This window comes from Burkholderia sp. AU38729, from assembly GCF_020419725.1.
Taxonomy (GTDB): domain Bacteria; phylum Pseudomonadota; class Gammaproteobacteria; order Burkholderiales; family Burkholderiaceae; genus Burkholderia.
The window spans coordinates 114184-169022 of sequence record NZ_JAIZQO010000012.1 but is presented as its reverse complement, the minus strand read 5'-3'; the positions used below and the strand labels follow the sequence as shown (position 1 = coordinate 169022).

59 protein-coding genes (1 of these 59 running past the window's edge) are annotated in these 54839 nt (G+C 65.9%); 34 read left to right on the top strand and 25 right to left on the bottom strand.

Translation table 11 applies throughout. The features are described from left to right. The 3 genes from LGM56_RS29365 to LGM56_RS29355 all read right to left on the bottom strand — a co-directional run. Positions 1-1236 carry the 5' portion of a pyridoxal phosphate-dependent decarboxylase family protein gene (locus tag LGM56_RS29365; RefSeq protein WP_226207496.1) on the bottom strand. 117 nt of this gene lie to the left of the window's left edge, so the window shows 1236 of its 1353 coding nt (coding positions 1-1236); it begins with the start codon at positions 1234-1236; the stop codon falls past the left edge of the window. A gap of 20 nt (positions 1237-1256) precedes the next feature. Next, positions 1257-1556 (bottom strand): ArsR/SmtB family transcription factor, encoded by a 300-nt coding sequence (locus LGM56_RS29360; protein WP_039369710.1) that lies wholly within the window; start codon positions 1554-1556, stop codon positions 1257-1259. 179 nt (positions 1557-1735) lie between these two features. Further along, positions 1736-2623 (bottom strand): LysR family transcriptional regulator, encoded by an 888-nt coding sequence (locus LGM56_RS29355; protein ID WP_226207495.1) that lies wholly within the window; start codon positions 2621-2623, stop codon positions 1736-1738. A gap of 129 nt (positions 2624-2752) precedes the next feature. On the opposite strand from LGM56_RS29355, the gene LGM56_RS29350 reads away from it, so the two are divergent. From LGM56_RS29350 to LGM56_RS29335, 4 genes are all read left to right on the top strand, one after another. Next, complete coding sequence (locus LGM56_RS29350) at positions 2753-3790, top strand: aldo/keto reductase (RefSeq protein WP_226207494.1); 1038 nt, start codon at positions 2753-2755, stop codon at positions 3788-3790. Positions 3791-3919: 129 nt separating this feature from the next. After that, positions 3920-4222 (top strand): ArsR/SmtB family transcription factor, encoded by a 303-nt coding sequence (locus tag LGM56_RS29345; protein WP_089428545.1) that lies wholly within the window; start codon positions 3920-3922, stop codon positions 4220-4222. A gap of 61 nt (positions 4223-4283) precedes the next feature. After that, a complete protein-coding gene (locus LGM56_RS29340) occupies positions 4284-5285 on the top strand; it encodes a zinc-dependent alcohol dehydrogenase family protein (protein WP_089497923.1) in 1002 nt (333 codons plus the stop codon). Positions 5286-5567: 282 nt separating this feature from the next. Further along, entirely contained in the window at positions 5568-6044 is a 477-nt protein-coding gene (locus LGM56_RS29335) for a GNAT family N-acetyltransferase (protein WP_089497924.1), read from the top strand. 158 nt (positions 6045-6202) lie between these two features. On the opposite strand, the gene LGM56_RS29330 is transcribed toward LGM56_RS29335, so the two are convergent. Next, positions 6203-6928: a class I SAM-dependent methyltransferase gene (locus LGM56_RS29330; protein ID WP_226207493.1), complete on the bottom strand. Its 726-nt coding sequence runs from the start codon at positions 6926-6928 to the stop codon at positions 6203-6205. A gap of 192 nt (positions 6929-7120) precedes the next feature. Here LGM56_RS29330 and LGM56_RS29325 point away from each other — a divergent pair, with 192 nt between their 5' ends. The 5 genes from LGM56_RS29325 to LGM56_RS29305 all read left to right on the top strand — a co-directional run bounded on the left by LGM56_RS29325 (position 7121) and on the right by LGM56_RS29305 (position 11973). Beyond that, the gene (locus LGM56_RS29325) at positions 7121-8128 is read left to right on the top strand and encodes a hypothetical protein (protein ID WP_226207492.1); all 1008 of its coding nucleotides are present in this window, start codon (positions 7121-7123) and stop codon (positions 8126-8128) included. Between the two features lie 222 nt (positions 8129-8350). Continuing rightward, positions 8351-8941, top strand: coding sequence for a DUF4410 domain-containing protein (locus LGM56_RS29320; protein ID WP_226207544.1), 591 nt, complete (start codon positions 8351-8353; stop codon positions 8939-8941). Positions 8942-9502: 561 nt separating this feature from the next. Continuing rightward, positions 9503-10312, top strand: coding sequence for a TlpA disulfide reductase family protein (locus tag LGM56_RS29315; protein WP_226207491.1), 810 nt, complete (start codon positions 9503-9505; stop codon positions 10310-10312). A 191-nt stretch (positions 10313-10503) separates the two neighbouring features. Further along, entirely contained in the window at positions 10504-11340 is an 837-nt protein-coding gene (locus LGM56_RS29310; RefSeq protein WP_226207490.1) for an ion transporter, read from the top strand. 150 nt (positions 11341-11490) lie between these two features. After that, positions 11491-11973 (top strand): GlcG/HbpS family heme-binding protein, encoded by a 483-nt coding sequence (locus tag LGM56_RS29305; RefSeq protein ID WP_413226809.1) that lies wholly within the window; start codon positions 11491-11493, stop codon positions 11971-11973. Positions 11974-12024: 51 nt separating this feature from the next. Here LGM56_RS29305 and LGM56_RS29300 read toward each other — a convergent pair whose 3' ends face one another. Together LGM56_RS29300 and LGM56_RS29295 are read right to left on the bottom strand one after the other, a co-directional pair. Beyond that, positions 12025-12228 carry a type II toxin-antitoxin system VapB family antitoxin gene (locus LGM56_RS29300; RefSeq protein WP_226207488.1) on the bottom strand — a complete coding sequence of 68 codons (204 nt, stop codon included), beginning with the start codon at positions 12226-12228 and terminating at the stop codon, positions 12025-12027. 10 nt (positions 12229-12238) lie between these two features. After that, positions 12239-12907, bottom strand: coding sequence for a MarC family protein (locus LGM56_RS29295; protein WP_226207487.1), 669 nt, complete (start codon positions 12905-12907; stop codon positions 12239-12241). Between the two features lie 170 nt (positions 12908-13077). On the opposite strand from LGM56_RS29295, the gene LGM56_RS29290 reads away from it, so the two are divergent. The 5 genes from LGM56_RS29290 to LGM56_RS29270 all read left to right on the top strand — a co-directional run bounded on the left by LGM56_RS29290 (position 13078) and on the right by LGM56_RS29270 (position 16790). Beyond that, complete coding sequence (locus LGM56_RS29290) at positions 13078-14337, top strand: ATP-binding protein (protein WP_226207486.1); 1260 nt, start codon at positions 13078-13080, stop codon at positions 14335-14337. Between the two features lie 284 nt (positions 14338-14621). After that, positions 14622-14957: a SymE family type I addiction module toxin gene (locus tag LGM56_RS29285; RefSeq protein ID WP_226207485.1), complete on the top strand. Its 336-nt coding sequence runs from the start codon at positions 14622-14624 to the stop codon at positions 14955-14957. Further along, positions 14954-15274, top strand: coding sequence for a helix-turn-helix domain-containing protein (locus tag LGM56_RS29280; protein WP_226207484.1), 321 nt, complete (start codon positions 14954-14956; stop codon positions 15272-15274). Before LGM56_RS29285 ends, LGM56_RS29280 begins: the two co-directional genes overlap by 4 nt. A 530-nt stretch (positions 15275-15804) precedes the next feature. Then, positions 15805-16311 (top strand): antitoxin Xre/MbcA/ParS toxin-binding domain-containing protein, encoded by a 507-nt coding sequence (locus LGM56_RS29275; protein ID WP_413226806.1) that lies wholly within the window; start codon positions 15805-15807, stop codon positions 16309-16311. Then, positions 16308-16790, top strand: coding sequence for an RES family NAD+ phosphorylase (locus LGM56_RS29270; RefSeq protein WP_226207483.1), 483 nt, complete (start codon positions 16308-16310; stop codon positions 16788-16790). Before LGM56_RS29275 ends, LGM56_RS29270 begins: the two co-directional genes overlap by 4 nt. 88 nt (positions 16791-16878) lie before the next feature. Here LGM56_RS29270 and LGM56_RS29265 read toward each other — a convergent pair whose 3' ends face one another. Then, positions 16879-17070: a hypothetical protein gene (locus LGM56_RS29265; RefSeq protein WP_226207482.1), complete on the bottom strand. Its 192-nt coding sequence runs from the start codon at positions 17068-17070 to the stop codon at positions 16879-16881. Positions 17071-17487: 417 nt separating this feature from the next. Here LGM56_RS29265 and LGM56_RS29260 point away from each other — a divergent pair, with 417 nt between their 5' ends. Then, positions 17488-19086, top strand: a complete 1599-nt coding sequence (locus LGM56_RS29260) for a hypothetical protein (RefSeq protein WP_226207481.1) — start codon at positions 17488-17490, stop codon at positions 19084-19086. 48 nt (positions 19087-19134) lie between these two features. Here the strand turns inward: LGM56_RS29260 and LGM56_RS29255 are convergent, their stop codons facing one another. Together LGM56_RS29255 and leuA are read right to left on the bottom strand one after the other, a co-directional pair. Then, positions 19135-19539: a hypothetical protein gene (locus tag LGM56_RS29255; protein ID WP_011356516.1), complete on the bottom strand. Its 405-nt coding sequence runs from the start codon at positions 19537-19539 to the stop codon at positions 19135-19137. A 381-nt stretch (positions 19540-19920) separates the two neighbouring features. Beyond that, positions 19921-21630, bottom strand: coding sequence for a 2-isopropylmalate synthase (leuA, locus tag LGM56_RS29250; RefSeq protein ID WP_226207542.1), 1710 nt, complete (start codon positions 21628-21630; stop codon positions 19921-19923). 953 nt (positions 21631-22583) lie between these two features. Between leuA and LGM56_RS29245 the strand changes: the two genes are divergently transcribed. The 4 genes from LGM56_RS29245 (at position 22584) to LGM56_RS29230 (ending at position 25890) form a co-directional block, all read left to right on the top strand. Continuing rightward, the gene (locus LGM56_RS29245; RefSeq protein WP_043178912.1) at positions 22584-22973 is read left to right on the top strand and encodes a fucose-binding lectin II; all 390 of its coding nucleotides are present in this window, start codon (positions 22584-22586) and stop codon (positions 22971-22973) included. Between the two features lie 134 nt (positions 22974-23107). Continuing rightward, positions 23108-23965, top strand: coding sequence for a fucose-binding lectin II (locus LGM56_RS29240; protein ID WP_226207480.1), 858 nt, complete (start codon positions 23108-23110; stop codon positions 23963-23965). 194 nt (positions 23966-24159) lie between these two features. Continuing rightward, the gene (locus LGM56_RS29235; RefSeq protein WP_226207479.1) at positions 24160-24900 is read left to right on the top strand and encodes a fucose-binding lectin II; all 741 of its coding nucleotides are present in this window, start codon (positions 24160-24162) and stop codon (positions 24898-24900) included. Between the two features lie 150 nt (positions 24901-25050). After that, positions 25051-25890, top strand: a complete 840-nt coding sequence (locus LGM56_RS29230; RefSeq protein WP_089497955.1) for an AraC family transcriptional regulator — start codon at positions 25051-25053, stop codon at positions 25888-25890. Positions 25891-25950: 60 nt separating this feature from the next. Here LGM56_RS29230 and LGM56_RS29225 read toward each other — a convergent pair whose 3' ends face one another. After that, positions 25951-27315, bottom strand: a complete 1365-nt coding sequence (locus LGM56_RS29225; RefSeq protein ID WP_226207478.1) for a M23 family metallopeptidase — start codon at positions 27313-27315, stop codon at positions 25951-25953. Positions 27316-27656: 341 nt separating this feature from the next. Between LGM56_RS29225 and LGM56_RS29220 the strand changes: the two genes are divergently transcribed. Next, on the top strand, positions 27657-28526 hold the full coding sequence (locus LGM56_RS29220; protein ID WP_089497957.1) for a mechanosensitive ion channel family protein: 870 nt from the start codon (positions 27657-27659) through the stop codon (positions 28524-28526). Between the two features lie 68 nt (positions 28527-28594). Here LGM56_RS29220 and LGM56_RS29215 read toward each other — a convergent pair whose 3' ends face one another. Both LGM56_RS29215 and LGM56_RS29210 read right to left on the bottom strand, forming a co-directional pair. Beyond that, entirely contained in the window at positions 28595-29728 is a 1134-nt protein-coding gene (locus LGM56_RS29215; RefSeq protein WP_089497958.1) for a branched-chain amino acid ABC transporter substrate-binding protein, read from the bottom strand. A gap of 142 nt (positions 29729-29870) precedes the next feature. Then, on the bottom strand, positions 29871-30908 hold the full coding sequence (locus LGM56_RS29210; protein WP_226207477.1) for a histone deacetylase family protein: 1038 nt from the start codon (positions 30906-30908) through the stop codon (positions 29871-29873). 115 nt (positions 30909-31023) lie between these two features. Between LGM56_RS29210 and LGM56_RS29205 the strand changes: the two genes are divergently transcribed. From LGM56_RS29205 to dbpA, 5 genes are all read left to right on the top strand, one after another. Continuing rightward, positions 31024-31512, top strand: a complete 489-nt coding sequence (locus tag LGM56_RS29205) for an Lrp/AsnC family transcriptional regulator (RefSeq protein ID WP_089428572.1) — start codon at positions 31024-31026, stop codon at positions 31510-31512. Between the two features lie 69 nt (positions 31513-31581). Then, positions 31582-31887 carry a hypothetical protein gene (locus LGM56_RS29200; RefSeq protein ID WP_089463608.1) on the top strand — a complete coding sequence of 102 codons (306 nt, stop codon included), beginning with the start codon at positions 31582-31584 and terminating at the stop codon, positions 31885-31887. 510 nt (positions 31888-32397) lie between these two features. Next, complete coding sequence (gene mqo / locus LGM56_RS29195; protein ID WP_089497960.1) at positions 32398-34041, top strand: malate dehydrogenase (quinone); 1644 nt, start codon at positions 32398-32400, stop codon at positions 34039-34041. A 277-nt stretch (positions 34042-34318) separates the two neighbouring features. Beyond that, positions 34319-34516 carry a hypothetical protein gene (locus LGM56_RS29190; RefSeq protein ID WP_011356541.1) on the top strand — a complete coding sequence of 66 codons (198 nt, stop codon included), beginning with the start codon at positions 34319-34321 and terminating at the stop codon, positions 34514-34516. Continuing rightward, positions 34513-35910 carry an ATP-dependent RNA helicase DbpA gene (dbpA, locus tag LGM56_RS29185; RefSeq protein ID WP_039344267.1) on the top strand — a complete coding sequence of 466 codons (1398 nt, stop codon included), beginning with the start codon at positions 34513-34515 and terminating at the stop codon, positions 35908-35910. The genes LGM56_RS29190 and dbpA overlap by 4 nt, the downstream gene beginning before the upstream one ends. 160 nt (positions 35911-36070) lie before the next feature. Here dbpA and LGM56_RS29180 read toward each other — a convergent pair whose 3' ends face one another. Then, positions 36071-36895 (bottom strand): phosphate/phosphite/phosphonate ABC transporter substrate-binding protein, encoded by an 825-nt coding sequence (locus tag LGM56_RS29180; RefSeq protein WP_226207475.1) that lies wholly within the window; start codon positions 36893-36895, stop codon positions 36071-36073. A 300-nt stretch (positions 36896-37195) separates the two neighbouring features. Between LGM56_RS29180 and LGM56_RS29175 the strand changes: the two genes are divergently transcribed. Next, the gene (locus tag LGM56_RS29175; RefSeq protein WP_226207474.1) at positions 37196-38221 is read left to right on the top strand and encodes a fatty acid desaturase; all 1026 of its coding nucleotides are present in this window, start codon (positions 37196-37198) and stop codon (positions 38219-38221) included. Between the two features lie 184 nt (positions 38222-38405). Beyond that, positions 38406-39608: a benzoate/H(+) symporter BenE family transporter gene (locus tag LGM56_RS29170; RefSeq protein ID WP_226207473.1), complete on the top strand. Its 1203-nt coding sequence runs from the start codon at positions 38406-38408 to the stop codon at positions 39606-39608. Between the two features lie 25 nt (positions 39609-39633). Here LGM56_RS29170 and LGM56_RS29165 read toward each other — a convergent pair whose 3' ends face one another. Together LGM56_RS29165 and LGM56_RS29160 are read right to left on the bottom strand one after the other, a co-directional pair. After that, complete coding sequence (locus LGM56_RS29165; RefSeq protein WP_226207472.1) at positions 39634-40521, bottom strand: NAD(P)H-binding protein; 888 nt, start codon at positions 40519-40521, stop codon at positions 39634-39636. Positions 40522-40784: 263 nt separating this feature from the next. After that, positions 40785-41702, bottom strand: a complete 918-nt coding sequence (locus tag LGM56_RS29160; RefSeq protein ID WP_226207471.1) for an AraC family transcriptional regulator — start codon at positions 41700-41702, stop codon at positions 40785-40787. A gap of 194 nt (positions 41703-41896) precedes the next feature. On the opposite strand from LGM56_RS29160, the gene LGM56_RS29155 reads away from it, so the two are divergent. Next, positions 41897-42100, top strand: coding sequence for a hypothetical protein (locus LGM56_RS29155; protein WP_226207470.1), 204 nt, complete (start codon positions 41897-41899; stop codon positions 42098-42100). A 21-nt stretch (positions 42101-42121) separates the two neighbouring features. On the opposite strand, the gene LGM56_RS29150 is transcribed toward LGM56_RS29155, so the two are convergent. Next, a complete protein-coding gene (locus tag LGM56_RS29150) occupies positions 42122-43075 on the bottom strand; it encodes a LysR family transcriptional regulator (RefSeq protein WP_046548935.1) in 954 nt (317 codons plus the stop codon). A gap of 101 nt (positions 43076-43176) precedes the next feature. Between LGM56_RS29150 and LGM56_RS29145 the strand changes: the two genes are divergently transcribed. The 3 genes from LGM56_RS29145 (at position 43177) to LGM56_RS29135 (ending at position 47095) form a co-directional block, all read left to right on the top strand. Beyond that, positions 43177-44535: an NAD(P)/FAD-dependent oxidoreductase gene (locus LGM56_RS29145; protein WP_226207469.1), complete on the top strand. Its 1359-nt coding sequence runs from the start codon at positions 43177-43179 to the stop codon at positions 44533-44535. A 326-nt stretch (positions 44536-44861) separates the two neighbouring features. Then, complete coding sequence (locus LGM56_RS29140) at positions 44862-45296, top strand: phosphatase (RefSeq protein ID WP_089497968.1); 435 nt, start codon at positions 44862-44864, stop codon at positions 45294-45296. 179 nt (positions 45297-45475) lie between these two features. Beyond that, positions 45476-47095 (top strand): histidine-type phosphatase, encoded by a 1620-nt coding sequence (locus LGM56_RS29135; RefSeq protein WP_226207468.1) that lies wholly within the window; start codon positions 45476-45478, stop codon positions 47093-47095. 41 nt (positions 47096-47136) lie between these two features. Here the strand turns inward: LGM56_RS29135 and LGM56_RS29130 are convergent, their stop codons facing one another. Together LGM56_RS29130 and LGM56_RS29125 are read right to left on the bottom strand one after the other, a co-directional pair. Continuing rightward, positions 47137-47796, bottom strand: a complete 660-nt coding sequence (locus LGM56_RS29130; RefSeq protein WP_089497969.1) for an alanyl-tRNA editing protein — start codon at positions 47794-47796, stop codon at positions 47137-47139. A gap of 36 nt (positions 47797-47832) precedes the next feature. Then, positions 47833-48852 carry a sterol desaturase family protein gene (locus LGM56_RS29125; protein WP_226207467.1) on the bottom strand — a complete coding sequence of 340 codons (1020 nt, stop codon included), beginning with the start codon at positions 48850-48852 and terminating at the stop codon, positions 47833-47835. Positions 48853-48946: 94 nt separating this feature from the next. On the opposite strand from LGM56_RS29125, the gene LGM56_RS29120 reads away from it, so the two are divergent. Continuing rightward, on the top strand, positions 48947-49993 hold the full coding sequence (locus tag LGM56_RS29120) for an AraC family transcriptional regulator (protein WP_226207466.1): 1047 nt from the start codon (positions 48947-48949) through the stop codon (positions 49991-49993). Positions 49994-50067: 74 nt separating this feature from the next. Next, positions 50068-50373, top strand: a complete 306-nt coding sequence (locus LGM56_RS29115) for a hypothetical protein (RefSeq protein WP_226207465.1) — start codon at positions 50068-50070, stop codon at positions 50371-50373. Between the two features lie 21 nt (positions 50374-50394). Here LGM56_RS29115 and LGM56_RS29110 read toward each other — a convergent pair whose 3' ends face one another. Beyond that, positions 50395-50691, bottom strand: a complete 297-nt coding sequence (locus tag LGM56_RS29110; RefSeq protein WP_226207464.1) for a hypothetical protein — start codon at positions 50689-50691, stop codon at positions 50395-50397. A 485-nt stretch (positions 50692-51176) separates the two neighbouring features. On the opposite strand from LGM56_RS29110, the gene LGM56_RS29105 reads away from it, so the two are divergent. Further along, on the top strand, positions 51177-52751 hold the full coding sequence (locus LGM56_RS29105) for an EAL domain-containing protein (protein ID WP_226207463.1): 1575 nt from the start codon (positions 51177-51179) through the stop codon (positions 52749-52751). An 89-nt stretch (positions 52752-52840) separates the two neighbouring features. Here LGM56_RS29105 and LGM56_RS29100 read toward each other — a convergent pair whose 3' ends face one another. The 6 genes from LGM56_RS29100 to LGM56_RS29075 all read right to left on the bottom strand — a co-directional run bounded on the left by LGM56_RS29100 (position 52841) and on the right by LGM56_RS29075 (position 54758). Then, positions 52841-53134 carry a hypothetical protein gene (locus tag LGM56_RS29100; RefSeq protein ID WP_144023138.1) on the bottom strand — a complete coding sequence of 98 codons (294 nt, stop codon included), beginning with the start codon at positions 53132-53134 and terminating at the stop codon, positions 52841-52843. A 67-nt stretch (positions 53135-53201) separates the two neighbouring features. Beyond that, positions 53202-53408, bottom strand: coding sequence for a hypothetical protein (locus LGM56_RS29095; protein ID WP_089497976.1), 207 nt, complete (start codon positions 53406-53408; stop codon positions 53202-53204). A gap of 9 nt (positions 53409-53417) precedes the next feature. Beyond that, a complete protein-coding gene (gene rpsU, locus LGM56_RS29090; protein ID WP_006754722.1) occupies positions 53418-53630 on the bottom strand; it encodes a 30S ribosomal protein S21 in 213 nt (70 codons plus the stop codon). 33 nt (positions 53631-53663) lie between these two features. Then, on the bottom strand, positions 53664-53873 hold the full coding sequence (locus LGM56_RS29085; RefSeq protein WP_089443608.1) for a hypothetical protein: 210 nt from the start codon (positions 53871-53873) through the stop codon (positions 53664-53666). A 47-nt stretch (positions 53874-53920) separates the two neighbouring features. After that, positions 53921-54199, bottom strand: coding sequence for a hypothetical protein (locus tag LGM56_RS29080; protein WP_226207462.1), 279 nt, complete (start codon positions 54197-54199; stop codon positions 53921-53923). A gap of 403 nt (positions 54200-54602) precedes the next feature. Next, positions 54603-54758, bottom strand: coding sequence for a hypothetical protein (locus LGM56_RS29075; RefSeq protein ID WP_226207461.1), 156 nt, complete (start codon positions 54756-54758; stop codon positions 54603-54605). Positions 54759-54839: the final 81 nt, after the last annotated feature.

Here is a 54839-nt window from a genome sequence, read left to right as displayed (position 1 = left end):
CGTCGCGCCGAACCACACGTCGCCCGACGCCTGCGCGGCCGCGAGGATCGCCGCCGTTTCATCGTCGGTGCCGGCGCGCACCAGCACCTGGTTCAGCACGACACGGTTCAGCACGTCGTAGCCGGCGGCACGCAGGCCGTCCGCGACGCGCGCCGCCTGCGCGCAATGCCGCTCGACCATCGTGGCCACGCCGGCGCGGCCGAGTGAACGCAGCGCGGCCCACACGGGGATGCCGCGCGCGCGCCGCGAGAATTCGAGGTTCAGGTTCTTCTGCGCGTCCTGCGCGCCGCTCAGGTACACGGCGTCGCTGTTCATCGCGGTCGCGAGCGCGGCCGCGTCGCGGCAGATCACCATCGCGCCGTCGTACGGCGTGTTGAGCCACTTGTGGCCGTCGGTGGTCCAGCTGTCCGCGCCGTCGATGCCGTCCGTCAGCGCGCGCTTCGACGAGGCGCGGGCCCACAGGCCGAACGCGCCGTCGACGTGCACCCACGCCCCGGCCGCCTTCGCGGGCGGAATCAGCGCCGCGAACGGATCGAATTCTCCCGTGTTCACTTCGCCGGCCTGCACGCAGAGGATCGTCATGTCGTCGAGCGCCGGCAGCTGTGCCGGGTCGATCCGGCCGTGCGTGTCGACCGGCGCGACGATGAGGCGCTTCATCCCGAAACCGAGCACGCGCAGCGCCTTCTTCACCGTGATGTGCGCCAGCTCGGAGATCACGACCTTCACTTCGGGCGCGCCGATCAGGCCGTCCGCGTCGATGTCCCAGCCTTTGCGCGCGAGCAGCGCGCGCCGCGCGGCCACCAACGCGACGAGCGTGCAGGCCGTCGCGCTCGTGCCGAAACCGACCGCGCTGCCTTCGGGCAACCCAAGCACGTCGACGACCCAGCGCGCGGCCTGGCGCTCGATCGTCGCGGCCACCGGTGAATTCGCATAGGACGACGCGCACTGGTCCCACGCGAGCATCAGCCGCTCGGCCGCCGCCGCGGCCGGCAGCGTGGCGCCGATCACGAAGCCGAAGTAGTTCGGGCCGTTCGACGCGACGGTCGCGGGCGTGCCGCGCTCGTCGAGCAGGCGCAGCACGTCGTCGGCGGGGCGGCCCGTATCGGGCAGCGGCTCGTCGAACGCCGCCAGGCCGGCCAGTGCGGCCGCGTCGGGAAACGCGCGCCGCGCGTTCGTCGCGGCCAGATACGCGTGCGCGCGCCGGTCGGCGTCGGCCAGCAATGCAAGTTCGTCCATGTCGGTTGCCTCGGTGTGAGTCAGAGTTGCAAAAGATCGCGGCCGAGCTGCTGCAGCGCGCCATCGATCCGCTTGTAGTACGTGAACTTGCCGACGCGGGTCGCCTGCACGAGCCCCGCATCCGCGAGGATGCGCATGTGGCGCGTGGTCGTGGCCGGCGCGATGCCGAGCTTCTCGGTGATGTACGTGCAGCACACGCCGAGTTCGTCGAAATCGCCGTGCGGCTGCGGCGGGAAATGCTTGCGCGGCTGCTTGAGCCAGCGCATCACGGCCAGACGGCTTTCGTTGGCCAGTGCGCTGATGCGGGTGACGTCGTCCATGGGTTCGGTTTCATTTAACGTTTTGAATATTAGCTAAATGACGAAATGTGTGCAATCCAGCGAACGCCGGTTTTGGCTGACGACGTCGCACGCCGGATCGTCACGCCGACCTTCGCTTCGAGCGCGGCAAGACAAATCGCTGCGACACTCGGCGGATCGCATGAACCCTGCCTGTTCCTTTACGCGCCTCCCAGCGCCTCTGCCACCCTCTCGATCAGCGCCCGCACCCGCCGCGGCTGCACCGCGTTGCCCGGATAGACGATCTGCAAGTCGACGTCGCCCGGCGAGAACGCGCGCAGGACTTCGACAAGCGCGCCGGACGCCAGATCCTGCTCGACGTCGACCAGCGACTTCAGCGCAACACCATGCCCCGCGACGCACCACGCGCGCACGAGTGCGCCGTCGTTGGCCACCCGCCGGCCGTGCACCGTCACGCGCCGGGGTTCGCCATCGATGCTGAACGGCCATTCGGCATACAGGTCCGGCCCGAAGCGCATCACGATGCAGTCGTGTGCGACGAGATCGTCCGGATGCTGCGGCGTGCCGTGCGCCGCCAGATACGCGGGCGACGCGCACACCACGCGCCGCGCACGGCCGAGCGACCGGCTGCGCAGCGAACTGTCGGCGAGCACGCCGCGACGAATCGCGAAATCGAGCCCCTGCCCGACGACATCCACGTAGCCGTCACCGAGATGCAGATCGATCGTGACGCCCGGATGCTCGGCCAGAAACGCGTCGACGACGGGCACCACGCGCTCGCGCCCGAGATCGGCCGGCGCGCTCAGGCGCACCGGCCCCGACAAGGTCTGCACGCCGAGCCGCACGCGGCCTTCGAGTTCATCGGCCTCCGCCAGCAGGCGCCGCGCGCCGTCGACGAGCGTGCGGCCTTCGTCGGTCAGGCTGATCGCGCGCGTCGTGCGCGTGAGCAGCGCCGCGCCGTAGTGGCGCTCCAGCGCGGCCAGCCGCTCGGACACGGTGGCCGGCGACAGCCCGAACTCGCGGCCCGCCGCGGCCAGTCCGCCCTTCTCCACGATGTGCAGGAACAGCGCGAGGTTGTCGAGCAGCATTATTCGCTCCTTCCGAACGATATTTTCGAAGTCTGCCCAATTATCCGAAATATCCGCAAGCGATACAGTGTGCCAACGCTGGCCTCGCGGCCGCCCCTCGACCGGTCGATCCCCCAAAGGAAACCCGCCATGGAATACCGCACCCTCGGCCGCTCCGGCCTCAAGGTTCCTGCCCTGAGCTTCGGCGCCGGCACGTTCGGCGGCACCGGCCCGCTGTTCGGCGCATGGGGCAACACGGGCGTCGACGAAGCGCGCCGCCTGATCGACATCTGCCTCGAAGCCGGCGTGAACCTGTTCGACACGGCCGACGTGTATTCGGACGGCGAATCCGAGCGCGTGCTCGGCGCCGCGATCAACGGACGTCGCGACCAGGTGCTGATCTCGACGAAAACGGGCCTGCCGACCGGCAGCGGCCCGAACGACGCGGGCACGTCGCGCGCGCGGCTGGTCCGCGCCGTCGACGACGCGCTGCGCCGCCTCGACACCGACTACATCGACCTGCTGCAACTCCACGCGTTCGATGCGAGCACGCCGGTCGAGGAAGTGATGTCGACGCTCGACGATCTCGTGCGCGCGGGCAAGCTGCGCTACATCGGCGTGTCGAACTTCGCCGGTTGGCAGATCATGAAGTCGCTGGCGGTGGCCGACCGGCACGGCTGGTCGCGCTACGTGGCGAACCAGGTCTACTACTCGCTCGTTGGCCGCGACTACGAGTGGGACCTGATGCCGCTCGGCGCCGACCAGGGGCTCGGCGCACTCGTCTGGAGCCCGCTCGGCTGGGGTCGGCTCACCGGCAAGATCCGGCGCAACACGCCGCTGCCCGAAGGCAGCCGCCTGCATGAAACGGCCGGCTTCGGGCCGCCGGTCGACGATGCGCGCCTGTACGACGTGGTCGATGCGCTCGACGCGATCGCCGAGGAAACCGGCAAGACCGTGCCGCAGATCGCGCTGAACTGGCTGCTGCAGCGCCCGACGGTGTCGTCGGTGATCATCGGCGCGCGCAACGAGGAACAACTGCGGCAGAACCTCGGCGCGGTCGGCTGGGCGCTGACCGACGCGCAGGTCGCGACGCTCGATGCGGCGAGCGCGGTGGAAGCCCCTTATCCGTACTTCCCGTATCGCCGCCAGCAGGCGTTCGCGCAACTCAATCCGCCGCTGCGCGGGTGAGCGCCGACGGCCTCCCTTTTCACGGGAGGCTTGCAAATTCAAGCGTTGCTCCGGAACCATCCTGACTCGACAAAACGGCGGCTGGCGATCACATTGACATATCGGTAATTCTCGATATACTCGCTGCCCATGGAATTGCTCGACATCTTCAAAGCCCTCTCGAACCGGACTCGCCTTGAAATCCTGCAGGGTTTGAAGGACCCCGTGAAGAACTTCCCGCCGCAGGATGAAGGGGACGTTCATACGGTGGGCGTCTGCGTCAGCAGTATTCAGGAAGGTGTCGGGCTGTCGCAATCGACGGTGTCCGATTATCTTGCGACGCTGCAACGAGCCGGCCTGGTGGAAGTCAGGCGCATCGGCCAGTGGACCTACTACAAGCGCAACGAAGCAGCCATCAGTGCGCTGGCCAAGGCCATCGGGAAAGACCTGTAATTTTTTGCCCCATGATATCGATAATTCCCGATATCCCTTTTTATCGAAACGCGGAGATGCAATGAAAGCGCTGTTGCTCAAGTCATTTGGCGGCCCGGAATCATTCGAACTACGTGACGTACCCAAGCCGGCGCCGCACGCCGGGCAAGTCCTGGTTCGCGTCCATGCCACCTCGATCAATCCATTGGATTACCAGATCCGACGGGGAGACTATCCGGACCTGGTACCCCTTCCGGCCATTACCGGACACGACGTATCGGGCGTGGTCGAAGCCGTCGGGCCCGGCGTGACGGCCTTCTCGCCGGGAGACGAAGTCTGGTACACCCCGCAAATCTTCGACGGGCCGGGCAGTTATGCCGAGTACCACGTGGCGGCCGACAGCATCGTCGGCAAGAAGCCGCCTTCGTTGAGCCATCTCGAGGCGGCCAGCCTGACCCTGGTGGGCGGCACCGTTTGGGAAGCACTGGTCGTGCGTGCGGCGCTACGTGTGGGCGAAAGCATTCTGATACACGGCGGTGCGGGAGGCGTCGGCCATGTGGCGATCCAGCTCGCGAAAGCCATCGGTGCAAGGGTGTTCACGACCGTGCGCGAAGCAAACGTCGAGTTCGCCCGAAGCCTGGGTGCGGATGTGGTCATCGACTACGAACAGGACGATTACGTCGACGCCGTCATGCGAAACACCGGTGGCCGCGGCGTCGATGTCGTGTTCGACACCATCGGCGGCAACACCCTGTCGCGCAGCCCCGATGCGCTCGCCCAGCTTGGCCGCGTCGTCACGATCGTGGACATCGCCCAGCCACAAAACGTCATTCAGGCGTGGGGCAAGAACGCGAGCTATCACTTCGTTTTCACGCGACAGAATCGCGGCAAGCTGGATGAGTTGAGCGCGTTGATCGAGCGTGGACAGTTGCGGCCACACGTGGGCGCCGTCTATTCCCTTGCCGACGTTCCGCTCGCGCATGCGCTGCTGGAGCGTCCCAACAACGGGCTTCGAGGAAAAATCGCGATCGCGGTCGAGCCGTCGGCTTATCCCGAACCTGTTGCCGGTACTCGAGCGGCGTGATCTTTGCTCGCATGTGGACCGGAGCAAGCTGCGCGTGATTCGCAGGGCGCCGCGAGCATCAGGGTTGCGAGAGGGCCGAACCAGTCTGCGCGAAGCTCTGCCGGCGTGATCGCAGCAGGTTCTGACGGACAGTCGACATCGTGAGAATGATGCGGATCGTGGCACCATGAAATGCGGTCGCCATGGGCCTACTCATGAGGCCGCGAACTTCCTATCGTAGAGACCTGCGACGCGTCTGCCGGATCGGCGGCGCGCCCTCTTCTCATCGACAGGTCCGCCAACATGAACGCCAACGACACCGGACTGACCGTACGCGCGGTCACGGAACACGACTACGACCAGTGGCTGCCGCTGTGGGACGGCTATAACCGCTTCTATGGCCGCTTCGACGATACGGCCCTGCCCCTGCGGGTCACCCAACTCACGTGGTCGCGCTTCTTCGACGGCTACGAACCGGTGCATGCGCTCGTCGCGGAGCGCGCCGGCCGGCTCGTCGGGCTCGTGCATTTCCTGTATCACCGCAGCACGACGCATATCGGGCCGACCTGCTACCTGCAGGACCTGTTCACGCTCGACAGCGAGCGCGGCAAGGGTGTCGGCCGCGCGCTGATCGAAGCCGTGTACGACGCCGCGCGTGCGCATCGCGCCGAGCGCGTCTACTGGCAGACGCACGAGACGAACCACACGGCGATGCGGCTCTACGACACCGTCGCGGCAAAACCGGGGGCCGTGCTCTATCGGAAGGAGTTGTCGCGCTGAGCGGAACGGCGAGGCGTGGGCAAGCGCCATCTCGTGGACTGCCCCGCCCGATTGAACGCCATGACCGCTTCCGGGAACTGCCGCTTCTGCAAACCTGGTAGCCCCGGGGATACAAGATCATCCTTTCGGCCGATTTTTGTGTCCCCGGGGCTACCAAATCAATCCACCGGCCGCGCCTTCATCCACAGAAACAGCGGCACGCGCGCCCACTGCTTCAACTGATCCGTATCGGCATGGTCGGGCGGCGGCTCGCGCAGCGACACGATCGCGAACCCGGCCGCTTCCAGCGCCTCCATGTACGCCTGCAGCGGCAGCGACCAGCCGGCGAAGTGCATCGACAGCCCGTCGCGCGTTTCCACGCCATCGAAATGCTCGCGCCCGAAATAGCTGCCCTTCAGCACGAACGGCGCATCGGGCTGCGGCCCCGCGAAGCCGCCGCGATCGCGGAACGGATGCACGAGCGAGATGAACAGCGTCCCGCCCGGCTTCAGCACGCGGCGCGCCTCGTTCAACGCGCGCTGCATGTCGTCGAGATCCATCAGCACGTTGTACGCCATCACGAGATCGAAGCTGGCCGCGTCGAACGGCAGCGACGCCGCGTCGGCCAGCTTGTAGCGATGCGCGGAATCCGCGTGACGCGCGGCGTCGAGCATCGCGGGCACCACGTCGGTCGCGGTCACGTCGTAGCCGAGCGCCTTCAGCTCGCGGCTCACGCGGCCTTCGCCGCAGCCGATCTCCAGCGCGCGGCCCGTGTCGCGGCCAATATAGGCCGCGAGCCCCGCGCGGTATTTCCAGAACGCGTCGTGCCCCGGCTTGCCGGCCCAGTCGATCCATTGGTCGGCGACCTGCGTCCAGTGCTCGGTGATGGCTGTCGTGTCGGTCATGTGCGCTCCCGCCCGGTGTGCGTCGTTGGCTCAGGATGCGCATGGTAAGCCGAAGCGGCGGAACGCGTCGGCGGGTGCGCCGCGCAGCCGGTTTCCGTTTCCGGCTGCGACGTTCTACAGTGACATAAAACAATCAGCGCCGTTGCACGTCGCTGCCGCCCGACGATGCGCACCCGATTCCGAGGACATCCCATGCCGAGCATCCTGGCCGCGCCCGCCAATCTCCCCCCGAGCCCCGTCGCGGCGGAAACGCGCATGGTGCACGACGTCGCGACGCTCAAGCCGTCCGACTACCGTGGGGCGGACGGTGCGTCGTGGGTCATCGCCACCGTCACGCCGGCCGCGGACAGCGGCACGAACGTGACCGGCACGACGTACTTCGACACCGCCAAAGGCCAGACCGTCCCGGTGCCCGACGCGCGACGCCGCTATGCGAATCGCGGCACGTGGCAGGTCGTCGCGAGTTCGAGCCCGTCCGTGCCCGCCACCGGCCGCTACGACTGGCTGACGCTCGCGTGGCTGCCGATCAACCGGCGGCCGCTGCCGCAAACGCCCGAGCACCTGTATTCGCCGTTCATTCGCGGCGGCACGATCGTGTATCGATGGAATCCGGCCGCGGAAGGCGGCGAGCAATTCGGCAACGTGCGGATGATTTTTCCGGAATGGACGCAGCAAGTGGCCGATGCGCTGCGGGCCGCTTCGGCAGCGTCGCCGGACGACGCCAGCGCGCCGGCCGCACCGCCCCCGCTCGATCGCCTGAAAGCGGACACGAATCCGATGACCGCCGTGCTCGACTTCAGCGATGCGCTGCGCGACGAGCCGGTCGAGAAGATCGTCGCGCGGCTGCCGGGCCTGCTACGCGTGAAGGATCTGCACGAACTGTCGGCGATCGTGTTCCTGTGCCTGTCCGGATCACGTGCGGAAGACCGGCCGCGCTTCGCGGAAGTGATCAACGGCTCGATCGCGTCGACCGACGACAGCGCGCGTCTGCTTTCGATCGCGTATGGTGCGTTCGCGGCCGGCCGTGCGCGGCCTTATCCGTTCAACGATGCGGGGCAGACGGCGCGGATCAACGACGTGTTCGGCGCGTTGAAACGGCGGACGGCGGCGCTCAATGTGCCTGTCGGGGAAGGCTCGCCCTGGTATGAGTTCTTCACCGCGTATCGGCTCGGCGGCACCGTGTCCGGCAACGGACAGTGATCGCGCGTACGGGTCAGCGCCGCGACAGCAACGCCCGATCGCCCGTACCCGCAATCTCTCGCCATGCGGTCAGCCGGCTTTCCATCCGCGTATCGCACCGCGATCCATGCATGCCGAATCGATCTTCGATCTATTCGACCTTTTGAATCGAATCGCCCGGTGTTAGATTCCCGCCCGGCCACAAAGCCATCTCAAATAACCCGAACTAAAAAAGACCAAATCATGAAATCTGTATTCCGTCATGCCACGCTGGCATTGGTGACGATCGGCTTCCTGTCGGGCTGCGCGAGCAGCGTGACACGCGACGCCAGTGATCAGGCGGGGGCCATCGCAACGGCATCGACGTCCAAATTCGGCTCGAAACCCGTGATCGTGCAAGTCACACTCGACAATGCCGCGCAGGAAGCGCTGAAAAACAACCTGAAATTCAGCCCCGAGAACCTGAAAGGGAAAATCGAAAGTGCGCTGGCCGCACGCAAGCTGCTGGCGACGGCCGGCTCGACCGATGCGATGCACCTTAACGTGGAAGTCACCGGCATTCGCACGCGCTCGAGTTTCTCGGCCGTCATGTTCGGCTTCATGGCCGGCAACGACCATGTCGACGGGACCGTGACGCTCACCGATGCCGACAACCATCCTCTCGATCGCTTCAAGGTGTCGGCATCGTATGCGCTCGGCGGCATCGCCGGCATCGACAGCATGCGCATGGACTGGCTGTACGAGAAATTCGCCGAGAAGACGCTCGCGACGCTCGATCCGGCGACCGCGGCCACGCAGGCCGACACGGCACCGGCAGCATCGAAGAAGCTGTAAGACCCGACGCCCGATGGATCGCGGATGCGCAGCCCGTCGGGCGACGGCGGTGGATCACATGCCACCGCCAATGAATGGTTTCGCCGATCGAAAACCGACCGTCGTGCAATGCGCGAGTGAATGCCCGGTGCTCGCATCTGGCAGCGGTCCTATTCCGTTTGATCAGCCGACAGGAGTCGGTTCGCGGCCGCGCCCACCGGCCGCCACCAGGCATTCACGCCCGCACGCATGACAATAAAAAATCGGCCGCCCGGGGGAGAGCGGCCGTCAAGGAGAGATCCCTGTTCGGGATGCCGGCGGACACCACTCCGGACCGGCCTGAGTATTGTTGATGAACGCGATTCCGATGACCATCAGACCGGTCTGATTTGAAGCCTGCCCGCCTGCAAATCAAGGAGTCGTGAGCCCGCCAGCTCGTTCGAATCCGCAACGCGCCGTTACGTTCTCGACGGGAACCCCCATACGCGGCGACCTGTCGAATCGCCGCACGACCGTCGACGGCTTCATCGCCGTGGCGGACAATCCCCTCTCCAGCCCCGCTCGATCACGTCCCGCCCTTTCATGCTGAGCATTGGTCCCTTCTCGATCCGCGTCGTCGCGGTAGCCGTCGCCGCGCTGCTCGCGTGGCTCGTCGCCCGTTTCATCCAGCGTCGCCCGCCGGACGGACATCACAAGACCGCATCGAGCCTGATCCTCGATGCGTTGCTGTTCGGCCTGCTCGCCGCGCGCATCGGCTACGTCGCGCAGTGGTGGCACGAATACGCCGCCGCGCCGCGCTCGATCATCGCGCTCGGCGACGGCGGCTTCGACTGGCGCATCGGCCTCGCGGCGGGAATCGTGTTCGCGGGCTGGCGCCTGCGCCGCCTGACCGCGCTGCGTCGCCCGGTGATGGCCGGCATGCTCGCGGGCGTGGCCGCATGGGGCATCGCGCAGGGCACGTTCACCACGTTGCAGCACGGCGCGCCGCCGCTTGCCGCGTTGCAGCTCGAAGCGCTCGATGCCACGCCGGTGCCGGTGCAACGCTTCGCGGGCAAGCCCGTCGTCGTGAACCTGTGGGCCACGTGGTGCCCGCCGTGCCAGCGCGAAATGCCGATCCTTGCGCAAGCGCAGCAGGAGCATCCGGGGATGACGGTGCTGATGGTCAACCAGGGCGAAGACGCGCAGGCGGTGCGCGCGTTCCTCGAACAGAAAGGGCTGCGGTTCGATCACGTGCTGCTCGATCGCACGCTGCACGCGATGAAGACCTACGGTTCGCGCGGGCTGCCGACGACGCTCTTCTTCGACGCGAAAGGCAATCTCGTCGAATCGCACATGGGCGAGATCACGGCCGCGCGGCTGAAGGATGCCGTGGCGGACCGCTTCGGGCAGTAACGCGCGTCGTCCGAGGTGCAGCCGCACCTTCACGTCCGCGCCTCGACCGCAGCCACGGGGCCGGCCGGGACTTGTTCCGGCAGATGGACGCGCTGCACGCGCCAGGCCGGATCGAGCGCGGCGGAACGTGCGACGCTGAAATCAGACACGTCCGATTGGCCGTGCCGGATGCCATCCGTAAACTCCGGCGCATGATTTCCGCACTCCAGTCCACCTTCGACGCGCTGCGCGACACCGTCGCGCGTTGCACCCGGCGCCCCGCGTTCCTCCGCAACCTCGACATCGTGGTGCTCGCACTGATCGTCGCGAGCGTGCTCGTCGTGATGGCCGACAGCGTGCACGACCTGCACGAACGGTACGGCCACGCACTCTATGCGGCCGAATGGGCATTTACGCTGCTGTTCACGGCCGAATACGTGGTGCGATTGCTATCCGCACCCAAGCCGCTTCACTACGCGCGCAGCTTCTTCGGCATCGTCGATCTCGTGTCGATCCTGCCCACCTATCTCGCGTTCTTCTTCCCCGGCCTGCATGCGCTGATCGACGTGCGGCTGCTCCGGCTGTTGCGCGTGTTCCGCATCCTCGGGCTGTCGATCTATCTCGAGGAAGGGCAGATGCTGATGCGGGCACTGACCCGCGCGCGGCGCAAGATTTTCGTGTTCATCGGCGGGATGTTCGTGCTGACGGTGATTCTCGGCACCGTGATCTTTCTCGTCGAAGGGCCCGAGAACGGCATCACGAGCATTCCGGTGGGCGTGTACTGGGCGGCCGTGACGATGAGCACGACCGGCTACGGCGACCTGACGCCGCATACGCCGCTCGGCCGGCTCATCACGTCGTGCGCGATCCTGCTCGGCTACGGGATCATCGCGTTTCCGACCGGGATCATGGGTGCGGAGCTGGTTGCGTCGGCGCTGGAGCGCACGCGTGTCAACGCACGGCCGGCCACGGGCGATGAACCGTGCTGCCCGCATTGCGGCGTCGCGCTGCCTGAGCGCGGTGCGAGCGACACGCCGAATCCAAAATAGGCCCCGTCCTATTCAGCTTCACCTCCCCTTGTTCGAAACTGGGTTTATCGAGCGGTTCGGTCACTGCATCGCCGGTCGTCACGACACGCGATGCGCACCTTGGATACGCCGCTCGTCTTCCAGCCATTTCGATAAGGAGTTCACATGATCATTCGATCGACCCTGGCGACGCTCGCCGCCGCTACGCTGACCACCGCCGCTTCCGCGCAAGTCCTTCAGGAAGGGAATCTTTCACTGACCCTGGCGACCGAAATCGCGCAGCAGACCATCCAGGCCTGCTCGGCGAGCGGCTACAACGTGGCCGTCACCGTCGTCGACCGCAGCGGCATCGCACGCGCGATGTTGCGTGCCGACCATGCCGGCCTGCATACGGTGGATGCGTCGCAACGCAAGGCCTATACGGCGCTGTCGACGAAGACGCCGACCGGCACGCTCGCCGCGAACCTGCAGAAGAACCCGGCCGCCGCGCAGATGACGGCCATCGACGGGTTCCTGGTGCTGGGCGGTGGCGTGCCGATCAAGGCCGGCGACGAAGTGATCGGCGCGGTGGGGGTGGGCGGTGCGCCGGGCGGGCATCTCGATGAAGCCTGTGCGCAGCAGGGGATCGCGCGCGTTCAGGCGAGATTGCTGTAACGGCTATGCCCGGATTCTGGCAAGTCGAACCGGCAAGGTAACGTTACGGCATTACGACTCCGGTTCCGGGCGCCGCCGTCGAATGTCTGCCATGCCGGACCGTGTCCCGCCCAGCGCCGCCAGACGTCTGGCGGCCTGGACACGCACCAGCGTGTTGATGACCTCCCGCAACAAGTCCGCTTCGTTCACCCCTGGTCCGGCCGTTTGCACGGCCTTCGCAAAGAGATCGCCGGCGATCGTCACAGTGAACCGCATGGCCTGCCCCTCACCCCGCCTGCCCGCCCAGCGTCTGCGCGAACGCCGCCAGCCCCGTCAGCATGATCTGCACACCCACGCACAGCAGCAGGAATGCCGACACCCGCATCGCCACTTTCGTCCCCTCGCTGCCGAGATAGCGCGCGAGCGTCGTCGCGCGGCTGTAGATTTGCCAGATCGCGAACGCGACGAGCGCCGCGACGGCAACCGACACCACGCCGGGGGTCAGATAGTCAACGGCCGTACGAGCCCGGTTCGCATGCAGCGCAATGCCGGCCGCGATCGAGCCGGGGCCGATCGTCAGCGGCACCGTGAGCGGGAAGAATGCACGCGCCATCAGTTTCGGCAAATCGTCGCCATGCACGGCGCTGTCGCCGCCCGGCACGTCGGGCGCGTTGAGCATCGACCATCCGGCCACGGCCACCGCGAAGCCCCCGCCGATCCGCAGCGCTTCCATCGAAATCCCGAAGAAGTTCAGCACCGGCGCGCCAATGAAAAAGATCACGAGCAGCGTGAAGAACACGTTCGTCGCGAGCTGTTTCGAAAGCGTCGCGCGCTCGGCCTCCGTCAGCGATTGCGTGCGTTCGAGAAACACGAACGCCATGCCGAACGGATTGATGATGCCGATCAGGCCGGTGAAGCCGAACAAAATTTCAGGGATCAGGCGGTCGATCGGCATCGCGATCGTGCTCCTCGGTAACGGAGAGGGAATAAAAAAAGGCGACCGGTCGAGATGACCGGCCGCCAGGAGGACACGCCTCAAAGTCCGGCGCGCGCGGGGGGCGCGCCGACCCGCAGAACCCGATTGTCGATGAAGCGCGGTGCGCGGGAAATCAGTCAGGTCTGATTTTGGGCGACGATGTTCGACGCAATTACCTCACGCGAAGGGTCGCACTGCATTTCGGGCGCACGCTGAAGAACACCAATCAAAAAAAGCGGTGGTCAGTCGTGACGAGTGGCCGCCCAAGAGATGAGAAGATTCCACGAATCGTCGCGGCGCGTAGGGTGAACGCACCACGTGTCGGCAGCGACGTAGCGGCACCGACGTACCCCGGCGCAGCGACGGTCGCGCTGTCCGTATCGGCATCGGCGGTCGATGCGACGCCGGTGACGATCCGCGTCAGCGATTCGGGGATCGGGATGACGCCCGACCAGCTCGCGCACATCTTCGAACCCTTCGCGCAGCCCGACAGGCCGATCGCGCGACGTTTCGGCGGCGCCGGCATCGGGCTGGCGCTGAGCCACAAGCTCGTGGAATCGATGGGCGGCAACATTGTGGTGGACAGCGTGCCGGGCGTCGGCTCGACGTTCGTCATTACGCTGCCGCTGCCGCTCGATCACCGTCCGGGTGCCGCGCGCGCCGATGCGAACGCGGATGCCCCCAATGCCCGCGTGCTGTTCGTCGACGACAACGCGGTGAACCGTTCGCTGATCCACGACCAGCTCGACGTCCTAGGCTATCCGGCCGATGTTGCGTCGAGCGTCGCGGAGGCGCTCGACCTCGTCGACCGACACGACTATGCGCTCGTGATGACCGATCTCAACATGCCGGGGCTCGATGGCTATGCATTTGCGCGGGTGCTGCGTGAGCGAGGCCGCGCGCGGCCGATTCTCACGGTGACGGCCCATGCCGAGCCGGATGAAATGCGTCTCGCGCGGGAAGCGGGGATCGACGAGATCGCCGCCAGAACGACGTCGTTGAAGTCGCTGGAACTGGCGATCACGAAGCACACGGGTCCGTCAAAGGCGCCGCATTCTCCGCCGCCGTCGCGTCGGCATGGGCCGCTGCCCCATGATCTGCACAAGGTGCTTTCCGACACCGCGTACCGGTCGAATGGCGCAATCGCTCGGGCGCTACAGGATGGTGACTTGAAGGCTGCCAGTAGGGAGATCCACAGCATGCGCGGCGCGTTCGCGATGCTCGGCGAGCATGAGATATCCGAGGTTTGCGCGTCGATGGAAGCGTTGGCGCTGGCGGGCGACGCTGCGGCGTTCGCACGTGAGTTCGAGCGATATCGGCACGATGCGAACGAGATCCTCGTGCGACGTGCGGCTGGCGAGTCGCAACAGTTGGCTGACACGTTTTCTGACATATCGGCGATGAAATGACGAAGCGGTTCGCCAGCGCAACTGCCCCGGAATCGTTGGACTTCAAGCGCGCAAGACATCGGCCGAATGGCCCATGTCGATAAAACCGTACAAGACCGATATCAGCCAGCAGTCAATCTCGGTAGAGTGGTTACACGTTCTCGCGTGGAAGGTTCATTCATTTCGACATGCCAATCATGTAACGGAATGGCGAACGAAATCCACTGCGTCAACGAGCGCGGCCCGCAGGTGACAACAACACCTGCGAGCCGCTGACCACAACCAACTCAACACAGGAGTTGACCATGGCTGGCGCGAATCATAACGCACCGACGTATTTCCGCGATTGTTTTTTCTCCCCGCAATCGTCCTCTCAATCTGGCCGCCTCGTCCCGCACGTCAGGCTGACCGACATGGCACCGCCTGTCATGTATCTGTGGACGAAATTGTGCGGTCGGTGGATCGAAGCAGCGGGTTTCGATCCGGAGCAACGCTTGCAGATCGAGGTATCGCACAAGCGGCTGGTGATTACCCCAATCGATGATGCGGGCAGCGATTATCGCGTAAGGCACGAGCGCCCCGATGGCGGTCCCGCGACGGGACAGCAACTGGAATCGGTGATGGCAGGAGAAGCACAATGAATCACGACGCCCCGAACCAATACACCGATGGCGTGCCGGCCGATTTCGACTTCTACGACGTCGGGGAACTGGCGGCCAAGTCCGCGCTCGTGCTGAAGCTCAATGCGCTGATCGCGTCGCGTGGCCTGAGCGACGAAGAAGCCGCTGCGCTGGCCGAGATGACCCGGCCGGTGGTCACCCCCGAGCAGCGCGACAGGCTTCGGAACGTTTCGCTGGAAACGCTGATGGTGACGCTCGCATCGCTCGGCCAGCATGTGGAAATCGTGGTGCGGCCCGCGACGGAATCGGGGCCGGTGGGTATCACGGTTTCGGTCTGACGGTTGGTGAAGTAGACGGAAAGTCGTGTGTGCGGTGGCCGGTTCCGGCCGCCGCCATTCCGACTCAGGCGACGTGCCCTCGGTCGCATCAGGGTGCCCACTGCGCCTGCGAATAGAAGTGTGTAGTACCGGAATATTTTCAGCGCTCGCATAAGGCAGCGTAAGGAGTAGCGCCATCAATGGATAGCATGACTGCGACCGAGCCCAACGGTCGCCGCCAAAGCCCCTCCGATACCACACGTATTCAATTTAACGTGAACGATCGTTACAACCAATCAGACCAGGCTGATTCCGCGATCCGTCGCAGACATCGAAAGTCGCACAATAAACAATCGGTCACGTGTAAGCGCCATCCATAGCTTTTCCAACCGCCGTGTCGTATGCAAAACGGGGGCGATAGCGCCCCGATAAGTGTCGATCGCCCCGACTTTGGGAGCACCATCATGCTTACTGAACGAGAACCTCTTGACTCTCATTTGAATAAATCTAAAATGAGAATATCTATACTCCCATTTGAGAGTCAACTTACCATGGCACGGAATCAACCCAGCAGCCGTGTTGCGACTGCTCGCTCGGCTCCAGCAAAAGCGGCCAAGCCGTCAGTCAGCATGAAGCAGCTTCGTACCCACGACTCGGATATCGAAATGTTTCTTTGTCGATTCGATGCGCTTGAGCAACGCAAACAGATTCGCGAAGGGATGGAATCCAACATCATTGACCGTGTCGCCAAGAATCTGTTGCATGTGCCCGTCCAAACCTTTCTCGCGAGTCTCGGTCTCCCGAGCTCGACGATTCTGCGAAAGATCGCGCGAGAAGAACGTCTGTCACCTGCGGAATCCGATCGCGTCGCGCGCGTGCTTTACGTATTCCGGCTCGCTGCCGATGTGTTCGAAAACGAGGCGCTTGCGGCCGAATGGATGCAATTGCCACACTCAGAGCTTGCTGGGATGTGGCCGCTCGAATTGCTGGATTCTCAGCCCGGATATGACCGCGTACGGGATATCCTGATGCGGGTCATTCACGGAATCGGGGCATGAGGGTATATCGGCTCGCCAAGGAACGGCGCGGCTATTACCGAGCCGACGATCTGAGCGGAAATGGCGCTGCGTTGGCGGGCGGACGCTGGAACCCGCGCGGCATGCGCGTCGTGTACACGTGTGCGCACGCGTCGACTGCACTGCTAGAGGCGCTGGTACATATGGCCGGCTTAATGCCGGCCGGTGGATATCATCTGGTGGCTCTCGAGGTGCCGGATAACGCCTACAACGAAGCGTTCGTCCCTGCACTACCGGATGGTTGGGCAGACCTCACGCGTGATCCAGACGCCACAATGAAACAGGGCAGACAATGGCTTGAAGCAGGCGAACAATTGGCAATGCGTGTGCCGTCGGTCGTGTGTCCAACCGACACCAATCTGCTGCTCAACCCGTTGCACTCTGACATGAGCACCGTCAAGGTCATCAGCACTACCCCTTTCATACTGGGCCCGCGCCTGTTCGGCCATGCGCCCAAATGAATCCGATGCGTGCGAAAACCGCGCTGCCCGCTAGCCCGTCCGATTGTCGTCAGGCAGACTGGGCAACCCTCATAACACCACCACCAACTTACTGCTGAATCGTCGCCTGCGCCGCCGGCTTCTCGACCAGCGCAGCCATCGCCCGCTGATCCGCCTGCGCTTCGAGCTGCTGGCGCAGCACGTTCTTCGCCGCGTCGACCGTGCGCGCGGCGAGGTCGTCCGTGTTCATGCGGATGCGCCCGTCGGCATCGCGCAGGTTCTTCGTCGCAGCATCGAACATCGTCTGTCCTCTCGATCGAGTTGAGGCCGAACGACCCGGCCCCGAATGTCTCGCATTAAAAACGCAGACGACATCGATCTCCATCAGACAGGTCTTACATCGCCGCCGCGATACGCCCGAATCAGACTCGGCCTACGCGCACACGTCCCACGGGCTTCCCCGGCGACTTTCGTACGAGTTACGTACTAGTCAAAATATGAAATTAGTCCGTTTAGGACTTGTCCGATTCAATTGCCAACGGTACCTGCCTAAAGTGGAGTGCATCACGGCACCGGCGTCTTCCACCACATCCGGAACGACAGCCCGTCACGCCATCCGGCGCCATGCTTCGCATCGCGAAGTGTTGTCAGCCCTCCCCGATTCACGATGCAGCCGATCGTCGCCCGATGCGCGAGCGGCTTTCCGGAGAGAACCCACATGCAGATCACCCCGCACGACATGCCCACGCTTGCCGACATCCCTCGACTTCCGCTCGATCTCGCCGATACGACGCAAACCGCTCCGATCGAAGCGAAGGCCGCGCCCGGCGTGCTCGACGAATCCGTCGCCGCCGCCACGCAAACGCTGATCGAACGCGGCGATCTCGCACGCGCTGCCGAGCTCGCGGTCATGCACTGGCAACAGCATCCCGCGTCGCCTGCGGCGGCGTTCAATTGCGGTTACGCGCTTCAGATGGCCGGGCGTCACGCGGAAGCGATCGTCCCGTATCGCAAGACGCTCGCGCTCGCTCCCGCGTGGCCGTCGCTGAAGCACAATCTCGCGCTCGCGATCCGGCTGTCGGGCGGCGATCCCGACCTGGAACACGCATTCATCGAGGGCGCGCTCGACGACGATCCGAACCACGCGCAGGCGTGGACCAACGCAGTCATCACGCGCATCAACCGCTTCGACCTGGACGGCGCGCTGCGCGCGGCCACCCGTGCCGTGGCGCTTGCGCCGGATAGCGCGCTCGCGGCCAACAACGCGGCCACCGCGCTCAAGGAAGCGCAACGATGGGGCGAAGCCGAGCAATACGCGCAGAGCGCGTGCTCGCTCGATCCGCACGACCAGACGCACCGCCACAACCTGTCGCTGCTACGGCTCGCGCGTGGCGACTTCACGTCGGGATGGGCTGACTACGAGGCGCGCTGGCACGGCGCAGCGGAACTGCGCGGCACGCTGCCCGAGTTTGCTCGGCCGCGCTGGTGCGGCGAATCGCTTGCCGGAAAGACGCTGCTCGTCTGGGGCGAACAAGGCATCGGCGACGTACTGCAGTTCAGCCGCTATGTGCCGCTGCTCGCGGAGCGCGTGCATCGCGAAGGCGGGCGGCTCGTGTGGAATGCGTTTCCGCAGATGGGCGCGCTGATCGCGCGCAGCCTCGGCGATCATGCCGACGTGTTCGATACCCGCACCCGCGTCGAGCACCTGCCCCACTTCGACTACGAACTGCCGCTGATGAGCATTCCTTGGATGCTCGGCCTCGACGCGGACACCCTCTTCACGTCCGTGCCGTACCTCCATGCTGACGCCGGCGCTACCGACGCATGGCGCCACGCGTTGTCCGGCGAGAAGCGGCTGAAGGTCGGCCTTGCGTGGACAGGCAGCCTCAACCATCAACGCAACCGCTTCCGCCGGGTCGGGCTCGAACGCTACGCCGATGCATTCGCCGGCCTGCAGAAGGACGTCGCGTTCTATTCGCTGCAACCGGGCGCGCAGCATGACGTCGAAGCCGCGAAAGCGGCCGGGTTCGACGTGACCGACATGACGCGCGAATGGAAGACGCTCGACGACACCGCCGCGTTCGTCGGTGCGCTCGACTTGGTGATTACCGTCTGCACGTCGGTCGCGCACCTGAGCGGCGCGCTTGGCCAGTCCACCTGGGTGCTGCTCGATGCGAACCCGCATTGGATCTGGCAGCACGACCGGCGTGACAGCCCGTTCTATCCGAGCGCGGCGCTTTATCGCCAGCGGAATTTTGCCGATTGGCAGCCCGTGCTCGACGAGGTGGCCGCGGATCTGCGGGGTCTCGTCGGCTGATAGGCGAGCACGGGCGCTAGCGTTGCCGATTTGCGGCCGACGGACATCCTACGGCTGCGAAAACACCATCACACGCCCTTGCACACGCTGGAGCTTGAGCCAGCCCATGTCGGCGGTGAAACGCAGTTGCTGCAACGGGAAGTCGAACTGCGCCTCTCCGGCGGCGCTCACGACCGCCTGGGCGATCCAGCGGATCAGCGCCTTCCCTTCGTCGGTCGTCACACTGCCGTTCTGCACGCCGTAAAAATAGCGATTCCCGGCGTTGACCTCGTTCTGCAGCTGCATCCAGTGCCCCGGCAACCCCTGCAGGGTTCTGAACAGGTCAGCGACCCGTTGCGTCGTGAGGCCGCGCGCCCACAGCGCGCCGTTTGCAGCCGGCCGCGCCAGATTGTGGCGATCCGCTGCCTGGGCCTGTTCCTTGATCTGTCCCCTCAGGGAATCATCCTTCGACATGCCGCACTCCTCATGGTGATAGGCGCGGGAGAACAGCCTCGCGCGCGCATGCACGATACGCCCATTACGAGAAGTCATCGCCTGTCAGGTATGTCAGGCCTCAATATCGTCCATCCGTCCCCGTCACGCTTTCCTCTTCCCCTTCAACACGAACGCCGCTGCCGGATACCGCGCCATCGCGAACCGTATTGTGATTCCATGACCGGGCGGAAGAGGTTTCGGGTGTATCCGTCGCGCAAGCATCGCGACGCGAAGACCCGCGCGCGGGTGGATTTCAAGAAGGCGGAACTGCGTGCCGCGCTCTCAGGATCGCGCGGCAGCAACCGCACGGACGACGACGCAGCCGCACCGCCCCCCCCCGGCGCGGCCACCAAGCCCCGCTTACGCGACAGCCGTCACCGCCGCTTGCGCCCCAAAAAACGTCGCCTGCACCGCTTCGTCCGCACGCGCATACGCGCGGTTGATGCCGCTGATCACCGCGCGGATCGACGCTGTCGTCAGGTTCGCGTCGATGCCGACGCCGAACGCGCTGCCGCGCACGCCGGTGCCGGCCAGTTCCGCGATCGCGATCGCCTTCGCATCGGCGCCTTGCGACAACGCACGCTCCTCGTAGTGCTGGATCCGCAGCGGCGTACGCAACGCATGCATCAGCGCATCGAGCGGGCCGTTGCCTTCACCCCGCAGCACGCGGCGCTCGCCGTGCACGTCGGCCGTCAGCACGATCGTCTCGCGGCCGTCGCGCTCGGTCAGTTCATGGCCGACATAACGCAGCGGCGCATCGCCTTCCACGTATTCCTGCTGGAACAGCGACCAGATCTGCGCGCTCGTCACCTCGTGCCCGCTCTCGTCGGTCAGGCGCTGCACGGCCGCGCTGAAATCGACCTGCATGCGGCGCGGCAGCGCGACGCCGTAGCCCTGTTCGAGCAGATACGCGATGCCGCCCTTGCCCGATTGGCTGTTCACGCGAATGATCGAGTCGTACGTGCGGCCGAGGTCGTTCGGATCGATCGGCAGATACGGGACTTCCCATACAGCGTCGGCACGCTGTACCGCGAAGCCCTTCTTGATCGCGTCCTGGTGCGAGCCGGAGAACGCGGTGAACACGAGGTCGCCGACATACGGATGGCGCGGGTGGACCGGCAACTGCGTGCATTCCTCGGACGTGCGCGCGACTTCGTTGATCTGCGAGAAGTCGAGGCCCGGGTCGACGCCCTGCGTGTACAGGTTCAGCGCGAGCGTGACGAGATCGACGTTACCGGTGCGCTCGCCGTTGCCGAACAGGCAGCCCTCGATCCGGTCGGCACCGGCCATCACCGCGAGCTCGGCCGCCGCCACCGCGGTGCCGCGGTCGTTGTGCGGATGCACGGACACGATCAGCGCGTCGCGGCGCGCGAGGTTGCGGTGCATCCATTCGATCTGGTCCGCGTAGAAGTTCGGCGTGCCGACTTCGACGGTGGCCGGCAGGTTCACGATCGCCTTGTGCTCCGGCGTCGGCTGCCACACGTCGAACACGGCGTCGCACACTTCCTTCGCGAAATCGAGCTCGGTCGCCGTGAAGGTTTCCGGGCTGTATTGCAGCGTGAAATGCGTATCGGTCGCGGCGTCGGCGAAGCGCTTGATCGTGCGCGCGGCGTTCACCGCGAGCGTCTTCACGCCGTCGCGGTCGAGGCCGAACACGATCTTGCGGAATTCCGGCGCGGTCGCGTTGTACAGGTGCACGATCGCGCGCTTCGCGCCGCGCAGCGAGTCGAAGGTGCGCTCGATCAGGTCGTCGCGCGCCTGCGTGAGCACCTCGATCGTCACGTCGTCGGGAATGTGGCCGCCTTCGATCAGCTCGCGCACGAAGTTGAAGTCGGTCTCGGACGCCGACGGGAACGCAACCTCGATCTCCTTGAAACCGATCGCGACCAGCATCTTGAACATCCGCATCTTGCGCGCGGCGTCCATCGGCTCGAACAGCGACTGGTTGCCGTCGCGCAGGTCGGTGCTCATCCAGATCGGCGCTTGCGTGATCGTGCGCGTCGGCCACATGCGGTTCGGCAGGTTGACGGGCGTGAACGGTCGGTACTTCGTCGCGGGGTTCTTCAGCATCATGATGTTCGGTCCTAGGTCGGTGGGTCGGGAACCCGCGGCGCGCTGGCCATACGTCGGGGTGGCAGGCTGCGCGCGCAGCGGTAGAAACGGGTGAAAGCGGCACAACGGCAAAGCGGTAAGGCGAGCGACAGCCTTGGCGGTTGTGCGACCGGGACGGAGCGGAGCGATTCGGAAGAAGGACGAACTCAGGCGCCGGTCGACAACCGGGGCCAGGTCGGTGATGCGGGGGAAATCTGGCGCTTCAGGAAAGAAGCAGATGGAAAGCGCGCAGCCGCAGACCCAGCCCGGAGAAACGGGCTAGTAGTCGTAGCGAGAAGAGGGGCTGGGCGGCTTGCATGGCCGAAATCAAATCACAGGGGGATGGGGGCTGTCAACGGGCTAGGCGCACATGGCGCGGAATTTGTTCGCTCAGAATCAGTCCTGTCCGATAGGCGGCGCGCCGCCCCGTCGATATGCTTCATGGGTGCGGCGCCGGTGAGGCCCCTGTTCACGTTCGGAGTGAGTTGGTCTACGTACTTCGCCGGTTGCCGCACCCCCTCCTGTAGCAATCAATCGGGTTTCGGTGTGGGCGTTCGGTGGTGGCCGGTGGGCGCGGCCACGACCGAGATGCTGATGTTGAAACCAACGCTGCCATATGCGAACGCCGAGCGTCCGCGCCGAAGCCCGATTGCCCCCACCTCCCTCCCCGCCCGTTCCGCCTGCGCAACCGCGCATCGTTCAGGAAATTGATACGCCCGTCGATATAGTTTCTCGAATATATCGCAACACCTTCGATTAAACGCAGTTCATTAAATCGATTAGCCGCCATTTTCGATTTTCTGAACAATGGCCATTCCCCGTCGATTATTTTTTTATTTATTTTTCGGCATGCTCGGTACGTCGCATTTCAAACGGCAAACGTTTGCGCGACATAGCTGTAAGCCTTATCCATCATTCCTCAGGAGGAAAGCATGGCCGATTCTCAAACGTCATCCAATCGCGCCGGCGAGTTTTCGATTCCGCCGAATACCGATTTTCGCGCGATTTTCTTCGCGAATGCCGCCGAGCAGCAGCACATCAAGCTGTTTATCGGCGACAGCAAGGAACCCGCCGCGTATCACAAGCTGACGACGCGCGACGGCACGCGCGAAGCGACGCTGAATTCCGGCAACGGCAAGATCCGCTTCGAAGTGTCGGTGAACGGCAAGCCGTCGGCCACCGACGCGCGCCTCGCGCCGATCAACGGCAAGAAATCGGACGGCTCGCCGTACACGGTCAACTTCGGGATCGTCGTGTCGGAAGACGGCCACGACAGCGACTACAACGACGGCATCGTCGTGCTCCAGTGGCCGATCGGCTGAGCTGACGCGCACCCGACGCGCATCTGACGCCTCACCCCCGCCGGCCGCCTCCGGGCCGGCCGGCGGTTGCGCACCGCCTTCCGCGGCACCGCCCCCTTTTTGCATCGAAACCCGCCCAACCAACGGAGACATCCATGCCCCTCCTTTCGGCTTCGATCGTCAGCGCCCCCGTGGCGACCTCGGAAACCTACGTCGACATCCCGGGCCTGTACATCGACATCGCCAAGGCAGAGATTCGAGACGGGAAACTGCAGGTCATCCTCAACGTGCCGACGCCGTACGCGACCGGCAACAATTTCCCCGGCATCTATTTCGCGATCGCGACCGACAAGGGCGTCGTCGCGGACGGCTGCTTCACCTATTCGTCGAAAGTGCCCGAAGCCACCGGGCGCATGCCGTTCACGCTCGTCGCGACGATCGACGTCGGCACCGGCGTCACGTTCGTGAAGGGCCAGTGGAAAAGCGTGCGCGGCAGCGCGATGCACATCGATTCGTACGCGAGCCTGTCCGCGATCGGCGACACGACCGCGCAATCGTCGTCGTCCGGCAGTGGAAGCGGCGGCGGTGAAGCTGGCGCGGGTGGCAACCCGGGCAGCGCGGGCGGCTCGGGTAGCACGGGTAGCGGCACGATCGGCGGCGGCGGCGAGCGCGACGGCACGTTCAACCTGCCGCCGAACATCAAGTTCGGCGTCACCGCGCTCACGAATGCCGCGAACGACCAGACGATCGACATCTACATCGACGACAACCCGAAACCGGCCGCCACGTTCAAGGGTGCCGGCGTGCAGGACCAGAACCTCGGCACCAAGGTGCTCGACTCCGGCAAGGGGCGCGTGCGCGTGATCGTGATGGCGAACGGCAAGCCGTCGCGGCTCGGCTCGCGGCAGGTCGACATTTTCAAGAAGTCGTACTTCGGGATCGTCGGCTCGGAAGACGGCGCCGACGACGACTACAACGACGGCATCGTGTTCCTGAACTGGCCGCTGGGCTGAGCACGACGATTCACGGCGCGGCAGGGCGTGCGCGCCGTGGTCGAATCCCCAATGGCGACGGGGCCAACTCCACATTGCGAACCGATTCATTCGAGCAGTCAGTCGTAGTTCCACTGCTGTACTCCGTACGCGGCAACGGCGAAATCCATTCACCGGCCGCGCAACGCGAGACCTTTCATCGAGACGAGGACGACATGTCACAACCGTTTACCCATGACGATCTGTACGCCCTGCTGCAACTCGCCGGCAACGATGCCACCGCCGTCCAGGCGAACGGCGACCAGGCGGTGCTCGACCGCATGCGCCAGTTCATGACCGCGCAGCTCGTGGAAAAGCTGCCGCAATACGACGTGTTCGTCGATATCGCGACGATCCCGTACAGCTTCGACGTCGGCAGCTGGCAGAACAAGGTGAAGGCCGATGCGGCCGGTCAGGTGGTCGCCTGCACAGTGACGTGGGCCGGCGCGCCCGGTGTGCTGCCCGGCGCCGCGGCGAAGTTCGGCGTCGGCGCGGTGGTCAACTACTTCTCGAAAGCGACGCCGCAGCCGCAACCCACGCAGCCGGATCCCACGACGACCGGCGGCGGCGAACGCGACGGCGTCTTCAACCTGCCGCCGAACATCGCGTTCGGCGTGACCGCGCTGGTCAATTCGTCGGCGCAGCAGACGATCGAGGTCTTCGTCGACGACAACCCGAAACCGGCCGCGACGTTCCAGGGCGCCGGCACGCAGGACGCGAACCTGAACACGCAGATCGTGAACTCCGGCAAGGGGAAGGTGCGCGTGGTCGTGACGGCGAACGGCAAGCCGTCGAAGATCGGCTCGCGCCAGGTCGACATCTTCAAGAAGACCTACTTCGGTCTGGTCGGATCGGAAGACGGGACGGACGGTGACTACAACGACGGGATCGCGATCCTGAACTGGCCACTGGGCTGAGCCGCATAAGCTCGCCTCCCATCGCCACGCCGCGCGGCGTGGCGATCCGCGTGGACGCCCCTGCCCGCCCGCGCCCCGCCCCTGCAAGAACGATCAAACGCCCCCGCCGCCGATACCATATAGTCCGCCCGACACGCTCATTGGAAAGCCATGAATCCGGTAGGACAAGCACTCTGGTTTATCGAAACCAAACTGGACCACGAACTGACGCTCGACAGGATTTCCGCCAATTGCGACATGACGCGCTTCGGCTTCTCGCGCCTGTTCTCGATGAACACCGGCTGGCCGGTGATGCGCTATGTGCGGTCGAGGCGACTGACGCGTGCGGCACGCGCACTGGCCCAAGGCGCGCCGGACATCCTGCAGGTGGCGCTCGATGCCGGTTATGGCTCCCATGAGGCGTTCACGCGCGCGTTCCGCGATTGCTTCGGCATCACGCCCGAAGACGTGCGGGCACGGCGCACGCTTGACGGGTTGTCTCTAGTGGAGCCGCTTCGCATGAAAGAACTGAAGATCATCGACGTCGTACCGTCACGCTTCGAAACCACCGGCAAGCGGCTGATCGCCGGCATGAGCGACCGGTACACCTTCGAAACCAACGAAGGCATTCCGGCGCTGTGGCAAGCGTTCATCCCATACATCGGTACCCTACCCGGCCAGGTCGACGATGTGACCTACGGCGTATGCTGCAACCCCGATGCGGATGGCAGCTTCGAATACATCGCGGGCGTGGAAGTGACGAGCCGCGACCGGTTGCCCGCACCCTTTCGCTGGATCGCACTCGAACCGCAGCGGTATGCGGTCTTCGAACACGTCGGGCATATCTCCACGCTGCACCAGACGTTCTACAGCATCTGGAACGGCTGGCTGCCGACGTCAGGATTCAAGGCGGTCGACGCGCCCGAGTTCGAGCGCTACAGCGCAGACTACGATCCGGTGACGGGCGCCGGCGTGCTTGAAATCTGGCTGCCTGTCGAGCCGGCTGCGTAAGCGGTTTGCCTTGATCGGCCGCGGCGTGGCTCGTCGCGGCCGACGGCACCTCGCCAACCGTCAACCGGCCCGCGATCCGGCGGGCTCCGACATCGCCACCGGCTGCGACCACCCGGCCGACGCCAGCCGCGTGCGTGCATCGACTACCACGCGATTGAACGCAACGCGCCGTTCGCCCTTCAGCTTCGCTGCCTTGCCCGCCTGCACCAGCGCGACCGGGTCGACGAGACGGGCATGCCGCCGAACCTCGAAGTGCAGATGCGGCCCCGTGGCCGTACCCGTGCTGCCGACCGCGCCGACACGCTGGCCGCGCGCAACCCGCATGCCGGTTCGCAGTGCCGGCTCGAATGCCGACAGGTGCGCGTAATACGACGCATAACCGCCGTCATGACGAATCACCACGTACTTGCCGTAGCCGCGCGGCTCGGTGCCGATGAACGAGACGACGCCGCGCTCCGACGCGTGAACCGCACGCCCGGCCGGCGCCGCGAGATCGACGCCGGAATGCACGTGACGTGCGCCGGTGACCGGATGCACGCGCGTACCGAAATGCGAGCTGATCCGGTTTGCGCTGACCGGCATCGCAAACCGCGCGCCGGCGACGGGCATGCCGTCGAGGTCGTAATAGGCGCCCGGCGAGCCGGCATCGGGCGCAAACCACACGGCCGCGACGTGCTGGCCGTGCAAGCGAAGCTCGAGCGCCGTCACGCGCACGCCGCCCGGCAGTTTGCCCTCGCTGTCCGGTTCGTAGGCGACGCGGAACGTGTCGCCAAGCGCACCGTGCTGTTTCAGGTCGATGCGACCGGCGAGCATGCGGGTGATCTGCGCGGCAACGCCGGCCGGCAGATCCGCGCGCGCCAGCGACGCCTGCAGGCTGCCGACGATCGCGCCGGCCCGCGCGCCGCGCTCGGCTTGCGCGAACATGAACGGCTCGGCGCCGGCAAGATCGACGGGGCGCCGTTCGAACGCGGCGGGCTCGCCCGTCGCGGGCAACGCCGACGCAAGACCGTAATCGAACCGCGACGCGTACGCGCGTTCGACCGCGCCGCGCGCCGCGTCGCACAGCACGCGGTAAGCCACGCACGCACCGAAGCGCGCCACGGGGTCGTCGCGTTCGCCGGCCGTCGGCGCGGTCGCCGCATGCGACGTGTAGGCGACGTCGAGCGGCGCGGCCGTCGATGCGTGCAAGCCGCCCCACGTCGTGCGCGCGGCATTGAAAAAGGGCACGTCGACAAGGTCGGCCGTCATGGGCGAAAACGGCGCGGCGTCGTGCGACGCATCTGCCACCGCACCCGGTGCGCCGGCCACACAGGCCGCCGCGATGACACCGCGCAGCAACGCGCGGCGCATCGGGAAACCATGAACGCCGCGCTGTGCGGGTTGACCTTGTTCGCGTGCGAGACGGAAACGCAGGTCTAACCGCATGACGTCGTCACTCGCTGTCTGTCAGTAAAAAATCGGGAAAGAACCGGGTATCGCGGAGGAACGATCGTCGCGACCCGGCAACGTGAAAACGAGTGTAGCGGCGCGCTCGACGCTGCTGAATAGGACTAGTCTCATTTGATGGAAAAGCCGCTTAGTACAAAAACGAAACCGCGATTTCGCGGCCCGGCGGCACGGTCATGCGGCATTCGACCCCACCCGTTCGGGCGAACCATTGTGTGCCGCGTACAGTCGAACGCTGCCCGGCGCGTAAGCGCGAGCCTGCCCGATGACGGCGGGCACGCCACGCGTCACGCATGTTTCTTCAACCCGGAAACCCGTTAATGTTTCTCGATCAACTACATCCGGAACGCTGGACGTTCCTGTGGAACGCGCTGTCCACCCTCTCCCTCAAGTTGTGCGCCGGCCTGGCGCTGCTCGTCGCCGGCTGGTGGCTGTCGAAACGCATCGGCAACTGGCTGAATCGCCTGCTCTCGAACAAGGAGCGCGTCGACGACACGCTGCGGCCGATCCTCTGCGACGTCGCCGTGTGGGGCATCCGCATCGTCGCGATCGTCGGCGCACTGTCGCAGCTCGGCATCGAAACCGCGAGCATCGTGGCGGTGCTCGGCGCGGCCGGCCTCGCGATCGGGCTCGCGCTGCAGGGCACGATGCAGAACATCGCGGCCGGCATCATGCTTCTGCTGCTGCGGCCGTTCAAGGTGGGCGACTATATCGACGGCGGCACGGGCGTCGCTGGCACCGTCGACGAGGTCGGGCTCTTCATGACGCGGCTGACGAAGCCGGACGGCATCTGCGAATACGTGCCGAACAGCGCGCTGTGGGGCAGTTCGATCCGCAACTACACGCGCAACCCGACGCGCCGCCTCGATCTCGAAGTGGAAGTGTCGGTGCATGACGATATCGATCGCGCGCTCGACGCGCTGCGCAAGCTTGCGCTCGCCGACCCCGACGTGCTACAGGATCCCGAGCCGAACGTGATGGTGATGCGCTTCGACGACAGCACCGCGATCGCGAACGTTCGCGTGTGGACGCACACCGACAAGTTCTGGGACATGCGCTGGCGTCTGGCGCGGCAGGCTCGCAAGGCACTCGCGGACGCGAACTGCGCGCTGCCGATCCGCACGCGCGAGCTGCACATCGTGCATGACGCGGAGCGTCGCACCGACCGCGCGCAAACGCACGCGCTGTAAACGGCGAAGGCCGCGAAGCACCGCCTGCTTCGCGGCCTTCGCGACGTCAACGCAACGTCACCGCCCCATCACATCTTCACGATATCGAGCAGCGCCTTCTTGCCGCTCCTGTACGTGAACACCGAGATCGCGCCGTGCTTCAGGTCGCCCTGCGGCGTGAAACTCGTCTCGCCGATCACGCCCTTGTAGTCGGTCGCCGGCATCGCGGCCAGCACCTTCGCCGGATCGGTCGAGTTCGCGCGCTTCATCGCGTCGACGATGATGTACACGGCGTCGTACGAGAACGGCGCATACACCTGCATCGGCTGGTGGTAACGCGCTTCGTAGCGCTTCGCGAACGCCGCGCCGCCCGGCATCTTCTCGAGCGCGATGCCGGCCTCGGAGCACACGACGTTGTCGGACGCGGGGCCCGCGAGCTTCGGCAGGTCGGTCGAGCATACGCCGTCGCCGGCGAGGAGCTTCGCGCGCATGCCGAGCTGGCGCGCCTGCTTCGCGAGCGGCCCGCCCGTCGCATCCATGCCGCCGTACATGATCGCGTCGGGGTTCGCGCCCTTGATCTTCGTGAGGATCGCGCGGAAGTCGATCGCCTTGTCGTTGGTCGCGTCGCGCGACACGACCTTCATCCCGGCGGCCTTCGCGGCCTTCTCGAACTCGGTCGCGAGGCCCTGGCCGTACGCGGTTGAATCGTCGACCACGGCCACCGTCTTGATGCCCAGGTTCTTCGCCGCATACATCGCGAGCGCCGGCCCCTGCTGCGCGTCGGTCGCCACCACGCGATAGGTCGTCTTGAAGCCCTGCTGCGTGTAGGTCGGATTGGTCGCGGCCTGCGAGATCTGCACGACGCCGCCGTCGCGATAGACGCGCGATGCCGGAATCGACGTGCCCGAGTTGTGATGGCCGACGACGCCGATGACCTTGTCGTCGACGAGCCGCTGCGCGACCTGCGTCGCGGTGCGCGGATCGCCCGCGTCGTCCTGCGCGTCGAGTTGCAGCGTGACCTGCTTGCCGCCGATCGTCAGGCCCTTCGCATTGATTTCCTCGACCGCGAGGCGCGCGCCGTTCTCGCTGTCCTTGCCGAGGTGCGCGATCGCGCCGGTCAGCGGTGCGACGTGGCCGATGCGCACGATTTCGTCCGCGTGTGCGGACAGCGCGCACGTGAGCGCCGCCGCTGCCGCGAATGTCGTCATGGAATGTCGAAGCATATCTGTCTCCTGGTCAGTCTTGTGGGCCCCGTTCGATGCGGGACGTGTTGTGGTTCGGATGACGAATCGGTTTCGGTCAGTGATGCAGCGCGTCCCGCACTGCGGGCCCCATCCCTGTCGGCGGCACGGCTGCGGCGCCGCGTTACGCGCGCCCTTCGAATCCCAGCAGCACGTTGACCGCATTGATGCCGATCTCGTCGACCATGTAGCCGCCTTCCATCACGAACAGCGTCGGCACGTTCAGGCGCGCGAGCGCCGCGCCGATGCGCAGGTAGTCGGGCGAACGCAGCCGGAAATGGCTGATCGGGTCGTGCTCGAAGGTATCGACGCCGAGCGACACGACGAGCGCGTCGGGCGCATGCGCGGCGATCGCGGCGGCCGCGTGGTCGAGCGCCGCCGAGTAGGTGTCCCACAACGTGCCCTTCGGCAGCGGCAGGTTCAGGTTGAACCCTTCGCCCGCGCCGATGCCGCGCTCGTCCGCGTAGCCGGAGAAGTACGGGTACGACACGGGCGGCTCGCCGTGGATCGACGCGAACAGCACATCCGCGCGGTCGTAGAAGATGTCCTGCGTGCCGTTGCCGTGATGGAAATCGACGTCGAGCACCGCGACGCGCGCGGCGCCCTGTGCGACACAGTGCTGCGTCGCGATCGCCGCGTTGTTCAGGTAGCAATAACCGCCCATGTACTCGCGGCCCGCGTGATGGCCGGGCGGGCGGCACAGCGCGAACGCCGCGCGCGCCGCGCCGCTCGACAGCAGGTCGGCGCCGGTGAGCGCCGAGTTCGCGCTCGCGCTCACGGCATCCCACGTGCCGGCGTTGATCGGCGCACCCGCGTCCATCGCGTAGAAGCCGAGCTTGCCGTCGATGAACGCGGGCGGTGTCGAGGCCGCCGGCATCGCGCGCACCGGCCACACGAGCGGCAGCGCCTGGCAGGTGCGGCCCGTGGCGGCCCATTCGTCCCATGCGCCGGCGAGGAAGTCGACGTAGCGGGCGCTGTGCGCGGCCGCGTAGTGGGCGCGGTCGAACGGCTTCGGCGCGATCACGTCGCCGAGGCCGGCGGCGCGCACCTGCGCAAGCACCGTTTCGGCGCGAAGGGGGTTTTCGAACGAATCGGTGATCGCGCCGTCCTTCAGTTCGACGCCGCGATGCAGGTGGTGATCGCTGCTGTAGACCGTGAGCATGGTTGACCATTGCAGTGAGGGTGGCAACAGTTTATTGACGGCCACCGGCAATAGCTTTGCTTTCGACCCGCCCCTTTCGTACAATTTTGAGAAAACCGCCTACGGATTCCCGGAAATGAGCAAAAATCGCGCTTCGGCCGAACTGGATGGCGTCGACCGCGCCATGCTGCGCCTGCTGCAGGACGACGGCGCGCTGTCGAACGCGACGCTCGGCGAGAAGCTGTCGCTGAGCGTCACGCCGTGCTGGCGGCGCCGCAAGCGGCTCGAGGACGAAGGCGTGATCACCGGCTACCAGGCGAACCTCGACCGGCGCGCGCTCGGCATGAACGTGTTCGCGTTCGTGCAGGTGACGTTCAACATGCATTCCGGCCAGGATTCGGATCACTTCGAGGACGTGATGCGGCGTCACGACGAAGTGACGTCCTGCCACAAGATCACCGGCGCGGCCGACTACATCCTGCAGGTCGTCGCGGCCGATCTCGACGCGTACGCGGAATTCGTCGAGCATGTGCTGCGCAAGCAGGCCGGGGTGTCGTCGATCCAGTCGAGCCTCGCGTTGCGTGAAGTGAAGTTCTCGTCGCGCGTGCCGGTGCCGGGCGACTGACCGTTCATGCCGTTCCGCGCCCGTACCCGGGCATCCGTTGTCGATCGTCATCCCATGGAGCGCTACCTGATGAAACGTCTTCTTCCGTCTGCTTCGCTGGCCGCCGCCATGGCCTGCGCGCTCGCGTTGAGCGCCTGTGCGGCGCAATCCACCGTGCCGGCCGCCGCGTCGGCACCGGCCGAGGCTGCCGCGCCGCCCGCGCCGCCGATGCCCGGCAGCGATCGCGATCCGCACGGCTGCATCCCGTCGGCCGGCTATTCGTGGTGCGAACAAACGCAGCAATGCGAGCGCCCGTGGGAACTCGCGAAGCAGAAGGGCTTCGCGAATTCGGCGCTGGCGTACGAGCAGTTCTGCCGGAACAACTTCGCGAAGTGACGCAACAGGGCATGACGTGATCGGGACGCGGTGCAACGCCGCGCCCGACACCCCCGATCCCGCGCAGTCATCCCCAGCTTTCCCGCTTCCCGCGACCGTCATTCCGGAAACCCGGACACACAAAAAACCCCACAAAAACAACGGGATTTTTCGTTTGTGACACAGCAAACGAGTTCGGTTACATTACGCGCCCCTTGCCACCCCGCCTCCGCAAAACGCGTCGCGTGCGGCCTCTTGCCACGCAGCCTGAAGCATCTTCCGCTCGGGCTTGCCGCAAGGGCCCGGGCGCGTTGTGCGCCACTGTGACGCAGGCGCTTGCCTGCCCGCAGGCAGCCGATCCGAAGGTGTCCTTCCCGACGGCTTCGCGTGCGCAAATGCAACGGCGTGCGGCGTCGATCCGGAATTCCGGATTCGCGTGTCCGGATCTCCGGATCCGTGTTTCACCGCGATCGATACCCGCGCCGGGCGGCTTGGCAAACCGATGCATTCAAGTTGAAAAAGGGATCTGCTGTGATCAAAACGTTACGGGTAATACTGTCGGCGCTCGCGCTGTGCGTCGCGACATCGTCCGCGCATGCCGCCGACACGAAGAAGGTCGACGTCCTGCTGGTGGGCGGCGGCATCATGAGCTCGACGCTCGGCGTCTGGCTGCACGAGCTTCAACCTGACTGGTCGATGACGATGGTCGAGCGCCTCGACGGCGTCGCACTGGAAAGCTCGAACGGCTGGAACAACGCCGGCACCGGCCACTCGGCGCTCGCCGAGCTGAACTACACGCCGGAGAAGGCGGACGGCAAGATCGACATCTCGAAGGCGATCGAGATCAACGAGTCGTTCCAGATCTCGCGCCAGTTCTGGGCGTGGCAGGTCAAGCAGGGCGTGCTGAAGAACCCGCACTCGTTCATCAACTCGACGCCGCACATGAGCTTCGTGTGGGGCGACGACAACGTCCGCTTCCTGAAGAAGCGCTACGAAGCGCTGCAAGCGAGCCCGCTGTTCCGCGGCATGCAGTATTCGGAAGACTACGACCAGATCAAGCAGTGGGTGCCGCTGATGATGGAAGGCCGCGACCGCAACCAGAAGGTCGCGGCGACGTGGACGCCGATCGGCACCGACGTGAACTTCGGCGAGATCACGCGCCAGTTCGTCGGCTACCTGAAGACGCAGCCGAACTTCACGCTGTCGCTGTCGAGCGAAGTGCGCGAGATCTCGCGTAATGCCGACGGCACGTGGCACGTGAGCTGGGTCAAGCTGCACTCGGATGAACCGGCGCAGTCGGTCGACGCAAAGTTCGTGTTCATCGGCGCGGGCGGCGGTGCGCTGCACCTGCTGCAGGCATCGGGCATCCCCGAGGCGAAGGACTACGGCGCATTCCCGGTCGGCGGCTCGTTCCTCGTGACGGACAACCCCGACGTCGTGAAGCAGCATCTGGCGAAGGCCTACGGCAAGGCGTCGGTCGGCTCGCCGCCGATGTCGGTGCCGCACCTCGACACGCGCATCATCGACGGCAAGAAGATCATCCTGTTCGGGCCGTTCGCGACGTTCTCGACCAAGTTCCTGAAGAACGGTTCGTACTTCGACCTGCTCAAGAGCACCAACACGCACAACGTCGCACCGATGATGCGCGTGGGCGTCGACGAATTCCCGCTGGTCCAGTACCTCGCCGGCCAGCTGATGCTGTCCGACGACGACCGCTTCAACGCGCTGAAGGAATACTTCCCGAACGCGAAGAAGGAAGACTGGCGCCTGTGGCAAGCCGGCCAGCGCGTGCAGATCATCAAGCGCGACCCGGTCAAGGGCGGCGTACTGAAGCTCGGCACCGAGATCGTCGCGTCGCAGGACGGCAGCATCGCGGGCCTGCTCGGCGCATCGCCGGGCGCGTCGACGGCCGCGCCGATCATGCTGAACCTGATGAAGAAGGTCTTCAAGGACAAGGTCGCGACGCCCGAGTGGCAGCAGAAGATCCGCCAGATCGTGCCGAGCTACGGCACGAAGCTGAACGACAGCCCGGCGAAGGTCGTCGAGGAATGGACGACCACCAGCGACGTGCTGCAGCTGTCGCCGCCGCCGAAGATCGACCTCAGCACGCCGTCGCAGGCCACCGGCACCGCGCCGGCCCGCCCGGCGAAGGCGGCGACCGACATGGCGCTGTAACGCGCCGAGCGCCGCGCGACGCCATTGCGCCGCCTGACACGGCCGCCCTCCGGGGCGGCCGTTTTTCTTGGCGGGTAGCGGGCGAAACCGCCCGGCCGGCCGCCCGCTTCCGCTAGAATTGCGGCACGCGCGACCCGGTCGCCGCCCGATCCATCATCCGCATCGACGCAATCCAAGCGACGCCCGGTGCGGCCCGCGCCCAAGCCGCGCGAGCGCCGCCCGCCGTTGCCGCGCCCGCCCGGGCGCGCCATCAACCGAATTCAGCTGGAGAAAGACCGTGTTTACCTGCCGAAACCAGAGCTGCGGCACGCCGTGGGAGCAGTCCGACGTCGTCATCAAGGACGAAGGCCAGGGGCTGCTGTTCCGCTGCCCGCTGTGCGGCGCGCGCAACTATCTCGAACGCTTCGAGGACGACGAAGGCAAGGTCGTCTACGAGCAGATGGAAGGCCGCCCCTACCTCGGAGACCTGGAATGACCCAGCCGACCGCCACGCCGTTCAGCGCGCTGTCGTTGACGCCCGCCACGCTCGCCAACCTCGCGCAGCTCGGTTATGTCGACATGACGCCGATCCAGGCCGCGAGCCTGCCGGTCGCGCTGGCCGGCCAGGACCTGATCGCGCAGGCGAAGACGGGCAGCGGCAAGACCGCCGCGTTCTCGCTCGCGTTGCTGGCGCGCCTCGATGCGCGCCGCTTCGACGTGCAGGCGATGATCCTGTGCCCGACGCGGGAGCTCGCCGACCAGGTCGCGCAGGAAGTGCGCCGCCTCGCGCGCGCCGAAGAGAACGTGAAGGTGCTGACGCTGTGCGGCGGCACGCCGATGCGCCCGCAGGCGCAGAGCCTCGAGCACGGCGCGCATATCGTCGTCGGCACGCCGGGCCGCATCATGGATCACCTCGATCGCGGCAACCTGAAGCTCGACGCGCTGAACACGCTGGTGCTCGACGAAGCCGACCGGATGCTCGACATGGGCTTCTTCGACGACATCGCGAAGGTCGCCCGGATGTGCCCGACCACGCGCCAGACGCTGCTGTTCTCCGCGACCTATCCGGACGGCATCGCGAAGCTGAGCCAGCAGTTCCTGCGCAACCCGAAGGAAATCAAGCTCGAAGAGCGCCACGACAACAGCAAGATCCGCCAGCGCTTCTACGAAGTGACGGAAGACGAGCGGCTGCATGCGGTGGGTCAGTTGCTGAACCACTACCGGCCGGTGAGCACGATCGCGTTCTGCAACACGAAGCAGCAGTGCCGCGACCTGCTCGACGTGCTGCACGCGCAGGGCTTCCACGCGCTCGCGCTGCACGGCGAGCTCGACCAGCGCGAACGCGACCAGGTGCTGATCCAGTTCGCGAACCGCAGCTGCTCGGTGCTGGTGGCCACCGACGTCGCCGCGCGCGGGCTCGACATCGCGCAGCTCGAGGCGGTGATCAACGTCGACGTGACGCCCGACCCCGAAGTGCACGTGCACCGGATCGGCCGCACCGGCCGCGCGGATCAGGACGGCTGGGCGCTGAGCCTCGCGAGCATGGACGAGATGGGCCGCGTCGGTGCGATCGAGCAGGCGCAGAAGCGCGACGTCGAATGGCATCCGCTCGCGGAACTGACGCCGGCCGACGACGGCGTGCTGACGCCGCCGATGGAAACGCTGCAGATCCTCGGCGGGCGCAAGGACAAGATCCGCCCGGGCGACGTGCTCGGCGCGCTGACCGGCGACGCCGGGTTCGACGGCAAGCAGATCGGCAAGATCAACGTGACCGAGTTCTCGACCTATGTCGCGCTCGAGCGCGGTGTGGCGCGCGACGCGCTGCGCAAGCTCAATGCCGGGAAGATCAAGGGCAAGCGGGTCAAGGTCCGGTTGATGGACGAAGAATAAGCGGTAACGTGGAGGCGTCGCGGCGGCATCGCCGCGCCGTGGCGCCTAAGCCGAACCTGAATCTGTCCCTGACCTTGCATCGCCCCGGGCAACCTGCGGTCGTCGCCCCTCTTTCGGCAGTCGGCCGCCGCCCAGCCAAGCCGCCCGCATCGCCTGCCTGCTACGCGAGCGCCGGATATCCGTGCGCAGCAGCCTCCTGCTCGAACCGCGCAATCGCCTCGTAGTCATCCGGCGACAGCCGTTCGAATCCTTTCAGCCGCAGCACGCGCGCCCGCTCCGCATCGATCGCCACCGCGCGGTCGAGCGCATCTCGCAAAGCAGCGACCTGTGTATCTTCGAGTGCGCGCGATGCGATGAACGGCAATCCCGGCGCAGCGGCCGTCATCGCGATGATCCGGATGTCCTGCAGCAGATCGGGCAACGCGTCGCGCACATACGCGAACGTCACGCAATCGATCGCCGCGCAATCGGCTTCCGCTGAAGCCAGCGCACGCAGCACGTTCAGATGCGAGCCGAGCGCGGCAACCGATCCGAAGAATCGTCCGTCGCGCGCATGCGGCGCGACCGCATGCCGGAGCGCGTTCATCCCGCTGTGCGAATCCCGACCGTTGAATGCGGCCCGCAGCCCGCGGCATGCGGCGAGCGTCGTCGCGCCGTGCGTGTGTGCACGGGCCGACACGACCAGCACACTGCTGTAGTGCGCGCCGTGGCAACCGTCCGCATCGAACACGGGGGTTGCGATCAGTCGCACGACATCGCGCAGGCCCAGCATCCGGTACGGGTAGCCGCAGGTCTGCGACAGCAGCAGGTCGTCGCGCCGCCACAGCGCGTGCAGGTCGGCGACGGGTTCGTCGGGAAGCGTGACATCGGCAGGCCCGCCCGCGTTCGCGAACGCATCGAGCGTGTCGCGCAGCAGGGCGCGCCACAGCGCGTCGTGGCGCGGCGTCACGTTGTACATCGGCAGTACTGCGATCCATGGGTTCATGCGGGCATTCTACGCATCGCCGCTCACGCAGCGGAACCCGGTTCGATCTCGGTAAAACGGGGGCTGATCGTCGCGCAGTGCGCCTGAAGCTTATCGGCCGCGCGGCGATAAGCAAATGCGAATCGATTGGTTGGCCGCGCGGCGCGATCCCGGTACCGTCCTGATGCCTGCCCAAGCATCGCCATTGCACGTGATAACGGACAGGCCGACCGTGATCCGCGAGACACCTGCGCACCCGGGCCGAGCGCACCGGTTCAACCGCTCGTTCCCCGCACTGCCCGTTCAATCCGCCTCAACGCCATGGCCGAATACTTCGACGTCGACCACGCGCGTGCGATCGCCGCGCTCGACACCCGCTTCACCGCCCGCACCGAGTGGCCGACCTGGCTGCTGGTCGTCGCGATCTACGGCGGCTGGCTCGCCGTGCTGCTGCTCGTGCGCGACGGCACCCTGTCGCTCGCGGCCGCGACGCCGCCGCTGATCCTGCTCGGCGCGTGGCATTTGTCGCTGCAGCACGAGCTGCTGCACGGCCACCCGACGCGCTCCGCCCTCGTGAACAAGCTGCTCGGTTATCCGCCGCTGACGGTCTGGTATCCGTACACGCTGTATCGCGACACGCATCTCGACCATCACCGCGACGAAGACCTGACCGTACCGGGCGTCGATCCCGAAACGAACTACGTCACACGCGAACGCTGGGCGCAGCTGCCGCGCTGGCGCCGCGTGCTGACGGTCGCCCGCAAGACTTTCATCGGACGCTTCATCGCCGGGCCGCCGTTGAGCATCTTTGCGATGTGCATCGATGCATTCGCCGCGTTTCGTCGCGGCGACTTTCGCTATCTGCCGATGTGGGCGATGCATATCGCCTGCGTGGTTGCGCTGCTCGCGTGGCTGCAATGGGCGATCGGCGTGCCGTGGTGGTATTACCTGCTCGTGGTCACGTGGCCCGCGTTGTCGATCGCGATGATCCGCTCGCTATACGAGCACCGCGCCGCGCCACATCCGAAGGCGCGCATCGCGATCAATGAAGCCGGCTTCGCGATGCGGCTGCTGTACCTGAACAACAACTATCACCTCGTCCATCACGACCTGCCGAAGCTGCCGTGGTACGACCTGCCGCGTGCGTACCGGATGCGCCGCGACGCGTATGCGCGGAAATGCGGCGGCTTCGTGATTCGTGGCGGATATCGCGAACTGCTCGCGCGCCATGCGTGGACGCCGACCGATACGCCCGTGCATCCGTTCGATCAGGGCACGGCGTCGTTGTCGACGGGCAGCGGTGTGAAGGTGGCGGTGGTCGACAAGGTGCTGCAGATCAGCACGTGACGTGCGGTGGAGCCGACGATTCGTCCGCCCCGACGCGCATTCCTTACGAAACGCCAACATTCCTGCTCCCGCCCGCGCATTGCCAATTGCGTCGGCAATGCCCAGAATGGCGGTTCGTCCGGGGCTTCCAACAATTATTCGCCCCGGCTCTGCTCCCGGCCGCGCGCCGCATGCCCCCACGACGATGCAACCGAACACCCCGCCCGGCGCAATCCGCGCGATCGGCAACGACTGGTCCGTTTCCGCGATTACCGCGGGTTTTCTCGCGGTGCTGATTTCCTACGCGGGCCCGCTCGCGATCTTCTTCCAGGCCGCGCAGGCCGCCCATGCGTCGAATGCGATGGTGTCGTCGTGGGTCTGGGCGATCTCGATCGGCGCGGGCGTATCGGGCCTGTTCGCGAGCTGGAAGCTGAAGGTGCCGGTCATCACCGCGTGGTCGGCGCCCGGCACCGCGCTGCTCGTCGGCCTGTTTCCGCAACTGACGCTCAACCAGGCCGTCGGCGCGTACATCACGGCCGCGCTGATCATCCTGCTGATCGGCGTGACCGGCTATTTCGACCGGCTCGTGCGCCACATTCCGCGCGGCATCGCGTGCGGGATGATGGCCGGCATCCTGCTGCCGTTCGGCACGCATGCGTTCGCCGCCGCGTCGGAGCAGCCCGCGCTCGCGTTCGGGATGATCGCCGCCTACGTGATCTTCAAGCGCCTGCTGCCGCGCTACAGCATCGTGCTCGTGCTGCTGACGGGCGCCGCGCTCGCGACGCTGCTCGGGATGACGCATCTCGGCAACGTGTCGGCGAGCCTCGCGCACCCGATCTTCATCGCGCCCGAATGGACGCTCGGCACGACGCTCAGCCTCGCGCTGCCGCTCGTGGTCGTCAGCCTCACCGGCCAGTTCCTGCCGGGCATGACGATCCTGCGCGTGTCCGGCTATCACACGCCCGCGCGGCCGATCATCACCGCGACCAGCGTGATGTCGCTCGTGGTTGCATGCTTCGGCGGGATCACGATCGTCGTCGCGGCGATCACGGCGGCGCTCTGCACCGGCAAGGACGCGCACGAAGACCCGGACCGGCGCTACATCGCCGGGCTCGCGAACGGGGCGATCTACCTGATCGGCGGGCTCTTCGCGGGCACGATCGTCACGGTGTTCTTCGCGCTGCCGAAGGCGTTCGTCGCGATCCTCGCGGGGCTCGCGTTGATCGGCGCGATTGGCGCGAACGTGCACGGGATCTTCGAGGACGAGAACCACCGCGAGGCGTCGTTGATCACGTTCCTCGCGACCGCGTCGGGCATGACGTGGCTCGGGCTCGGCGCCGCGTTCTGGGGGATCGTGATCGGGTCGCTTTCGTATGCGGTACTGAACAAGGTGCGGCGATCGGCGTGATGCGCAACACGGGTCGCCGCCACTGTTACCGCGCGTGCTGGCGCACCAGTTGCGCGAGCGCATCGGCCAGCGTCGTCGTCCCGTAAAGCCGCTCCGACACGCCCTCCTCGACGTCGATCTGCCCCGCGTTGTGCACATCGTAGAGATCGACGATCAACTGCGCATGTCGTTCGCTGAGGCCCGCGCGCAGCAGCGTCGCATTCCACGTCTCGCGCGGCAGCTCATGCGCGACGATGGCCCGGCCGGCCGCCGCGCCAAGCGTATCGGCGATCGCCGTCACGCTCACCCGCCGCGGCCCTTCGACACTGACGATACGCGGACCGTTGCCGCCTTCCGGCGCATCGAGCAGCAACCGCGCCGCGACGACGCCCACGTCGGGCGCCCAGACCGTCGGGAACACCTTGCCGACCGGATGGTGAAAGCTCGGCAGCACGCCGGTGCCGAGCGCGACCGGCAGGATGCGCGTCCAGTTCTGCAAATGCTCGGCCGAACGCAGCAGCGTCACGTGCGTCGGGATCGCCTTCAGCCGCTCTTCCAAGTGATGAAACAGCCGCGTGATGCCCGTATTGCCGTCGCGCTCCGCACCATAGTCCGACAGCGCGAGCAGCACCGGCGGCGGGTTGGCGGCGAGCGCGGCAGCCGCGACGTCCATCATCCGTGTCATCGTCGCGGCCGGATCGGGATCGGCGACGGGCACCGGGCACAGGATCTGCACGGCCCGCGCACCGTCGATTGCCGCTGCGACCGCGTTCGCGTCCGTCAGCTCGGCGATCACGACGTCGCAGCCGAGCTGCGCGAAACGTTCACGATGGCGTGCGTCGCGCAATACCGCGCGCACGGGATGGCCGGCATTGCGCAAGGCCGTCACGGTCGACTGGCCGACATTGCCGGATGCACCGAAGATCACGAACACGATTCGCTCCTGAGGGGATGAAGGTGCGGTGATTGTCGGTTTGCGCGAAGGGAACGGCGCGCAAGGAGGGATGAAACCAGCAGGAAAGGATGACGGATTGGCTGGCGGCTGTCATGCGGGCCGTCCGCTGCCTCGCCTTCCGCGTCGAATCGTACGGCCTGCCTCTAGCCGAGGGCGCAGGCGAAAACAGTCCAGGAGCCGATTGGACAATTGCCCCGAGAGCCGGCGCGACGACTCATCTCCGGTGCGGCGCCATCGCTCCACTACGTGTCACGCCCGCTACCCTCACCGTCATACGCGAGCCGCAGCCCGCCCCTTGCCCCCGACCGCGCAATCTCGGTCGGCGTCGCCCCCAGCACGCGATTCATCCAGTTCGCCATGTGGCTCTGATGCGCAAACCCGGCCTCGAGCGCGATCTGGCTGATGCTGAGCCGGCCTTCGAGCAGCAACGCCTTCGCTCGCTCGACCCGGCGCCGCACGACGTACTGGTGCACCGGCATTCCGAGCGTTTCGCGGAACAGCACCTTGAAATGCGGCACGCTGATCGACACGAGCGCCGCGAGTTCGGCCAGCGTCATGCGCCGCTCCAGGTTCGCTTCGACGTAGTCGATCACGCGCGCGGCCGCCTTCGGCGCGAGCGTGCGGCGGCGCTCGCGGAACGCCGGCTGGCCGTCGACCAGCCGCGCGACGAGCGCCGTGCACAGGCTTTCCGCATAGAGCGGATCCGACGCGTCTTCCGCTTCGAGTTCGGCGGCCATCGCCCACGCGATGTGCTGCAGGCGCGGGTCACGCACCTGCAGCCGGCGGCGGATCTGCCCCCGCGACGGCTTCAGTTCGAGCTGCTCGACGGTCCGCCGCACGAACGTGTCGCTGAGCGCGATATGGAGGATCTGGCAGTCGGCGCTGTCGGTCCACTGGCCGGGCAGGCCGGCCGGAATCACGTCCACGTCGCCATGCGCCTGGATGCGCGACACGCGCTCGCCGTCGCACACGCAATCCGCGCGAACGGGCGACCCGATATGCACGCCGATCCGGTGATGCTCGGCCGCCGGAATCCGGTAGGTGCCCGCGCGGATGGCCAGCAGCGACGCGCCGAAGCCCTGCCAGCCGAGCCCGCGGCTCGAGCGCAGGCTGACCGGGACGCCGTTGTCCGTCGGCGCCGCGAGAATCGCATCGCTCATGGCCTTCCTCCAGTGGATCGGGATGTCGAACGCGCATTGTGACGCGTTTTCGGGCCGTCTGCCGGGCCTGCCGGCGGCCCGCACCGGTCGGGCAGAAAAAGATCATCCATTCCTGCTCAGGGCCATCCTTGCGTGTGCGCCGGCGGGCGCCGCGCCGCTTACGATGGCCCCATCCGACACCTACGGAGACCGTCATGCCCCATCAGTGCCTTGCGCCGCGCGCCGCGTTCACCGCGCGCTCGCCTTCCGCCGCCAATCGCCCCTCATCCGGCCCCCGCAACGACCGCACCGCCTTCGCCACCATCGCCGCCTGGTGCCTGCGCATCGTCGGCTGGACCCGGCTCGAACGGCTGCTCGCATCCATCCCCGACAGCAACGACGACTTCGGGCTCGTCTGACCGGCCGGTCAACGCATCCGCCTACTTGCGCCGCCGCTCGTGCGGCGCCACCGTCGCGCCGTCGATCACCGGCGCGCCCTGCTTGATCAGGAAATCGCGGAACAGCCCCGTGACCTGCGAAATGCGCCGGTCGGCGAGCGTCACCACATACCATTCGCGCTCGATCGGGTTGCCGGGGAACGGCAGTTGCCCGAGCAGCCCGGTGCGCAGTTCGAGTGCACACGCGTGCAGCGACAGGAACGCCACGCCGAGCCCCGCTTCGGCCATCTGCTTGATCGCCTCGTTGCTCGACAGTTCGGAACCCACATGGAACCGGTAACCCGCGTTCTTGAACAGGCTCTCGACCGTCGAGCGGGTACCCGCGCCGCGTTCGCGCACGAGCAGGTGCGCGGATTCGAGATCCTTCAGCGCGACGCGCTTGCGCTGCATCAGCGGATGGCCAGGCGCCGCGACGAACACCATCGGATGCTTCGCGAACTCGACCGCATGCGTGCGCAGTTCCTTCGGTGCGCTGCCCATCACCGCGAGATCGATTTCATGCGTGGCGAGCATGCGGATGATGTCGTCGCGATTGCCCACCTTGAAATAAGTCTTCACATGCGGACGCGTCGCGGTGAATTTCACGAGCAGCGGCGGAATCAGGTACTCGGCCGTCGTGATCGCGCCGATCCGGAGCGTGCCGCCGAGATCGCCCGTGAGCGCGGCCACTTCGTCGCCGGCCTCGCTCCACAGATGCAGGATCTCGCGCGCATAGCGCGACACGATCTCGCCGGCCGCGGTCAGCTGCACGCCGCGCCCCACCCGCTGCAGCAACGCGGCGCCCACCGCCTCCTCGAGCAGGCGAACCTGCAGCGACACGGCCGGCTGCGTCAGGTTCAGTTCCTCGGCCGCCCGCGACACGCTGCCGAGCCGCGCAATCATGTCCAGCGCCTTCAGCTGCCGGAACGTCGCGGTCTTTCCTATAAGTGAATACATATGAGTCGCTTATAAACATTAAATTGTTCGAGTAGGTTCGAAACTATATCGTCGGTTCTTGAGCAATGTCATCCGAATCGTCATTAAAGCGGGAGCCCTACATGGACAACACCACGCCCAACCTTGCAACGGACCGCGCCCCGCGCCTGCCGCGCATCGTGATCGTCGGCGGCGGCGCCGGCGGCCTGCACCTCGCCACGCGTCTCGGCGATACGGTCGGACGCCGCGGACAAGCCGAAGTCGTGCTCGTCGACCGCTACCCGACGCACTTCTGGAAGCCGCTGCTGCACGAAGCCGCATCGGGCCATCGCGACCCGGCCTCGCACACGATCGAATACGCGGCGCAAGCGAAGCGCCACGGGTTCCGCTTCGTGCAGGGCGCGCTGCAGCAGGTCGACCGCGCGGCCCGCACGGCGACGATCGCGGCCGTGCAGGACGCGGACGGCACGGAAATCCTGCCGCAGCGCGAGCTCGACTATGACGATCTCGTGCTCGCCGTCGGCAGCGTGACGAACTTCTTCAACGTGCCGGGTGCTGAGCGCCACGCGCTGCCACTCGAAAACCTCGACCAGGCCGAGGACTTCCGCCGGAAGTTCCTCGCGGCGTGCACAAAGGCGAATCACCTGGCCGAGCAGCAGCCCGCGCGGCGCGCGGCGCCGATCTGCATCAACGTGATCGGTGCGGGCGCGACGGGCGTCGAGCTGGCAGCGGCATTGCGCGATGCGATCCAGCAACTGACGACGTACCGCTTCAAGGCGCTGGTGTCTGCGCGCGACGTGCACATCCGGCTGATCGAAGGCGGCCCGCGCATCCTGCCGGCGCTCGACGAGCGGCTGTCCGGCAAGATGCACGCGCAGCTTCGCGCGCTGAACGTCGACGTGCTGACCGATACCCGCGTGGCGGAAGTCGGCGCGGATGCCGTGACGACCTCGACCGGCGAGCGGCTTGCGAGCGACATCACGATCTGGGCAGCCGGCGTGGCGGGCCCCGCGTTCCTGCGGCAGATCGGCGACATCGCGCTCAACCGTTCGAACCAGGTGATCGTGACCGATACGCTGCAGACGCCGGACGATCCGCACGTGTATGCGTTCGGCGACTGCGCCGCGTGCCCGACGGGCGGCGCGAACGGCTTCCTGCCGCCGCGCGCGCAGGTCGCTTATCAACAGGCCGTGTACCTGGTCAACGCGTTCGCGCGGCGCGTCGCCGGCAAGCCGGTGGCGGGCTTCACGTTCCGCGATGCGGGCACCGTGGTGTCACTCGGGCATGCAGGCGCCGTGTACCAGGCCGACATCAGCGTGCGTTCGCGCTCGCTGATCGTCGACGGGCTGGCCGCGATCGGGCTGTACAAGTTCCTGTATCGCAAGCATCTGTTCAGCGTGGTCGGCGTGAAGCGTGCGCTGTTCCAGTCGCTGAGCCACTGGCTGCAAAGCCGCAACCAGCCGTCGATCAAGCTGCACTGATCACGTCGATTCACACGCAGCATCGCAAGACGGCATATCGGGCGTGCATCGCTCGATATGCCGTTTTTTCATTTGCACTTGCACGGTGCATTCATTGCGTGAACGAATCTGGTGCATCACATCGAAGGCCGTCGATACGATGCGATTCGCGCAAAGTAGGCCGTGCGGCATGCATCCCGCGTCCACATTGGCGCGACGTCCCATTCATTAGTCGAATCGTATGGGTCGGATATAAATATTAATTGGTCGCGATTTCCGGATCGACGCTAAGGTGTGTGGCATTCCCGTCGGCGAACGGATCATCACGTCTCTGAAGAGGAATCACCGTGGTTATCGAAGCCATCGTCACCCGTCTCGACGCAGCATTCGCGCAAATCGAAGCAACACCGGATTCGCATGAATCGCGCCATCAACGCGACGCGATCATCCAGTGGCTCGACCGAGCATCGGAAGAAGGATATCGACTCGGTCTCGTCACGACGCTGCCGGCCGCACGGCTCAGCGACATGTTCGAAGGCCAGTTCGGCCGCGCGAACCTCGACCGCTTCTCGGTCGTCGTCACGGACGCCAATCAGCAGGACTCCGGATCAAGTCAGCACCCGTTCGACGTCGCGCTGCAGGCGCTCGGCGTGCCGCCCGAACGCGCGGTGGCAATTGCGAGCAGCGAACCGGAGCGCCGCGAAGCCGAGCATTTCGGCCTGTCGCGCTGCGTGAACATCACCGACACCGTGCGCTCGATCGCATCGGCCGGCCTGCACTGAACACCGGCACACGGGCCGGCAGTGGCCGGCCTTCCTCGATCCGGCGGCAATCCGACGATTGCCCGGCCGAATCCTGACATTCTGCTGTCAAAGTCGCTTGCAACACTTCCGGGCTTGACCGATCACTCCCGGAGACGGGACGACGCGAACCTGCATCGTCCCGCCCGTTGCCCGCCACGATGACACGCCCGATCCGCACCGCCACCGCCCTCGCGATTACCTGCCTGCTGCTCGCTGCCTGCGGCGGGGACGACTCGACACCACCCGCGGCCGCTGCCGACAACAGCGGTTCGACGCCTGCACCGCAACCACAGCCTCAGCCCAAGCCGACACCCGCGACTTACTACCAGACTAAGACGCCGTACCGTCCGCAGCAGGACGCCGCGACATACGAAGCGCCGCCCGCCGGCTACGCGCCCGTCTATACGGAACTCGTCGCGCGCCACGGCTCGCGTGGATTGTCGGGCTTCAAGTACGACGGCGCGATCTACGCGATGCTGGTCAAGGCCGAGGCCGACGGCGCATTGACCGCGCTCGGTGCGCAGCTGAAGGCCGACACGGTCGCGATGATGAAGGCCAACGCGCTGCTCGGCTATGGCGTGGCGGGCATCTCGACGCCCGGGTACGGCAATCTCACGCAAACCGGCATCCGCGAACACCAGCAACTCGCCGCGCGGCTCGCGCAGCGGTTGCCCACCTTGTTCGCGGCCGGCAACCGGCAGGTCGTCGTCGTCAACTCGGGCCAGGATCGCGCGGTCGACAGCTCGACGTATTTCTCCGCGTCGCTCGTGGCCGCGCAGCCGGCGCTGTCCACGGCGATCACGCTGCCCGCCGCGCCGTCCGGCTATCCCGCGAACGCGCCGGTCGCGCAGCCGGCCGGCACCAACCGCTTCCTGCTGTATTTCCACGCGCTGAAGCCGGCCACCGATCTCGTGACCGATACGAGCAATCCGTACTACGCGACCTACCAGGCGAGCCAGGCATACCAGGCCTATGCGAACGACACGACGGTGGCCGCGAAGCTCAACGCGATCAAGGCCGCGCCGCAGGCGGCCGACGTCGCGCAGACAGTGCTGTCCGCGCTCGTGTCGCAGGCCTTCATCGCGAAGCTCGGCACCGACGGCTACACGTTCGCGAACACGGGCACCTATGCATTCACGTCGGCGGACGGCAAGTTCACCAACACGCTGAAGGGCGACGGCAAGACGAAGATCGCGACGGCCGTCGATGCAGTGAACGTGTTGTACAACCTGCTGCAGGTCGCGCCCGCGATGACCGCGGAAACCGGCGGCGTCACGATGGAAAAGTACATCGGCGCGGAGCAGGCGCAGTATCTCGCGTATCTGCAGGATGCCGAGGACTACTACCAGAAGGGCCCCGGCATCCAGGAAGCAAACCCCGTCACGTACCGGATGGCGAAGGTGCTGCAGGACGATTTCTTCGGCGAAGTCGATGCGATCGCGCGCGGCGACCTGACCCGCGCCGCGAAGCTGCGCTTCACGCATGCGGAGATCGTGATTCCGTTCGCGTCGATCATGAACCTGAAAAACGTGTTCGTGCCGATGCCGCAGGCGCAGACGTACACGTATGCGAACAATCCGTGGCGCGGTGATCAGGTGTCGCCGATGGCCGCGAACATGCAGTGGGATGTCTACCGCAACAGCTCGCGACTCATCGTGAAGATGCTGTACAACGAGCGCGAAACGGATTTCCAGGCCGCGTGCGACGGCGCGAAGATCGCGCCGGGCAGCCACTTCTATGACTACGCGGGGTTGAAGCAGTGTTACGGGTATCAGTGAAGTGACGCGGGCAGCGTGTGTCACGCAGCCCGCTCGCCCCGCTACCCACCGGCGCTCTCCGGCTCGACCAGCATCACCTCGATCCGCTCCTTGCCTTTCCCGGTATTCCTGCGCTTGAGCGTCAGCATGCCGATCTCGCCGGTCGACGCCGGATGCGTGCCGCCGCACGCCATCGTCGCGAAGCCGTCGACACGCCAGAACCGCCGTTGCGCATCCACATCGCTGAAATCGGTCACGATGCGCAGGTCGCGCTTCGACAGATCGGCTGCAGCCGATTCGATCTCGGGAAACAGCGGCGCCACGCTCGTGTCGCTCGCGAAATCGATGCGCGCCTTGTCCGGCCCGATATGCGCACCGATGCGCTCGATGCCGGGCCTGAGCCGATAGACCAGCTGCAGCACCATTTCGGCCGCGAAGTGCAGACGCATCAGCCGGTACCGCCGCGCCCAGTCGATGCGCCAGGTCACACGATCGCCGACGCTCAGCGCATGATCGTGCGGCAGCGTATAGACGATGTCGAGGCCCTGCTTGTCGGCCTGGATGACCGGATAGCCGCCCAGCGACCCCGCGTCGCTTTCCTGCCCACCGGAAAACGCAAAGAAGATGGTGGCATCCACCCGCACGCGATCGCCGTCGACGTGGCTGACGACGGTATCCAGCGTCGTCCGGTAGGGATCGTCCCAGAATACTTTCTTCGTCATTGCCCGCCGCGCCTTTCGCCGAGGAAAGCACGCAGGTTAGCCGGATCGCGTACCGGTGGCTTGTACGATCTTGCGCCCTGGCGCCGACGCATCCTCGTCGGGCATCGCACACGAGGTTGTCGCCTCCTCCTCCTCGCCCTTGCGCTCGATACTCCACGTATGGATCGGCCGATGCCCCGGCCGCTCCCATTCCGGCGGCATCCACAGGTGTTTCATCCTCTGCAGGACAGGCCCGGGGGCAAGCACGTCGCGCCACATGTCGACGAATTCGTGCAGGTTGAGCACCAGGAAGTTGGTCGAACGAATCTGCTGCGTGATCCCGTAGTCGACCGGCTCCGTTTCCTCGACATACGTGCCGAACAGGCGATCGAAGATGATCAGCACGCCGCCGTAGTTCCTGTCGATATAACGCGGATTGCGGCCATGATGAGCACGATGGTTCGACGGCGTGTCGAACACGTACTCGAACCCGCGCGGCAGCCGCCCGATCGCTTCGGTATGCACGAAGTACTGGTACGCGAGATCGACCGCGAGCAGGAACAGCACGACGGCCGGCGGGATGCCGAGCCACACCAGCGGCAGGTAGAACACGAACACGCCGACGAACGCGTTCAGCAGCGACTGCCGCATCGCGGTCGTGAAGTTCATCACTTCGCCGCTGTGATGCGGCACGTGCGCGGCCCAGAACCAGCGCACGCGATGCGAGGTGCGATGAAACCAGTAGTAGCAGAACTCCACGACGACGAAGATCGGCACGATCGTGAAGCCGTTCACCGGCACGTCGAACAGCCGGTGCCGATAGGCCCACGCGAAGATCGCGCCCGTGAACAGGAGCCCCATCACGGTCTCGGCCACCTGATAGCCGGCGCCGAGCGACAGGTTCGCGACGATCTCCTTCCAGCGAAACGGCTCGCGGCGGCCGCGCCCCGTCATCACCGCGTATTCGATCGCGAACGCGATCAGGAAGACCGGCGTCATGCCGATCAGCAGCACCTGCTTCCAGTCCACGTCGTTACCCAGGAACGCATGGAGCCACGTCATCAACTCGGTCGGCATGTTCGCGGCCTCGATCAAGAACTGACCGGCAGTATGGTCTCGCGCGGGTCGCCCCGCGTTGACACTTGCCGACGATTACTTGACACTTTTCGCCATGCCCGCCGCCTCCCCGCTATCGACGCAGCGCGTCTACTACTCGAGCACCTACGTGCGGCTGCTGTTCGACTATCTGTCCGAGCAGGGGAAGGATGCCGCGCGCGTGCTCGGCGAGGCGCGGCCGCCGGAGGACGATCGCGGGCTCACGCTGTATGCGAGCGCTCACTGGCGGCGCCTGCTCGAATGCGCGGTGCGCGCGCTCGACGATCCGCTGCTCGGCCTGCACGTCGGCCAGCGAATCACGCCCGCCCATCTCGGTGCGCTTGGCTATGCGCTGCATGCGTGCCGCGATGCCGGCGCCGCACTCGCGCGCTGGCAGCAGTACGAACACCTGATCGCGAATGTCGCGCGCATGGAGGTGCGGGTCGAGGCGACGTCGGTCGCGATCGAATGGCACGATGCGCCCGAACCGCTCGGCCCGCTCGTCGACGAAGTGGCGCTGACGGCCATCGTCCAGTTCGCACGCAACATCACCGGCACGCACCACGGGCCCGACGAGGTCTGCTTCGTGCATCCGTCGCCCGGCGACGAACGACCGTACATCGACTATTTCGGCTGCCCGGTGCGGTTCGGCCAGCCGGTGAACCGCCTCGCGTTCCCGCTGCACCTGCTCATGCAGCCGCTGCGCCAGCCGGATGACGCGCTGCTGCAGATGATGGAACGCCAGGCGAGCGCGCTGCTTGCCGAGCTGCGGCAGACGGACGATCTCGAACAGTCGGTGCGGGAAGCCGTCGCGCGCCTGCTGACGCTGGGCGAAGCGAGCCTCGAACAGATCGCCGCGGACCTGTATGTGTCGTCGCGCACGCTGCATCGACGCCTCGCCGAACTCGGGCTCAACTTCCGGATCCTGCGCGAGGACACGCGGCGGCGGCTCGCGATCGACCATCTGAACGACCCGCGGCTGACGCTCGCGGAAGTCGCCTGGTTGCTCGGCTATTCGGAACACAGCGCCTTTACGCGCGCCTTCCGGCGCTGGACCGGCGAATCGCCGCAGCAGTGGCGCAGCCGTCAACCGGCACGGGCCGCGAACGTCGCGCGAGGCTGAGCACGGCGCGCACGCGTGCCGCCGGCGAACTCGCGTCCGCCCGCGCGGTCGAACGAGCATCGCCGGAGAATCCCATGAAACCCGTTGCTGCTGTCGCTGTCCTGACCCTGCTGGCCGCCGCCAGCTTGCCGGCCGCCGCCGGTGCGCCGTCCGGCAGCGCCGAGCCGGCGCCCGTTCAAGTGCACGCGAAAAACTGCGTGCCGTCCCGCGACGCCACGCCCGACGCGCGCTCGCCGTCAAAAGCCCCGCCGATCCGCGTATGCGTCAGCGATGCCAATACGCAACTGAACCTGCCGTGGTTCCTGACCGATGTGCTCACCGCGTTGGACACGCACCAGTCGGGCGGTGACCTGCTGCGCAAGATGCGCAACGATTTCTGAAGCGCGCCGGCGCCGTATCGTTCACTCCTCTCCGGACGTCTGCAGCACCTGCACGAACGTGCCGACCATGCCGGCCCACATCGCGGGATCGGCAATGCTGCGCAACAGCGCGAGCAGTTCCTTTCGTTCACCTTTCGAAAGCGGGCCATGTTCACCGCTGATGGTGTTGTAGCGCGGCGTGCCGCGCGCAGCGAGCGAGCGGTTGAGCGAGTAGTTGCTGGCGTTCCCGTTCACGGCAATCCGGATCCACAGCGAACCGCCGTCGGCAGCGGCTGCGCCATCGGTCACGATGACCGTGCGCGCGGTATTTTCTTCCATCCCGAAGCTCCGGCGAGACGTGCGACCTTATCGCGCGGCGACCGGTCGCAGGCCGTCGGCAAGTCGACGAAGACAGCATCCCGAAAGAATGTTTCCTGTCGAGACACAATGACAAAACTACACTAATAGTTGAATAACAATATTTCGCAATCTCTCATCACATCTTATACTTGCCGCGCACCATCCTCGTGCCAAGAGACGGTGTTTTTTGTCCCGGCCGCAAGACCATGCGGCCGGGGGTTTTTTTCGGTGTGCTACGTCTATATACATGTGCTGCATGCCCATGTTTATCCAGGCAAGTCACCGGAATGATTGGCCGATTGCGCCGGGTCTGCCGCAGATGCCCGTCGCGACCGTAGCATCGATCGCATTGCGATACCGGCACGCACCGCGCATGGCCCGAACCCGGCATGACGCATGCGCCGGGTGTATCGACCGGTTCGACTCGCCTCTCCATACACACAACACCCAAGGCGACCGCGGGAATGTCAGCGTTCACGCCAGGCTCGAAGGCCGTTTTCCAGCGTAGCGGCGCATGGCCGCGGGTCGCCTTTTTCGCCGCCGTAATCGTTTGCGTGCTCGTGCCGGCATTCGCGATCGCACTTGCCGACCGCTACGCGCGCGATACCGTCACCGAGCATGAACGCGTCATCGCGAGCGACATCGTGGCCTCGGTGGACCGCATCCTGGACGGCGCGCGCCTGCGGCATGTGGACGAACTGACCGCGCTCGTCGGGCGGCCATGCCCGGCGGTATTCCGGACGCTCGCCGAGATAGGCACGCGCCTGCGCTATCTGCGCGCCGTCGCGCTGGTGCACGAGGGCCGCGTCATGTGTTCGTCGGCGCTGGGGGCGATCGACCTGCCGCTCGGCGCGTATACCCACGAGCCGGAACCGGGCTCGACGCTCGTCACGCTGCTGCGCCAGACGCCGTTCCAGCAAGGCATCCCGGTGCTGCCCGTGTTTTACGCGACCGCACCCGGCGCGGGTGTGCTCTACCTGATCGAAGGCGACTACGTGGCCGACGCGCTCGCGCACGGCGCCCGCTACGGGACGGAAACCGCGACGCTGTCGATCGCGGGTTCGGGCCATCTCGACCAACACGGGAAATTCACGCCGGAGTCGGCCACCGAACCAGCAGGCGGAAGCACGATCGTGTCCCCCCGCTGGCCGTTCACGGTGCGGGTTGCCGCATCCGCGCACTATGCGTCGCAGGTCCGGCAGCACTATCGGCTGATCGGCATCACGATCGTGCTGCTGGCGGACGGCCTCGTGATGGCGGCCTACCTGCTCGCGATGGCGCCGCGCCGGCTGCTGCTGAAGGCCGTGCGAAACGCACTCAGGCGCGACGAGCTCCACGTCGTGTACCAGCCGATCGTCGATGTCGAGACGCGCAGGACCGTCGGCGTCGAGGCGCTGTTGCGCTGGCAGCACCCCAAGTGGGGGGCAATCAGCCCGGCCGTGTTCATCCCGCAGGTCGAATCGAGCGCGGTGCTGCCGAAAGTGACCGAATTCGTGCTGCGGACAGCCGTGGCGGAACTGTCCGCGCTGACGCCTTGCGCGCCGCTGCGCATCGCCATCAACATCGCGCCGAAGGATCTCGAGCGCACGCGGTTCGTGTCCGTCGTCGAGGACGCGATCCGCGCGCTGCCGCCGGGCTTTACGCTGGTGCTCGAAGTCACCGAGCGCATCCTGCTCGAGAAGAATGCGCGCACCACCGCGATGTTCCATGCGCTGCGAGCGAAAGGCGCGAAGTTCGCGATCGACGATTTCGGCACGCATCACAGCAATCTCGACTTGCTGTCACGCTTTCCGTTCGACTACGTGAAGATCGATCGCCAGTTCGTCTCGCAACTGAACGGCGGCAGTGCCGGGTTGATCGAGGGGATCGCGTCCGTGGCGCATCACTACGACCTGAAGATCATCGCTGAAGGCGTGGAAACGGAAGCGCAGCATCGCGCGCTGCATGCGGTCGGGATTCAGTATGCGCAGGGGTATCTGTATCAGCGGCCGCAGCGGCTGGAGCATTTGAAGGAGGATTTTGCGTGGGTGGCGGTGTAGCGGCGTGGCCGCATGCACGATTCCGCATGACCGACGCCAGCTCGACGCCGACCGGCACCCGCGTGCCGCCCGTGCGAGCGCGACCACGCTCAGACATGCTCCCGAAGGTAGCGGATGCACTTCATCCGCAAACTCGACCGGTCTGCCAGCGCATCCCGTGGCGCGCCCGTCTCCGTCGATTCAGCGTCGTCGACCGGGCGGGCCGCCTTCGCGATCTGAAGAGAAGCATGGCCTATCCAGACACGATCGCGCCAATCGCATTTCGCACGATGGATAACCAGCCAGCCTTGCAGCGATTCGACGAGTTGAAACGACGACAACCACTCGTGCGTCTTCCGTTGCGTCACGAGTTGCAATACAACGAGGAAATAGAGCAGATCCACGTACTTCGTCGTGACACGCATGGTTCGCCCTTGGGTTGTCGATGCTCGCGAGCGTGTCGTCGTCAGCTCATCCCTGGACGCTGAGCGCCTTCTCTAGCGCGGCAATCAACTTGAACGCATCGTCGCGTCCGATCAGAAAACCGCGGCTGGTGTACTCGCATCCGAACGCATAGAAGCTCGGCAGCAGCGTCACCATGTCCTTCTGCCGATCGAGATCGACTTGGCATTTGGTCAGCGGGAAAAACGGGGGCGCCTCGGCCGGCAGGGTGTACATGATGCCCTCCTAGTACATTTTGCGCGGCGGCAACATGCGCTTCGCGCGCAAGCGCTGTCTGGCCACGGCGCTCGCTTTTTTCCGCTTGCGTTCCGTCGTGGGCTTTTCATAGCCCGTGCGACTGCGCAACTCCCGAATCAGCCCGGTTTTCTCGATATCGCGCCGAAATCGTCGCAGCGCGACATCGATCGGTTCGTTGACCTTCAGCGTAACGGTTGTCATGGTGATCCTGTTTTCGAATGGTTGAACGGCACACTAGCCGAGTCGTGTCATGACGGCACTCGCGATCTCGTCGGACTCGAACTCCGAATATCCGGCTCCGATCGACAACGCGCGTACCGCCACGAACATTTGCAGTTCCTGCTGATGGCACCGCGCTGAATCGCCGATTCCGGTGGGCAGGATGGCGTCGGTCCTGATGACCTCATGCCGCCTGATCAGGCCGAGCAGCTCATCGATGATCATTTCGTCCTCCGAATTGACAACACATCGCGTTGCCTTGGCGGTTTGCCTCAAGGCTTGCCGGAAAAGAAGCCCTTTTTGCCGCGATTGTCGTCGATGATGTTTTCCGCGTAGCGCAGCGAAGCACGACGTGCATCGCCGGCACTGCCGAACGGGGCGTTGTCGCGCAACCTGAAAGTCTGGCTGTGCGTCAGCGTATCGCCGCGCAGGCAAATCTTGACTGCCGCATCGAAACCGGCATCGTAGTTGTGCGGGCTGCCATCCAGCGCCGGCGCGTGAGGGTAAATCAGTGGATAGATCTCGAATCCACGGTAGACATGCATGCTCATGACAAGCTCCTGGCGTCCGGCCGCGACGAATCGCACGGGCGAACAGGGCCGGCCAGTATCCCCGTTGCGGGGCGGGCCAGTGAGGTGAAAGGGACAACGTTGCAGCGCGGAGGCGGGGCGATGCAGCAAACGGGTAGATGGAGGAGCGAGCGACCGGCTTACCAGGGTCGATCGGATGAACCCATCATACGCGCATCATTTGCCGAGCGCCCAACTTATTCCGGATGACGCACCACAACCCACGGACGCGCCGCAGGTGCACGATGTCGGGTTGCAAGGTGTCGCGCGGAGCGCGTCGCCTTGTCCCGACGAAGACGGTCACGATCGGGCCGGCGTCGCCAGAATCGCTCTCCTGGCGAAGCAGCCGGTGGCCGCCTCTCGACTGGCGGAATGATCCGGATCGCTAATACGGAGCCGGCGTGCGCTTCTTCGGACGCGATTGCGTATCCAGGGCCGGCTTCGGCGGCACCCAGTTCAGTGCCGTGCCGAGCTTGGGCAGCACCACGGCCGGCTTGACGCGCGGCGGCGCCTTGTTGCTGCGTGACTGACTTCGGGTCATGCGATTCTCCTGCTGCGCGGTGTGCACGATCCGATGAGCGCTGCTCGTCCGATCGTGTACACGCTGCGAAAGCGGCTGGCG

Excerpts from the sequence above, each read along its gene's own strand:
- LGM56_RS29360 (WP_039369710.1), bottom strand. The coding sequence starts at position 1,556 with ATGGACGACGTCACCCGCATCAGCGCACTGGCCAACGAAAGCCGTCTG.
- LGM56_RS29355 (WP_226207495.1), bottom strand. The coding sequence starts at position 2,623 with ATGCTGCTCGACAACCTCGCGCTGTTCCTGCACATCGTGGAGAAGGGC.
- LGM56_RS29350 (WP_226207494.1), top strand. The coding sequence starts at position 2,753 with ATGGAATACCGCACCCTCGGCCGCTCCGGCCTCAAGGTTCCTGCCCTG.
- LGM56_RS29345 (WP_089428545.1), top strand. The coding sequence starts at position 3,920 with ATGGAATTGCTCGACATCTTCAAAGCCCTCTCGAACCGGACTCGCCTT.
- LGM56_RS29340 (WP_089497923.1), top strand. The coding sequence starts at position 4,284 with ATGAAAGCGCTGTTGCTCAAGTCATTTGGCGGCCCGGAATCATTCGAA.
- LGM56_RS29335 (WP_089497924.1), top strand. The coding sequence starts at position 5,568 with ATGAACGCCAACGACACCGGACTGACCGTACGCGCGGTCACGGAACAC.
- LGM56_RS29330 (WP_226207493.1), bottom strand. The coding sequence starts at position 6,928 with ATGACCGACACGACAGCCATCACCGAGCACTGGACGCAGGTCGCCGAC.
- LGM56_RS29325 (WP_226207492.1), top strand. The coding sequence starts at position 7,121 with ATGCCGAGCATCCTGGCCGCGCCCGCCAATCTCCCCCCGAGCCCCGTC.
- LGM56_RS29320 (WP_226207544.1), top strand. The coding sequence starts at position 8,351 with ATGAAATCTGTATTCCGTCATGCCACGCTGGCATTGGTGACGATCGGC.
- LGM56_RS29315 (WP_226207491.1), top strand. The coding sequence starts at position 9,503 with ATGCTGAGCATTGGTCCCTTCTCGATCCGCGTCGTCGCGGTAGCCGTC.
- LGM56_RS29310 (WP_226207490.1), top strand. The coding sequence starts at position 10,504 with ATGATTTCCGCACTCCAGTCCACCTTCGACGCGCTGCGCGACACCGTC.
- LGM56_RS29300 (WP_226207488.1), bottom strand. The coding sequence starts at position 12,228 with ATGCGGTTCACTGTGACGATCGCCGGCGATCTCTTTGCGAAGGCCGTG.
- LGM56_RS29295 (WP_226207487.1), bottom strand. The coding sequence starts at position 12,907 with ATGCCGATCGACCGCCTGATCCCTGAAATTTTGTTCGGCTTCACCGGC.
- LGM56_RS29285 (WP_226207485.1), top strand. The coding sequence starts at position 14,622 with ATGGCTGGCGCGAATCATAACGCACCGACGTATTTCCGCGATTGTTTT.
- LGM56_RS29280 (WP_226207484.1), top strand. The coding sequence starts at position 14,954 with ATGAATCACGACGCCCCGAACCAATACACCGATGGCGTGCCGGCCGAT.
- LGM56_RS29275 (WP_413226806.1), top strand. The coding sequence starts at position 15,805 with ATGGCACGGAATCAACCCAGCAGCCGTGTTGCGACTGCTCGCTCGGCT.
- LGM56_RS29270 (WP_226207483.1), top strand. The coding sequence starts at position 16,308 with ATGAGGGTATATCGGCTCGCCAAGGAACGGCGCGGCTATTACCGAGCC.
- LGM56_RS29265 (WP_226207482.1), bottom strand. The coding sequence starts at position 17,070 with ATGTTCGATGCTGCGACGAAGAACCTGCGCGATGCCGACGGGCGCATC.
- LGM56_RS29260 (WP_226207481.1), top strand. The coding sequence starts at position 17,488 with ATGCAGATCACCCCGCACGACATGCCCACGCTTGCCGACATCCCTCGA.
- LGM56_RS29255 (WP_011356516.1), bottom strand. The coding sequence starts at position 19,539 with ATGTCGAAGGATGATTCCCTGAGGGGACAGATCAAGGAACAGGCCCAG.
- leuA (WP_226207542.1), bottom strand. The coding sequence starts at position 21,630 with ATGCTGAAGAACCCCGCGACGAAGTACCGACCGTTCACGCCCGTCAAC.
- LGM56_RS29245 (WP_043178912.1), top strand. The coding sequence starts at position 22,584 with ATGGCCGATTCTCAAACGTCATCCAATCGCGCCGGCGAGTTTTCGATT.
- LGM56_RS29240 (WP_226207480.1), top strand. The coding sequence starts at position 23,108 with ATGCCCCTCCTTTCGGCTTCGATCGTCAGCGCCCCCGTGGCGACCTCG.
- LGM56_RS29235 (WP_226207479.1), top strand. The coding sequence starts at position 24,160 with ATGTCACAACCGTTTACCCATGACGATCTGTACGCCCTGCTGCAACTC.
- LGM56_RS29230 (WP_089497955.1), top strand. The coding sequence starts at position 25,051 with ATGAATCCGGTAGGACAAGCACTCTGGTTTATCGAAACCAAACTGGAC.
- LGM56_RS29225 (WP_226207478.1), bottom strand. The coding sequence starts at position 27,315 with ATGCGGTTAGACCTGCGTTTCCGTCTCGCACGCGAACAAGGTCAACCC.
- LGM56_RS29220 (WP_089497957.1), top strand. The coding sequence starts at position 27,657 with ATGTTTCTCGATCAACTACATCCGGAACGCTGGACGTTCCTGTGGAAC.
- LGM56_RS29215 (WP_089497958.1), bottom strand. The coding sequence starts at position 29,728 with ATGCTTCGACATTCCATGACGACATTCGCGGCAGCGGCGGCGCTCACG.
- LGM56_RS29210 (WP_226207477.1), bottom strand. The coding sequence starts at position 30,908 with ATGCTCACGGTCTACAGCAGCGATCACCACCTGCATCGCGGCGTCGAA.
- LGM56_RS29205 (WP_089428572.1), top strand. The coding sequence starts at position 31,024 with ATGAGCAAAAATCGCGCTTCGGCCGAACTGGATGGCGTCGACCGCGCC.
- LGM56_RS29200 (WP_089463608.1), top strand. The coding sequence starts at position 31,582 with ATGAAACGTCTTCTTCCGTCTGCTTCGCTGGCCGCCGCCATGGCCTGC.
- dbpA (WP_039344267.1), top strand. The coding sequence starts at position 34,513 with ATGACCCAGCCGACCGCCACGCCGTTCAGCGCGCTGTCGTTGACGCCC.
- LGM56_RS29180 (WP_226207475.1), bottom strand. The coding sequence starts at position 36,895 with ATGAACCCATGGATCGCAGTACTGCCGATGTACAACGTGACGCCGCGC.
- LGM56_RS29175 (WP_226207474.1), top strand. The coding sequence starts at position 37,196 with ATGGCCGAATACTTCGACGTCGACCACGCGCGTGCGATCGCCGCGCTC.
- LGM56_RS29170 (WP_226207473.1), top strand. The coding sequence starts at position 38,406 with ATGCAACCGAACACCCCGCCCGGCGCAATCCGCGCGATCGGCAACGAC.
- LGM56_RS29160 (WP_226207471.1), bottom strand. The coding sequence starts at position 41,702 with ATGAGCGATGCGATTCTCGCGGCGCCGACGGACAACGGCGTCCCGGTC.
- LGM56_RS29155 (WP_226207470.1), top strand. The coding sequence starts at position 41,897 with ATGCCCCATCAGTGCCTTGCGCCGCGCGCCGCGTTCACCGCGCGCTCG.
- LGM56_RS29150 (WP_046548935.1), bottom strand. The coding sequence starts at position 43,075 with ATGTATTCACTTATAGGAAAGACCGCGACGTTCCGGCAGCTGAAGGCG.
- LGM56_RS29145 (WP_226207469.1), top strand. The coding sequence starts at position 43,177 with ATGGACAACACCACGCCCAACCTTGCAACGGACCGCGCCCCGCGCCTG.
- LGM56_RS29135 (WP_226207468.1), top strand. The coding sequence starts at position 45,476 with ATGACACGCCCGATCCGCACCGCCACCGCCCTCGCGATTACCTGCCTG.
- LGM56_RS29130 (WP_089497969.1), bottom strand. The coding sequence starts at position 47,796 with ATGACGAAGAAAGTATTCTGGGACGATCCCTACCGGACGACGCTGGAT.
- LGM56_RS29125 (WP_226207467.1), bottom strand. The coding sequence starts at position 48,852 with ATGCCGACCGAGTTGATGACGTGGCTCCATGCGTTCCTGGGTAACGAC.
- LGM56_RS29120 (WP_226207466.1), top strand. The coding sequence starts at position 48,947 with ATGCCCGCCGCCTCCCCGCTATCGACGCAGCGCGTCTACTACTCGAGC.
- LGM56_RS29115 (WP_226207465.1), top strand. The coding sequence starts at position 50,068 with ATGAAACCCGTTGCTGCTGTCGCTGTCCTGACCCTGCTGGCCGCCGCC.
- LGM56_RS29110 (WP_226207464.1), bottom strand. The coding sequence starts at position 50,691 with ATGGAAGAAAATACCGCGCGCACGGTCATCGTGACCGATGGCGCAGCC.
- LGM56_RS29105 (WP_226207463.1), top strand. The coding sequence starts at position 51,177 with ATGTCAGCGTTCACGCCAGGCTCGAAGGCCGTTTTCCAGCGTAGCGGC.
- LGM56_RS29095 (WP_089497976.1), bottom strand. The coding sequence starts at position 53,408 with ATGTACACCCTGCCGGCCGAGGCGCCCCCGTTTTTCCCGCTGACCAAA.
- rpsU (WP_006754722.1), bottom strand. The coding sequence starts at position 53,630 with ATGACAACCGTTACGCTGAAGGTCAACGAACCGATCGATGTCGCGCTG.
- LGM56_RS29085 (WP_089443608.1), bottom strand. The coding sequence starts at position 53,873 with ATGATCATCGATGAGCTGCTCGGCCTGATCAGGCGGCATGAGGTCATC.
- LGM56_RS29080 (WP_226207462.1), bottom strand. The coding sequence starts at position 54,199 with ATGAGCATGCATGTCTACCGTGGATTCGAGATCTATCCACTGATTTAC.
- LGM56_RS29075 (WP_226207461.1), bottom strand. The coding sequence starts at position 54,758 with ATGACCCGAAGTCAGTCACGCAGCAACAAGGCGCCGCCGCGCGTCAAG.